We start from the raw sequence: 54,222 nt of genomic DNA on the forward strand, positions 1-54,222 counted from the left end.
GGTGGCCGACAAGTTGGCCCCCATAAAGTTCGCACCGGATATCGCCCGGCAGATGCGGCGCTGTGCGGCGGAACAAGGGCATGGCGATGCCGCTACAGACTTGGGTGTTGATCTCAAGTATCACAAGCATTTTCAAGAAGCACTTGAGGCGTTTCAGCTAGGAGTTGCTGCAGGGGATGAAACGTCGGCAGGTTATCTGGATGACGGCTTTCGCGGCCTCCCCCCGACAGACAACGTGAATTATCTGGGCCAGGAGAAAGACCTTGAACGTGCCGAACGCTACAAAGCAATCTGGAGCATTCTCGCGGATTACTCCTACGCCAAGCCCTCAGTACCCGAAATCAACGACATCCTGCCCTTGCCACCCGCCCAGCTGCCGCCCTGGGATGGCAAGCTCCAGTGGCTGGAGGAACGCAAGGCCAATATCCCGCCGCCCAAGCCCAGCGAAGCCCTGATTAGCCAACTGGCGCAGGCCCGGCAGCTCGACCCGGCCACCGGCCGTCCGCTGCCCAGTTCACCGAGCTTCATCGCGGTATGGTGTGGCCCATTGTGGGGGCGATTTCAATCGCCAACCGGACCGTAGGGCCGGCCTTCGTACTGGCAGAGGATGCTGCGCAGCCCTTGGCGAATGAATTCGCCTCCACAGAAAGAGAAAAGCCCGGCCCCTTTACGAAGGCCGGGCTTTTTCACGAGAGGTGCGGGCATCCTTGCCCGCCGGGGAAAGGGGCCGACGGCTGACCCCGCTTCAATCAGCTGGCCTGGGGCATCTCGCCACGGGCCAGGCGTTTGTTGATGTCGTCGATCACAGCCGGCAGGTCGGCGATGGTGTCGATCAGGTAGTGCGGACGGGAGCCTTCGAACATCTGGCCGATGCGGGCGCGTTCCTGGTCCAGCTTGTCCGCTGGCAGGGCCTTGAACTGTTCGTAGGTCAGGCCGAGGGCGTTGCCCGAGCAGGTCAGGGCCACGGTCCACATGCCGGCGCTGCGGCCTTCGAGGATGCCCGGCCAGGTGTCGTCCACCTTCACGCAGGCGGCGACGTCGTCGATGCCCAGGGCGATCACGTTGGCCAGGGCCTGGGCCGGGTGCGGGCGGCCGTTGGGCACTTCGTCGGTGGCGACCACATGGTCGGCGACGTAGCCGTTCTGGCGAGCCAGCTCCACCACCTTGATCATGACCACGGCCGGGTAGCCGGAGCAGGAGCCGATTTTCAGGCCCTTCTCGCGCAGGGTGGCGATGGCGTCGAGGGCACTGGGGATCAGTGCCGAGTGCAGGGCGATCTTCTCGATCTGCAGCGGCATGAAGCGTTCGTAGATGGCGGTGACGTCGTCGTCCGTGGGCAGGCGGCCGAAGGCGGCGCGGTAGCGCTCGCCGATCGCTGGAATGTCGCAGAGGGTGCGGATGTGGTCCCACTTGCCCATGCCCATCGGGCCGCGGGCTTCTTCCAGGGAGACGGCGACGCCGAACTCGGCGAAGGCCTCGACGAAGATCTGGGTCGGCGCGAAGGAACCGAAGTCGACGACGGTACCGGCCCAGTCGAGGATGACGGCTTTGAGTTGGGTGGGTTGCTTGTAATGCATGGTGATGACTCCAGCGGATTGCAGGTTGGCTAAGGGAATTCAGGTCTTGGCACCGGCCAGGGCCGGTTGACCGGTGGCCGGGAAGCTTTCCGGCGCTTTCAGGGTTTGCGGGCGGCTGTTCCAGAAAGGCACCAGCATCAGGCTGGCCAGCAGTGCCGCGGCGGTGAACACGACGAACACGGTGGTGGTGTCGAAGTAGCCCGGCAGCAGGCCGCCGAGAATCGCGCCGATCGAACCGCAGCCGTTGACGAAGCCCGCAGCGGTGCCGGCGGCTTCCTGGGTGCCGAAGTCGATGGCGGCGGAGCTGCTGATCATTGAGTCCGGTCCGTAGAGGGTCATGCCCATCATGAACAGCAGGCCCACCACCAGGTACAGGCTGCCGCTCTGCATGGCTGGGACGAAGAGCGCCAGGCAGACGGTGAGGGCGATCAGGCTGAACACGCAGGCTGGCATGCGGCGGGCGCCGAAGAGTTTGTCCGAGGCAATGCCGATCAGGATCGGGCCCACCAGGCCGGCCAGTTCGAAGGCCGTAGGGACGATCGCCGAGGCCACCTTGCCAATCGACGGCATGCGTTCGTAGACGATCACCGGGCCCCATAGGAGGATGGCGTAGCGCGCGGGCTTGAGCAGGAAGTAGGCGAGGCCCAGGACCAGCACGGTGCGGTTCTTCATCACCTTGCGCAGGGCATACCAGTGGCTTTTGCGAGGGCCGTTGCTGGTGGGCTCGACTTCAACCGGGGCGTGACCGACGTCTTCCGGCCGGTTGCGCTGCAGGAGGAAGAACAGCACGGCGACAACGCCGACCACCAGCGCGCTGGAGAGGAAAGCCATGCGCCAGTCGTGGAACACGTCGTAGGCCCACCAGCCGGCGAAGGGCGTGGCCACCAGGCCGCCGAAGGCGTAGCAGGTGCTCCAGTAACCCAGCACGCGGCCACGCTCCTGGGTGGCGTAGAAACTGCCGATGTTCTTGCACAGCCCCGACCAGCCGGTGGATTGGGCCAGGCCCTGGACCAGCATGCAGGTCGCGAAGATCGGCAGGGTCGCGAAGGTGCCCATCACTACAGCGGCCAGGGCCGAGACGACCAGGCCGCCGAGTACCACCACGCGGGGTCCGAAGCGGTCGGCGAAGATGCCCCAGGTGAATTGGCCCACGGCGTAGGCGGCCAGGTAGAGGGCGTCGAGGTTGGCCATGGCGGCCTTGTCGAGTTCGAAGCTTGGGTCTTCGCCAATGCCGAGCTTGGCGACGGAGAAGGCTTTGCGGGTGAAGTAGAAGGCGGCGTAAGCCAGCCAGGTGATGAGGAAGATCTGGACACGCCAGCGCTGGAGGGACTTCCAGCCGCTTTCGAAGGCACCTGCGTTGTTGTTCATGGTTCTGACCCCGTGTGGGTATGCCGGACAGTGCAAATAGGGAGGTTGTTGTTGTTTTCAGTACTGCTGGGCTGTCTTAACGCACGGCCTTGGTCAGATGGCAGCGGTCGTGGCGTCAGGCGGGTTGATGACATTCGGCGCTAACTTTGGCTCCTGCCCGGCGCTGCCGAGCGGCTGGTTTACTACAGCGATGTTTCAGAAAAAGGTCACCGCACCACAGCCCCGCTACCCGCAGCGGGAACCGTCTCAGGACGGTGGGTGACCTTGAATGGGTCTACCTGTCGACTCAGGCGACCGTTTGCTTCATGTCCACGCCCATGGCCTCAAGGGAGTCGGCGATGGCGCGCAGGAGCTGGCGCACGATGTGTTCGTCGATTTGCCCGATGCAGCCAATGCGGAAGCTCTCGGCCACGGTCAGCTTGCCCGGGTAGATGACGAAGCTGCGGGCCTTCAGTTCTTCGTAGAAGCGCTTGAACTCGAAGTTCGGGTGCTCCGGGCTGAAGAAGGTGGTGATGATCGGCGACAGCCACTGGTCTTCCAGCAGCGTCTTGAAGCCGATATCACGCATGCCGGCCACCAGTACGTCGCGGTTGCGGCTGTAGCGCGCCAGGCGCCCTGGCACGCCGCCTTCCGCGGCGTGCTGTTCCAGTGCGGCGCGGAAGGCCACCACGCTGTGGGTCGGCGGGGTGAAGCGCCACTGGCCGGTGCGCTCCATGTAGAGCCACTGCTCGTAGATATCCAGGGCGAGGGAATGGGCGCGGCCCTTGGCGGCTTCCAGCACCGAGCGACGGATGATCACGAAGCCGAAGCCGGGGATGCCCTCGATGCATTTGTTGGCGGAAGACACCAGCACGTCGAAGGCGACTTCATTCACGGTCAACGGTACCGCACCGAAGGAGCTCATGGCGTCGACGATCAGGCTCTTGCCGTGGGCCTTCACCACATCGGCGACCGCACGCAGCGGGTTGAGGATGCCGGAGCTGGTTTCACAGTGGACCAAGAAGACGTTGGTGACGTCCGGGTTGGCCTTCAGCAGGGCGTCCACTTCATCCGGTTGCGGTGGCAGGTAGTCACCCTTGTCCAGGGTGATGTAGGCGCGGCCCAGATAGTCCAGGGTCTTGGCCGCGCGCTGGCCATAGGCGCCGTTCATCAGGATCAGGCACTTGCCGTCGCGGGGGATGGCGGTGGCCAGGGCGGCTTCCACCGAGAAACTGCCGCTGCCTTGCAGGGGCACGCAGGCAAAACTGTCGTCTTGCACGCCGGCCATGGAGAGCAGTTCCTGGCGGACTTCGGCGGTCACCAGGTTGAAGGCGCCATCCCACGAGCCCCAGTCGCGCAGCATGGCTTCCTTGGTGGCTTTGGACGTGGTCAGCGGGCCGGGGGTCAGCAGGTAGGGCTCGCCGAGGGCGGGGGCTGCCAGCGGTTGGGCGTTGGTGGGGAATTCGGCTTTGGTCATGGTCGTCTCCAGCGTTGTTCTGGTGAGGGCGCGTTGCGATGGAGAGATAAAACCAATTCCTAAAAAATAAATAAAATCGATTTATAGTATTTCAAATATAAGTTGAGCTTATTTATTGAGGGCAAGCAGATGGCGGTTTCCCAGGCACAGCTCAAGGCCTTCCATGCTGTGGCCGTACACGGCAACTTCACCCGCGCGGCCGAGGCGCTCTTCCTCAGCCAGCCAGCGGTTTCCGACCAGGTGCGCAAATTGGAGGAGCGTTTCGGCATCCTGCTGTTTCACCGCAACAAGCGTTCCGTGCAGCTGACCGACTTGGGCGAGCGCCTGCTGACCATCACTCAGCGCCTGTTCGCCGCCGAGGCAGAAGCCCAGGAGCTGCTGTCCACGTCGCGGGCGTTGGAGACCGGCAGCCTGACCTTGGCGGTGGATTCGCCAGTGCACCTGCTGGGGCACATCGCGCGCTTCTGTGAGCGCTATCCGGGGATTCGCGTCAGCCTGGTCACCGGCAACAGCGACGAGTGCCTGCGTCGGCTGCAGGAGTACAAGGCGGACTTCGCCCTGCTGGGGCGGGTGGTTGAGGACGAGGGCCTGATCACCCAGGTGCTGAGCAGCGAGCCGCTGGTGGCCTTCGTCGCCCATTCCCATCCCTGGGCATCGCGCGACTCCATCCTGCTCGCCGACCTGCAGGACATGCCCATGGTGCTGCGTGAGCGCGGCTCCATGACCCGGCAAATTCTCGAGAATGAGATGCAGCGTGCCGGTATCGCCATCCGCCCGGCCATCGAGGTGGAGGGCCGCGAGGCGACGTTCGAAATGGTCGCCGCCGGCCTGGGCGTCGGTTTCGTCTCGTCGGCCGAAGTGGGGGCCAGCGCCAACGTCCATGTACTGCCGATCCGCGATTGCCTGCAGCGCATGACCGAGACGCTGGTGTGCCTACGTGAGCAGGGGTCGCGCAGGATCATCGAGACCTTTTTCGAGATGGTGAGGTCGAATCGCGGCTAATCGGTTCGCTTCTTCCTTTTAGGAGCGAACTCATTCGCCAACGACCTCGTAGCGGTCCTTGGGACATACATGACAGGCCTTTCGCCTGCTTGGCGAGTGAGTTCGCCCCGAGGCCAGCCTCCTAGGCTCCAGGGAGGGCCGCTGTGCTAACCTGCGACAAGTTTTTTCTTGGGCCGGGCGGCCCGTTTCAGAGGTCATCCATGCATATCCACATCCTCGGCATCTGCGGCACCTTCATGGGTTCGCTGGCGGTGCTGGCCAAGGAACTTGGCCACCGTGTCACTGGCTCCGACGCCAACGTCTACCCGCCCATGAGCACCCAGCTGGAGGCCCAGGGGATCGAGCTGATGCAGGGGTATGAACCCGCCCATCTGGAACCCGCTCCGGATCTGGTGGTGGTCGGCAACGCGCTGTCCCGCGGCAACCCCGCCGTGGAGTACGTGCTGAACAAGGGGCTACCCTACGTTTCCGGCCCGCAGTGGCTGGCCGACCATGTGCTGCAAGGGCGCTGGGTACTGGCTGCGGCGGGCACCCATGGCAAGACCACCACCAGCAGCATGCTGGCCTGGGTGCTGGAGCATGCCGGTATGAGTCCGGGCTTCCTGATCGGTGGTGTCCCACAGAACTTCGGCATTTCCGCGCGCCTGGGCGGCACGCCGTTCTTCGTGGTCGAAGCTGACGAATACGACAGCGCCTTCTTCGACAAACGCTCCAAATTCGTCCACTACCGCCCGCGTACCGCAATCCTGAACAACCTGGAATTCGATCACGCGGACATCTTCCCCGACCTCGCTGCCATCGAGCGGCAGTTCCATCACCTGGTGCGGACCATCCCTGGCGAGGGCCTGATCATCCATCCCACTTGCGAAACCGCGCTCAAACGCGTGCTGGACATGGGCTGCTGGACCCCGGTGCAGACCACCGGCGACGGCGGCCAGTGGCAGGCCCGTCTGCTGGCCGAGGACGGCTCGCGCTTCGAGGTACTGTTCGAAGGCCAGGTGGCCGGCACGGTGGACTGGGAGTTGACTGGCCAGCACAACGTCGCCAATGCCCTGGCTACCCTGGCCGCTGCTCGCCACGTTGGCGTGGTGCCAGAGCTGGGCGTGGCCGCGTTGAGTGCTTTCAAGAGCGTCAAGCGGCGCATGGAGAAGGTCGCCGAGGTTAAAGGCGTGACCCTCTATGACGACTTCGCTCACCACCCCACCGCCATCGCAACCACCCTCGATGGCCTGCGCAAGCGCGTCGGCGACGCTCCGGTGATTGCGGTGATCGAACCGCGCTCCAACTCCATGAAGCTCGGCGCGCACCGTGACGGCCTGCCGGAGTCGGTAAAGCTGGCTGACCAGGTGTTCTGGTACGCGCCGCCGAACCTCGGCTGGGACCTGGCCGCTACCGCCATGGCCTGCCCGGTGCCGGCGCAGGTCTGCACCTCGCTGGAGAGCATCATCGCCGAGATCAAGGCGCTGGCGCGCCCAGGCACCCAAGTGGTGATCATGAGCAACGGCGGATTCGGCGGCCTGCATGGCAAGCTGGCCAAGGCCCTGGAAGATTAAGGAACTGGCGATGACCGGACCCTCCCGCATCACCCTGGCGATGACCGGCGCTTCCGGCGCCCAGTACGGCCTGCGCCTGCTGGACTGCCTGATCCAGGAAGACCGCGAGGTGCACTTCCTGATTTCCAAGGCGGCGCAGCTGGTGATGGCCACCGAGACTGACGTCACCCTGCCGGCCAAGCCCCAGGCCATGCAGGCCTTCCTCAGCGAATACACCGGCGCGGGGCCGGGGCAGATCCGTTGTTACGGCAAGGAAGACTGGATGTCCCCGGTGGCCTCCGGCTCCGGTGCGCCCGCCGCCATGGTGGTGGTGCCGTGCTCCACCGGTACGCTGTCGGCCATCGCCACCGGTGCCTGCAACAACCTCATCGAGCGCGCGGCCGACGTGACCCTGAAGGAGCGTCGCCAACTTATCCTGGTACCACGCGAGGCGCCGTACTCCAGCATCCATCTGGAGAACATGCTCAAGCTGTCCAATCTCGGCGCGGTGATCGTGCCGGCCTCGCCGGGCTTCTATCACCAGCCGCAGACCATCGATGATCTGGTGGACTTCGTGGTGGCGCGCATTCTCAATCTGCTGGATATCCCGCAGGACATGCTGCCGCGCTGGGGTGAGCACCATCAGGGCGTCGATGACTAAGCGCCTCGCTTCGACCTTGCTGGCATTGGTGCTGTTGCAGGGCTGTGCCAGCGTCGGCACTCTCAACGCCGCCAAACCGGGGGCGCCGATCATTTATTCGGGCACCCGCCTGGACTGGTATTCGCTCCATGGCGGTTGCTGCCCCATGGATCGATTCGGCGCCTTGCCGCCGAAGTATCCCGCCCTCGACCTCCCCGCCAGCGCTTTGCTGGACACGCTGCTGCTGCCCTTCGCGGTAGCGGCGGAACTGGGCGTGACGCTTGGCGTTACTGGTGGGTATTGAACCTGTAGGGGCGAGTTCATTCGCCAACCGGGGCGTAGGCTCGGCCCTTGGGTTTGCAGGGGGATGCTGCGCATCCCTTGGCCAATGAATTCGCCCCCACAAGAGCGGCGGTGGCTCGTGATTCAGCTCGGCTCCTGGCAGACATCCACCCATTGGGCTTCCACCAGTTCGGCCATGTAAGCCGGGGCGATACGTACCGCGCTGTGCAAGGCGCCAGCGGCTGGCACCACTTCATCGAAAGCCTGCAGGGAGCGGTCGCAATAGACTGCCAACGGGGTGGCGAGGCCGAACGGGCAGACGCCGCCAACCGGGTGGCTGGTACGCGCTTCTACCGTTTCAGCGTCGAGCATCTTGGCCTTGGCGCCGAAGGTTTCCTTGAACTTGCGGTTATCGATGCGCGCGTCGCCGCGGGCCACCACCAGTACGGTGTCTTCTCCGACTTGGAAAACCAGGGTCTTGGCGATGCGGCCGGGCTCTACACCATGGGCTTCGGCCGCCAGGGCTACGGTGGCAGTGCTGGTCTGCAGTTCGATGATGTCGATTTCCGGCGCCTTTGCGGCGAAGAAGGCGCGGACCGATTCAAGACTCATGGACGATCCCTCTGAATAAAGACCGAATCCTTGTCGACCGCCGGCCCGGCGTAAACCGGGCCTGCAGGTCGCTTCAGGCGGCGAGGCCGCGAACCTTGGCGAGGCTGTCGGCCAGGCTGTAGCGGCCTTTGGCATCACGCACCACGCGGCCCATGGCGATGGCCGGGTCGTGGGTGAAGACCAGACGGCCGTTGCGCATGAGCAGGTCGGCCAGCAGGGCTTCCTTCTCTTCGATCAGGCCTTCGGGGAAGCGGTCATAGCCCATGGTGATGGGCAGGTGTACCCAGGGCGCGCCAGGAATCAGGTCGCCGCTGAACAGCACCGGGCCGTCGGGCATATCGACTTCCGGCAGAAGCTGGCCGGGGGTGTGGCCGTCGCTCCAGTGGAAGCGCCAGCCGGAACCGAGGGTGTCGCTGCTGCCGCTTTCCTCGATCAGCTCCAGGCGACCGCTGCTTTCCAGCAGCTCGAGCAATTCCGGGATGTAGGAGGCGCGGTCACGGGCGTGGGGCTTGCAGGCCCGTTCCCACTGACGGCGACCAGTAACGAAGCGCGCCTTGCGGAATAGCAGGCGCGCGGGCTGGCCCTCTTCCCAGGGGGCGAGCAGGCCGCCGGCGTGGTCGAAGTGCAGGTGGGTGAGCAGGACGACGTCGATGTCAGCGTCGGTGAGACCTACCTCGGCCAGGCTGTCGAGCAGCACATGGCGCGCTTCCTGGACGCCGAAGCGCTGCTTCAGCTCAGGGGAGAAGAAGGCGCCGATGCCGGTTTCGACCAGGATGTTGCGGCCGTTGTCCTGGACCAGCAGGGCGCGACAGCCGAGGTCGATGCGGTGCTCGGCGTCCGGGGTCATCCAGCGCTCCCAGAGCGCGCGAGGGGCATTGCCGAACATGGCGCCGCCGTCGAGTTTCTGGCTGTTGCCGAGCAGGGTGGTGAGGGTACGCATGAGTGAGGTTCGCAATCGCTAGCAAGGGGGCAAGGCTAACCTGAACGTTGGGGCGGTGGTCAATCCGCCCATCCGCGATGGACGAAGGTCATGGCGCGTGGACCGGGCAGGTAGCTGCTGTGCAGTTCGCCGATTTTGAAACCACCGGCTTCGATCAGGCGAGGAATGTCGCGGTCAAGGTGACAGCCGCCAGCCAACGGCTTCCACAGCGGGGTGAGCCGGTGCTGCCAGCGAACCACGGAAAGATCCGGCGCCAGCCCATGTTCGGCGAAATGCAGGCGCCCACCGGGTTTGAGCACGCGGCGCATTTCGCCCAGCGCGGCCAGGGCATCGGGAATCGTGCAGAGGGTAAAGGTGCAGACGATGCTGTCGAAGCTGGCGTCGGCGGCCTGGATCTCTCCGAGTTCCAGGGCGATGGTGTCCACCGGGATGGCGATGGCCTCAGCACGCCGACGTGCCAGGGCCTGCATCTGTGCGGCAGGGTCGACGCCGGTCACCCGGCTGACGCGGGCCGGGTCGTAGAAGGCGAGGTTCAGGCCGGTACCGATGCCGATTTCCAGTACCTGCCCTTCGGCACAAGGCACCACCAGGGAACGGGTCTTCATGACGTGTCCCATTCCGCAGGCGAAGTCGATCAGGCGTGGCAAGACGTAGCGATCATAGAGGCCCATGCTGGTTCTCGACGGTGAGTGATCTCGCTCACCTTAGCAGCGGACTTCACACGGGGCGCGGGGATTTCGGCCAATGACTGGTCGCCGTCAACGACCGAGGCGGCGCAACTCATCCGACTCGATGATGCGTACGCCGTCTTCTTCTTCGAGCGCCAGACGCCAGAGCGCACGGGCCAGCGTGCAGACGCCGATACCCCGGTATTTTCCCGGCAGCCATCGCATGAAGGCCGAGGCCAGGCGTTCGCCGAGGCGGAACTCGCTGCGCGGCCCCATCAGCAGTGAGGGGCGGGCGATGGTCAGCTGCGGCCAGTCCATGGCTTTGAGGGCTTCTTCCATCTCACCCTTGACCTTGTTGTAGAAGATTGAGGATGTGCGATTGGCGCCTACCGCGCTGATTACGATGAAGTGCCGTGCGCCCAGCTCACGGGCGCGCCGGGCGACGGCCAGGACCAGCTCCAGGTCCACCGCGCGAAACGCTTCCTGGGAGCCGGCCTGGCGAATGGTACTGCCCAGGCAGCAGAAGGCGACGTCAACCCGGTCGTGCAGCTGCGGCAGCAGTTCGGCAAGCGGACCGACAGGGTTTTTCAGGTGCGGGTGCTCGGCCAGTGGGCGACGGGTCGGCGCCAGGACTCGGGCGACCGTGGGTTCGTTGAGTAGCCGGTCAAGCAGGTGCTCGCCGGTCAGACCAGTGGCGCCGGCGAGCAGTATGTGCTGGGGCGTCAGATACATGTTGTTTCTCCGCTGATACACGCTGAGCTTAGTGGCTACGCGCAGTTTTGTCGGGGTTCGCGGCGCTCTGGGCTGTCAGGGCCTGCTCTGCCTGATGCTCGCGCAATGCGCGCCAGCGGGCAGTGACGGCCTTGGGAGCCCAAATCTGAGGTTCGGAGGCTTCGAAGTCGTCGGCCTTCTCGCGCGCGGCGACTTTCTCCTTGGCGATTCCGAATGCACGCTCCAGATCGTCCGTCTCGCTGAAGGCGTCGGCGAACAGGGCGCGCCCGAAGTAGGTGAAGTCGCTCTCTTCGGAGCAGCCAAAGGACACGCGGTCAGAGCGGGCCGCCGTCATGATCAGCGTCTTCTCGTCCTTCAATGGTGGAATGAAGCCGCCGGAGTAGCAGGCGGAGATCACCAGCACCTTGTACCTGCCCTTGAGAGGAGCAAGCAGGTCGGCAAGTTCCTGCGCCGGTAGGTGACCGAGCTGGAGGCCGGGTTGCTCCAACACCAGTTCGTGGGTCGGTGAACCGTGGCTGGTCAGGTAGATGAAGACGAGGTCTTCCGGGCCACTTCGCTTGGCGACGGCCTGGATCGAGCGGGACAAGCTTTCGCGGGTGGCCAGCGGTCGGTCGGCCATGTGTTCGCGGTGGTTGACCAGGTTGATCTGGCCGTGGGCGCCGAAGCGTTCGGCCAGGAGTTTGGAGACGTAGTCCACTTCACGCAGGAACACGCTCTGACGGCCATCGCCGGCGAGCGTGATGGTATAGAGCTCCACCTCAGGCGTGGAGGCCGGCACCGCGTCGATCGCCTGATCGAGCAAGCGGCCCTGGGCCAGCAAGCCGATTTCCAGGGGATCGGGCAGAGCCTTGCCCTGTTCGTCGCGGATGCGAGTGCCATCCTGCCAGATGCCGGTTTCAAGCTTGCCATCCGATTGAGTCAGGCTGCCGGTGCCGCTGTAGAGCCCGTCGTTGAAATGGCCGTGGTAGCGGCTGCCGTCGGCCAGCGAAAGCGTGCCCTCGCCCTGGTAGCGCCAGTGCCGGAAGTGGCCCTGGTAATGGCTGCCATCGGCACCGGTGAACTCGCCCTGGTCAATCAGGTTGCCTTCCTTGAAGGTACCGCTCCAGACATCGCCATCAGCGCTGGTGAAACGTCCCTTGCCGTCGAACAGGCTGTTCTTGAATTCGCCGATGTAGTGGGAGCCGTCTTCGCCCTGGTAGGCGCCCTGTCCTTGCAGTTGGCCCTTCTTGAAGCGTCCGCTGAAGCGGTTGCCAGCCTCGTCGGTACGAACGCCTTCGCCGTCCGGCTGGCCGGCGCGGAACAGGCCCTGGTAGTTGCTGCCGTCTGGCCACTCAAGGCTGCCGAAGCCTTGGTACTTGTCGTTGCGGAACTGGCCGCGATAGATCACGTCACCCTGACGCAGGGTGCCTTCGCCATCGAACTGGTTGCGAGCGAAACCGCCTTCGTAGGTGCTGCCATTGCCGTAGCCGAGGCGCCCCTGGCCGTGAAACAGGCCGGCTTTGAATTCGCCGGTATAGACCAGGCCGTTGGGACCGTGCCACTCGCCCCGGCCTTCCGGCTGACCGTCCTTGAACTGACCTTCGAACCAGGTGCCGTTGCTGTAGTCCAGGCGCCCAGGCCCCTGCAACAGACCGTTGACCAGTTCGCCGCGATAACGGGAACCGTCCGGCAGGCGGGCGTCCGGCGGGGTCAGGGGTTCTCCCTCTCCGCAGGCCGCGAGCAGCAGGGCGAGGGTAAGGGGCAGAAGCGGTTTCATTGGGTGTCCTTGTCCAAACATCTGCCTTTCAGTGTGGCGCAAAAAAGCCCGCGATCGCGGGCTTTTTTACCGTTGGTCGTCTGGCTCAGACGAAGCAGAGGCTCAGGGATTCGGCGATGTAGGCAGGCTTCTGCTGGCCTTCGATTTCGAGGGTGCAGAGGGCCTTGATCAGCCACTGGCCGGGGTTCTTTTCGGTGACGTCGATGACCTTCACGGCCAGTCGCACGCGGGAGTCCACCTTCACCGGCTGGATAAAGCGCACAGTGTCCAGGCCGTAGTTGACCACCATCTTCACGCCTTCGGGCAGGACCAGCAGGCCGTCGATCAACTTGGGAATCAGCGACAGGCTGAGGAAGCCGTGGGCGATGGTGGAGCCGAAGGGCGTCTGCTTGGCGCGCTCCGGGTCGACGTGGATGAACTGGTGGTCTTCGGTGCACTCGGCGAACTGGTTGATGCGGTTCTGGTCGATGGTCACCCAGTCCGAGTGGCCCAGTTCCTTGCCAACGTAGTTCTTCAGTTCTGCTACTGGTACGAACGCCATGCGTCATCCTCCGTGGATGCAGTGTTGTAATTCTTCTAATCCGGGGGCTTTGCCCCTCCCTTGCGTGCAGGGCGTAGATCAGCATGTCGGGCGGGCCCGGTCAAGACGGCATGCCCCCTGCGAATGGCGGGTTATAGCGTGAGGGCAGGCAAGCCTATAATGCCCCGTCCCGGCCGAAGCCCGCCCGGCCGGACCTGACCCATGGAGATTTTCATGCTGTTGCGCGGACTGACCTTGCTGGTGCTGTTCCAGCTGATCGGTAGCGGGCTCAATGCCCTGTTCCTGTCCATGCTGCCCGGACCCATCATCGGCCTGGTGCTGCTCTTTCTCTATTTGCTGGTGCGTGGCGAGGTGAGCGAGCCTCTGAGCCTGGCCGCCAGCAGTCTGTTGCGTTACCTGCCGCTGCTGCTGGTGCCGCCGGCGGTGGGCGTGATGGTTTATGCCCAGGCCATCTGGGCGGACTTCTGGGCCATAGCCGGCGCTCTGGTGCTGTCGCTGCTGGCGGCGTTCCTCTTCTGCGGCTGGTTGATGCAGAAGCTGATCGATCGCCAGGTACGCCGCCGGGAGGACGCATGAACCTCGACTGGCAAGCCGCGGTGCAGGCGGTGGTGCACCATCCGTTGTTCGGTTTCGGCATGACCCTGGCGGCGTACCAACTGGCCCTGGCCGCCTACGAGAAGACCCGCTGGGTGTTCCTGCAGCCGGTGCTGCTGTCCATGTTGCTGCTGATCGGCGTGCTGCTGGCCTTCGGTATCAGCTATCAGGAGTACCGTGAGAGCACCCAGTTGCTGACGGTCTTCCTCGGCCCGGCCACCGTGGCGTTGGCGGTGCCGCTATTTCTCAACCTGCGACGGATCCGCCAGCTGTTCTGGCCAACCCTGCTGACGCTGGTGTTCGGCGGGCTCTTCGCTACGCTGTCGGTAGCTGCGCTGGGCTGGTGGTTTGGCACCGAGCGCATGGTGCTGATGACGCTGTTGCCGAAGTCGGTGACTTCGCCCATCGCGATGCTGGTGGCTGAGCAGCTCGGCGGGGTAGCGGCCCTGGCGGCGGTGTTCGTGCTGATCACCGGCGTGCTGGGCGCGATCCTTGGCCCGGAGCTGCTGCGCCGCTGTGGCGTGCGTCATCCCGCCGCCCAGGGCATGGCGCTGGGGCTCACGGCCCATGCCGTGGGTACTGCGCGGGCATTGCAGGAAGGCGAGGAGTGCGGTGCTTTCGCCGCCCTGGCAATGAGCCTGATGGGCGTTGCCACCGCAGTACTGCTGCCGCTCGCCGTTGCCATGATTGCTTGAGGTCGATGCATGAAGTTGCCGTTGTTTCCGCTCAACACTGTGCTGTTTCCGGGCTGTGCGCTTGACCTGCAGATATTCGAAGCGCGCTACCTGGACATGATCGGGCGCTGCATGAAGCAGGGCGAGGGCTTCGGCGTGGTCTGCATTCTCGAAGGCCAGGAAGTCGGCGAGGCGGCCAGCCGCTTCGCCGCCATCGGTTGCGAAGCGTTGATCCGCGACTGGCAGCAGCGCCCCAACGGTTTGCTGGGTATCCGCGTAGAGGGCGGACGGCGTTTCCACGTTGGCAAGGCGGAGGTGCTACGCGACCAGTTGACCCTCGCCGAGGTGGAGTGGCTGGATGATGAGCCCGAGCGGCCGCTGCGTCCGGAGCATGCTGACCTGGCGGCGTTGCTCAATGCCCTGGCCGAGCATCCCATGGTCCAGGGGCTGGGCATGGGAGGCGTGGTGGAGGGGCAGCAGGCGTTGGCTAACCAGCTGTCGTACCTGTTGCCGTTCCACATCAAGGAGAAACTGCACCTGCTGACCCTGGCTGATCCCGTTGAGCGCCTTGACTTCCTCCAGGGCTTGCTGGATCAGTTGCAGGGGGAGTCCATCGCTTAAGCGCTTGCCTGTCCCTCAATAGCTGTAGCGCGCCAGCGCATCCGGCAGGGCCCAGGTCGCGATGCCGCCCAGCAGGGCCAGGCAGGCCGGAAGGATGAGCACCCATACCCGTGGGGTCATGGCCGTCAGGGGCGCCGCGCGTTGCATCAGCGCCAGCCCGGCGGCCGCGATCCCGCCTGCCAGCAGGCCGCCGGCGAGGATGTCCGTAGGCCAGTGCACGCCGAGATAGACCCGAGACAGGGCGATGGCCAAGGCCGGCAGGCTGGCCAGCAGCAGCCAGGTCAGGCGTAGTCTCCCGGGCTGGCCGCGGCCAGCGAGAATGCCCAGCACCAGGAAGAAGGCGAAGGCCGCTGAGCTGTGCCCGCTGGGGAAGCTGAAAGTGTTCAGCGGCTCGGCGAGAACCTCGGGCCGTGCCCGCGCGAAGAGATGTTTGAGCCCGGTGTTGGCCAGTGCCGTGGTCACCAGGGTGCCGATGGCGAAGCAGGCCGGGCGCCATTGACGCAGTACCAGCAGCAAAATCGCGAGCAAGGCGCCGGCAAGGAGCTGGGTCTTGAAGTCGCCCAGGCGGGTGACCAGCACCATCAGTTGGTCCAGGCTGGTGTGACGCTGTTCCTGGACCAGAGACATCAGCCCCTGATCCAGCGCTTGCAGATGCGGCCAGCCGATCAGCAGGGCGCCCAGGGCCAGCAGGCAGAGCCCTGCCGCCAGTGGGTTGGCCGAGCGTTTCTCGAGCAGGGTGCTATGAGCGATCAGCCCGAGAATGGCCAATACCACGACAATCACCACCCCTGCTTCGCCCCAGAAACCCTCCGGCAGCGGCAGGCGCAGGGCCGCACCCGTGGCCCAGCCGGGCACGAGGTAGGCCACCGCCCAGCCGGCGGCGGCCAGCATGCTGACGACAATGAAGCGCGGGAAGGGCATGTCGAGCATGCCGGCCACCATAGGCAACATGGGCCGCAACGGGCCAATGTAACGGCCCACCAGCAGGCTGGCGACGCCATATCGCTGAAAGTAGTTCTCCGCGCCGCTGATCCACTCCGGGTGGTTGCGCAGCAGCGGTAGCCCGCGGATGTTCTGGTGGAAACGCCGGCCCAGGCCGTAGGAAATCAGGTCGCCCAGCAGGCCGCCGGTGTAGGCCAGGAGCAGCGTTTCCCAGAGTTCCAGGGCGCCGCTGCCGGCCATCACGCCGACGGCGAACAGCAGGGCGACGCCGGGCACCACAATGCCGGCAATGGCCAGGCACTCGATGCAGGCGATCAGGAAGATCGCCAGGCCCAGCCATTCCGGGTTGGCGCCTAGCCAGGTGGTGACTTGGTCTAACCATTGACTCATGGGTGATTGTCCTCGATCAGCAGGTAGTCGCATCCTTCGACCTGTCCGCGGCGCAGTGGGTTGCGCGAGCAATGGCGGGCGTAGGTCGCATCGACGAAGCGGTAGGGCAGGTGTTCGTCGCGGCCGTGGGGAATGCCCAGGCGCGCGGTCTGGATGATGCGGGAGGGGCGCTCGCCGACGTCTTCGACGAACAGGCGTTGCCAGTCGAAGCGCTGGCCGTCCCAGTCCGGTACCTTCAGACCGAGGGCCTTGCACAGCAGCGTCTGGCCGGCACAGAGGCGTTCGGTCGCGCGCGCCTGGCCTTGGGCGTCGGGGTTATTGCGTTGCATGGCCGCCAGGGCGTCGGCGGGGGAAATGGCGTCGACCCAGGGGTGGCCGGACTTGATCAGAACCGCGTTACCGGCGCCATGGGCGCTGAAGTTCAGTGAATCGCCGCCACGGGCGTAATACATATAGATGTGCCCGCCGTCGAGGAACAGTGCGCGGCGCTTGTTGGTGTAGCCGAGGGATGCGTGGCTGCCCTTGTCCACCAGATAGTAGGCCTCGGTTTCGATGATGCGTGCCGATAACCAGCGCCCGTCGATCCGGTGACGGATGACTTTGCCCAGCAGTTCCTGCGCGACTTGCTGGGCATCGCGGTCGAAGAAGGCGTCGGGCAGCGGACGGGCGCCGGGCCAGGGCAAACTTAGGATGGGATCGCGGGACATGGGGCTGTCGCAGGGTCACGGGTCGGAATAGGCTCGCGATTATACGGAAGCATGCTGAGCCGAAGCTGAACACCGGCATCGGAATCGTCACGCAAAATAACAAGAGCCCGTTGCCATGTCCCGAGCTGCCCGTCTTGACAGTGCCCACATCACCCCCAGTGCGCACTACACCGGTTACGTGTGGTATCGCCACCGCCTGGCCGAAGAGCCTTTCGTCACTCCATTTGGGCGATTTGCCCATGGCGTGCTGACGCCCATCAGTTGGGGGGCGCGGGTGGCGTTCGGGCTGGATGTCGAGCGTTTCCTCCTGCAGCGTCATCTGCTGATCGATGCCTTGTTGCGCGAGGCCATCGAGCAGCATGGCGTGCGCCAGGTGGTGGAGATTGCCTGCGGCCTGTCTCCCCGGGGGCGGCGTTTTTGCTCCCGCTACCCGGATCTGCGTTACCTGGAGGCCGACCTGCCGCCCATGGCCGCCCGCAAGCGCCTGCTGTTGCACGAGGAAGGCTGGCTGGATTCACGGCATCAGGTGCGCCCTGTGGATATCCTCGCCGAACAGGATGCAAACGACCTGCAGGCACTGTTCTCAGGGCTGAATCGTGACGAGCCGGTGCTGGTCATCACCGAAGGGCTGGTGAACTATTTCGAACTGCCGGTGATAGAGGCCTTCTGGAGCCGGCTGGCAACGCAGTTGCGCCAGTTCCCATCGGCCACTTACCTCACTGACCTCTATCCCGACCTGCGCGAGCATCCGCGTTACCGTCAGTTGCGTTGGGGCATCGATCTCGTCGGCCGGCTGACCCGGGGTCGTTACTACCTGCACTACCGGGGAGACGCCGCCATAGTCGAAGGGTTCGAAGGCTGTGGTTTCGGCAAGGTGTGTGTGCATGACCCGAAGGCGCTGGAGTCTGCCCCGCTGGATGCCTGGCCGGCGCTGGTGCGGGTGGTGGAGGCTCGTACCTGAAGCCTCCTCAGGCATAGGCCACTGCCCGTGGTTCCGTCTGGACCACCTGGGATGCCAGCGCGTCGCTGGCCCCCGCGTCGGTGTGGGGAAAGACCAGGGCCAGACTATCGCCTTCATGGCGTAACGGAAGTGCATCCAGCGCTGGCAGGTCGCCGGCTTGCAAACGCCAGCCCCGATTCGGTAGATCGGTCGGCAGTTCGCCGCGCACCAGCCCGCCAAAGAAGCCCAGTTCGCTGACCTCCACATGGAACTCGCCAGCCTCGGCATGCAGCAGTCGGCCGCGCCGGTTCAGTGGCGCTACGCGCGCCTCCTGGCGTCGTTCCAGATGGTCCAGGCGGTTGCGTGCCAGGCGGGTCGCACCGGGGCTGGCCAGCGGTAAGGCGACGCCCTGGAGAAAGGGGCGATAGAAGCTGGCGCAGGCTTCGCGTTGTTCGAACTGGGCCAGGTGATCGCCGTTGTGGATAAGGGCGCAGTCGGCATCGGCGCAGGCGGCGGCAAATCCAGCATGTTCCCAGGGTTGGGTGAAATGATCGTATTCGCCGGCCAGGACCAGGGTAGGGCAGGTCGGGTGGTGGTCGAAACCGGAAAAGTCCAGTAGACGGCGGCTGTTCTGCCGGTAGCGTTCGAGTTCCTGCGGAGAAAGGCGCTGCATCTGCCGCAAAAGAGCCTTTCGGAACACCAGCGAGATGCCGGTTTCCTCCAGGCGCAACGGGTTGATCAAACCGGTCAGTGCGCCTTGGGCGAAGTGCAGTACCTGGCCCTCGGACAGCAGCTCCAGGCCTTCTTCCAGCATGCGCCGGGCGCCAGGACGACCGAATGCGGTGATTCCGGCCAGCAACAGGCGCGCACAGCGTTGCGGATGGCGCACCGCGAACAATGCCGCCAGGGCCGAGCCGTAGGACAAGCCGATGGGCATCAGCGGCGGCAGTTGGAGCTCTTCGGCAAAGGCGGCGATCAGGTCGGCCAACTGTTCCAGGGAAAGCTCCGGTGCGAGTTGCAGATTGCCGCCCTGGCTCGGAAGGTCGAGGAGGATCACCGGGTGGCGTGGCAGAAGCTCCTGCACCTCGGCACTGAAGGAGCGGAAGCTCTGGAAGGCGCCGCCGAGCATCAATAGGGGCTCGCGCTTGTCCATGGCGTGCTGCGAAAAGGCCTGATAGTGCAGGGTCCAGGGGCCGATCTGGATAGTGCGGGGCGCGTCGGCCAGCTGTTGGGCGGCGAAGTCGGTCTGGTAACGCATGGCGGATTCTCCGGCGCCGGGGCGCTTCTTGTTCTTCTGCGACGACTGCAATTGGAAGGTAAACAGCGGAGACACTTTTGTTTACCCAACCTTCGGGCGGGCGTGTTTTCCGGGTGTCACCGTCCCAGCCGCGGCCCGCCTGGGCCGCGAACTGCACCGTTACCGGTGAGGCCCGTGGAATGACCTGTCTACCATCCGCCCGGCGCCGCTGGGCGCGGGCGAGCGCGACCGCTATAATCAGCCGCTTTCCTTTCGCCAGAACCCGAGACCATGACCGAGTCCGTTCTCGATTACATGACCCGCCTTGGCCGCGCCGCCCGCGCCGCCTCGCGTGTGGCCGCCCGCGCCAGCACCGCGCAGAAGAACCGCGCCCTGCTGGCTGCCGCCGATGCCCTGGATGCAGCTCGTGCCGAGCTGACCGCCGCCAATGAGCAGGACTTGGCCAATGGCCGGGCCAATGGCCTTGAGCCAGCCATGCTCGATCGCCTAGCACTGACCCCGGCACGCATCGACGACATGATCGAGGGCCTGCGTCAGGTCGCCACCCTGCCGGACCCCATTGGCGAGATCCGTGACATGCGCTATCTGCCGTCCGGTATCCAGGTGGGCAAGATGCGCGTGCCGCTGGGTGTGATCGGGATCATCTACGAGTCGCGGCCGAACGTGACGATCGATGCCGCCAGCCTTTGCCTGAAGTCCGGCAACGCCACCATCCTGCGCGGCGGTTCCGAGGCCATTCATTCCAACCAGGCAATCGCCATCTGCATCCAGAAGGGCCTGGCCGAAGCCGGCCTGCCGAGCGAGCTGGTACAAGTGGTGGAAACCACCGACCGTGCCGCCGTTGGCGCGCTGATCAGCATGCCGGAATACGTGGACGTGATCGTTCCGCGCGGTGGCAAAGGTCTGATCGAACGCATCAGCCGCGAGGCCAAGGTGCCGGTGATCAAGCATCTGGACGGCATCTGCCACGTTTACATCGATATCGCCGCCGATCTCGACAAGGCCATTCGCGTGGCCGACAACGCCAAGACCCAGCGTTACGCGCCGTGCAACACCATGGAAACCCTGCTGGTGCATGCCGGCATCGCCGCGCGCGTGCTGCCGCCGCTGGCCGCCATCTACCGCGACAAGGGCGTGGAACTGCGCGGCGACGCCGCCACCTGTGCGCTGCTGGGCAAGGATGTGCTGGAAGCGACCGAGGAAGACTGGCGCACCGAGTACAACGCGCCGATCCTCTCGATCCGCATCGTCGACGGCCTGGACCAGGCCATCGAGCACATCAACACCTACGGCTCGCAACATACCGACGCGATCATCACCGAGAACTTCAGTGATGCCCGGCGCTTCCTCACCGAGGTGGATTCCGCTTCGGTGATGGTCAACGCCTCGACCCGCTTTGCCGATGGTTTCGAGTACGGCCTGGGCGCTGAGATCGGCATTTCCACCGATAAGCTGCACGCCCGTGGCCCGGTCGGTCTGGAAGGTCTGACCAGCGAGAAGTATGTGGTCTTCGGCGACGGTCACGTACGCACCTGATGGGCAAGCGCATCGGCCTCTTCGGCGGCACCTTCGATCCCGTGCATATCGGCCACCTGCGGAGTGCCGTTGAAGTGGCCGAGCAATTCGGTTTCGACGAGTTGCGCCTGATTCCCAGTGCGCGCCCGCCGCACCGGGAAACCCCCCGGGTGTCGGCATCCCAGCGCCTGGAGATGGTGCAGCTTGCAGTGGCAGGTGTTGTGCCGTTGGCGGTGGATGATCGCGAGCTCAAGCGCGAGCGGCCGTCCTGGACCATCGAAACGCTGGAGTCCCTGCGCACCGAGCTGGATGCCGAAGATCAATTGTTCCTGCTGGTCGGCTGGGACGCGTTCTGCGGCCTGCCGAGCTGGCACCGCTGGGACGAGCTGCTGGACCATTGCCACATCCTGGTCCTGCAGCGTCCGGATGCCGACAGTGAGGCGCCGGAAACCCTGCGTGACCTGTTGGCCGCACGCAGCACGGTCGATCCTCATTCCCTGCAGGGGCCTGCCGGGCAGATCGCCTTTGTCTGGCAGACGCCCCTGGCGATTTCCGCCACCCAGATTCGCCAATTGCTGGGGGAGGGGCGGTCGGTGCGCTTTCTCGTGCCCGACGCCGTATTGGCCTATATCCATGCGCACGACTTGTACCGTGCGTCGAACTGATTCACTGAGGTAGTTGAACCCGATGCAAAACGAAGAACTCGTCAAGGTCGCCATTGCGGCCCTGGAAGACCTGAAAGGTCAGGAAATCACCACTATCGACGTGCGTGGCAAGACCAGCATCACCGACTTCATGGTGATCGCCAGCGGTACCTCTGGCCGCCATGTCAAATCCCTGGCCGAAAACGTGCTGGAGAAGGTCAAGGAGCAAGGCGTCCGCGCGCTGGGCAGCGAAGGCCTGGACGGCGGCGAGTGGGCCCTGCTGGACCTGGGCGACGTGGTGGTGCATGTGATGCAGGTTGCCACCCGCCAGTTCTACGATCTGGAGCGCCTGTGGCAGGGGGCCGAGCAGAGCCGCGCCCACCACAGCCACGAGTAAGCGGGGCATCCCTTGCGTCTACGTCTGATTGCTGTTGGTACGCGGATGCCGCGCTGGGTGGAAGAGGGGTGGCAGGAGTACGTCAAGCGCCTGCCGTCCGAGCTCAGCCTGGAACTGGTGGAAATTCCCCTGACCACGCGCGGCAAGAATGCCGACGTGGCGCGGATGATCCGCCAGGAGGGCGAGGCGATGCTGGCCAAAGTGCAGCCAGGGGAACGCATTGTCACCCTGGAAGTCGAAGGTCGACCCTGGAGCACCGAGCAACTGGCGGTTGAACTGGACCGCTGGCGCCTGGACTCGCGCACTGTCAACCTGATGGTCGGCGGCCCTGAAGGGCTGGCGCCGGAGGTCTGCGCCCGTAGCGAGCAGCGCTGGTCGCTGTCGCCGCTGACATTGCCGCATCCGCTGGTCCGTATTCTTGTCGGCGAACAGATCTACCGTGCCTGGACTGTGCTGTCCGGCCACCCCTATCACAAGTAAACCCTGTCCATGCCGCAACCGATCCGCCTGAAAGACCACGAGAAAGATGCCCGCCTGGTGCGTCAGCGCGTGATCGTGGGCGCCGTGGCAGTGCTGTTGCTGACTTGCGTGCTGATTGCCCGGCTTTATTACCTGCAGGTGATCCAGTACGACTACCACTCGACCCTGTCCGAGAACAATCGCGTCCACGTGCAGCCGATACCGCCCACCCGTGGGCTGATTTTCGATCGCAATGGCGTAATCATCGCCGACAACCGGCCCAGTTTCAGTCTCAGCGTTACCCGCGAGCGGGCTGGCGACTGGAAAGCAACGCTCGATGTGATTGTCGAAGTGCTGCAGATGACACCGGATGACCGTGCCCTGTTCGAGAAGCGCATGAGGCAGGGACGGCGGCCATTCGAGCCGGTGCCCATCCTTTTTGAACTGACCGAAGAGCAGATCGCCCGAGTGGCGGTGAACCAATTCCGCCTGCCCGGCGTAGAAGTGGTGGCGCAGTTGGTGCGGCACTATCCGCAGGGCGCGCACTTTGCCCACTCGGTGGGTTATGTCGGCCGCATCAATGAGAAAGAGCTGAAGCAGCTCGATCCGGTCAACTACAGCGGCACCCACCATATCGGCAAGACCGGGATCGAGCGCTTCTACGAAGACCAACTGCATGGCGAGGTGGGTTACGAAGAAGTCGAAACCAACGCTCGCGGTCGCGTACTGCGCGTGCTCAAGCGCACCGACCCGAAACCTGGCAAGGACCTGGTGTTGACCCTCGACGTGCGTCTGCAGGAGGCCGCCGAGCAGGCCCTGGCGGGACGTCGTGGTGCCATCGTCGCCATCGAGCCGTCCAGCGGTGACGTACTGGCGATGGTCAGTCAGCCGAGCTTCGACCCGAACCCGTTCGTCACCGGCATCAGCTTCAAGGCTTATGCCGAGCTGCGCGACTCCATTGACAGACCTTTGTACAACCGCGTGTTGCGGGGGCTGTACCCGCCAGGTTCGACCATCAAGCCGATGGTGGCGGTCTCTGGCCTGGACTCGGGGGTGGTGACGCCGGCTTCGCGCGTCTTCGATCCGGGCTTCTACCAACTGCCGAACTACGACCACAAATACCGCAACTGGAACCGTTCCGGTGACGGTTGGGTGAACATGGAAACCGCGATAATGCGGTCAAATGACACCTACTTCTACGATCTTGCCCATAAGATGGGGATTGATCGTCTGCACGACTACATGAGTCGCTTCGGTTTTGGCCAGCGCGTGGCACTGGACATGTTCGAAGAATCCGCGGGTCTTATGCCCTCCCGCGACTGGAAGCGCGCCCGCTACCGCCAGGCCTGGTATCCGGGGGAAACGCTGATCCTCGGTATCGGTCAGGGGTACATGCAGGCAACTCCGCTGCAACTGGCTCAGGCAGTAGCGCTGATGGCCAACCGCGGCAAATGGATCCGCCCGCACCTGGCCAAGACCATCGAAGGCCAACAGCCGCTGGACCCCAATCCGATGCCGGACATCATCTTGCGTGACCCGAAGTTCTGGGATGCCGGCCGTATCGGTATGGAGCAGGTAGTCCATGGTGCCCGCGGTACTGCACATAAGGTCGGTGCCACATCTGTCTACCGCATCGCCGGCAAATCCGGCACCGCGCAAGTGGTAGCGATAAAGCAGGGTGAGAAGTACGACCGTTCCAAGGTCCAGGAACGGCATCGCGACCATGCCCTGTTCGTCGCCTTCGCCCCGGCCGAAGACCCGAAGATAGCCGTTGCGGTAATGGTGGAGAACGGCGAATCCGGCTCGGGCGTTGCCGCACCTGTGGTCAAGCAGGTCATGGACGCCTGGCTCCTCGGTGAGGACGGCCAGCTGAAACCCGAGTTCCGCCCGCTGCAACCGTTGGCGGACCAGCAGAGCGCCATTCGATGAATAGCAACTTCGACCGCACCATCTCCCAGGAGGACGTGCTCAAGCGCCGAGCCACCCTTCTGCAGCGCCTGCACATCGATGGCTGGCTGCTGCTGATCATCATGATGCTGGCGGCCGGTAGCCTGTTCGTCCTCTATTCGGCGAGCGGCAAGCACTGGGAACTGTTGATGAAACAGGCGAGCTCCTTCGGCCTGGGGATCGGCGCGATGATCGTCATCGCCCAGTTCGAGCCGCGCTTCATGGCGCGCTGGGTGCCGCTGGCATACGTGATCGGGGTGGCCCTGTTGATAGTGGTGGAGGTCATGGGCCACACGGCCATGGGCGCTACCCGCTGGATCAATATTCCCGGGGTGATCCGCTTCCAGCCCTCGGAATTCATGAAGATCATCATGCCGGCGACCATCGCCTGGTACCTGTCTCGACACAACCTGCCACCCAAGCTCAAGCACATCACCGTCAGCCTGGTGCTGATCCTGGTGCCTTTCGTGCTGATCCTGAAGCAACCGGACCTCGGCACCTCTCTGCTGATCCTTGCCTCCGGTGCCTTTGTGCTGTTCATGGCCGGCCTGCAGTGGCGCTGGGTCTTCGGTGCGGTAGCGGCGGTAGTGCCCGTGGCAGTGGCCATGTGGTACTTCGTGTTGCACGACTACCAGAAGCAGCGGGTGCTGACCTTCCTCGATCCAGAGAGCGACCCGCTGGGTACCGGCTGGAACATCATTCAGTCCAAGGCAGCCATCGGCTCGGGGGGGGTATTTGGCAAAGGCTGGCTGCTGGGCACCCAGTCGCACCTGGATTTTTTGCCGGAAAGCCACACGGACTTTATCATTGCGGTCCTCGGCGAAGAGTTCGGCCTGGTGGGCGCCTGCCTGCTGCTATTGGTCTATCTGCTTCTGATCGGCCGCGGCCTGGTGATTACCGCCCAGGCCCAGACCCTGTTCGGCAAGCTGCTGGCGGGCAGTCTGACCATGACCTTCTTCGTATACGTGTTCGTCAACATCGGCATGGTCAGTGGACTGTTGCCGGTTGTGGGGGTACCCCTTCCCTTCATTAGCTACGGCGGAACCCATCTGGTGACGCTGCTGTCAGGGTTTGGGGTGTTGATGGCGATCCATACCCATCGCAAATGGATCGCCCAGGTTTGAATCGAGTGAATGATTTGAAAGCACTGCGCAAGTTGATGCAGTTTGGGGCCACCGGGGTGGCCTTGGTCGGACTGCTGGGGGCAGCCGCACCGGCACTTTCCGGGGACTACGAAGGTTCGCCGCAGGTGGCCGAGTTTGTCGCCGAGATGACTCGCGACTACGGCTTTGCCGGCGAGCAACTGGTGGACCTGTTCCGTGAGGTGAATCGCAAACAGTCCATTCTCGATGCCATCTCCCGGCCCGCCGAACGGGTCAAGCCGTGGAAGGAATACCGGCCGATCTTCATTACGCCGGCGCGTATTCAGAAAGGCGTGTCCTTCTGGAACCAGCACGCCGAGGCGCTGGCTCGCGCCGAGAAGGAATATGGCGTACCGGCCCAGGTGATCGTCGCGATCATCGGCGTCGAGACCTTCTATGGTGGGAATACCGGCAACTTCCGCGTGATTGATGCCCTGTCTACCCTGGGCTTTGACTACCCGCCGCGTGCCGATTTCTTCCGCACGCAGCTGAAGGAGTTCCTCTTGTTGGCGCGTGAGGAGCAGGTCGATCCGCTGATGCTCAAGGGCTCTTACGCCGGGGCCATGGGGCTGCCTCAGTTCATGCCGAGCAGCTTCCGCGCCTATGCTGTGGATTTTGACGGCGACGGCCATATCGACATCTGGAAAAACCCGGTGGACGCCATCGGCAGCGTCGCCAGCTACTTCAAGCGCCATGGCTGGACAGCCGGTGGCCCGGTGGTCAGCCGTGCCCAGGTTCGTGGTGATCGAATCGACGAAGGGTTGACCCAGGGACTGGACCCGGTGAAGAACGTCGGCGATCTTAGGACGCTGGGCTGGGCAAGCGGCAGCGCCCTGCGCGATGATGTGCCGGTGACGGCCTTCAGGCTCGAGGGGGATGAAGGAGCGGAGTACTGGATGGGATTGCCGAACTTCTATGTCATTACCCGCTACAATCGCAGCGTGATGTACGCAATGGCCGTGCATCAGCTTTCCGAATTGCTGGTCAGCGCAAGGGGCGGGCGTTAACCGATGCCACAATCGATAAGAGTCGCCGTCTACGGCGCCGTAGCATTGTTGCTGGCGAGTTGCTCGAGCAGTCGCGCACCCGAGCCGGTCCAGCCTGGCGGCCCGATCTCCGGCCCCGGTGACTATGCGCGCCCGCACCGGGATGGCGCGCCTTGGTGGGACGTCGACGTCTCGCGCATTCCCGATGCCGTCCCCATGCCGCACTATGGCTCGTTCAAGGCCAACCCTTACACAGTACTTGGCAAGACCTACTACCCGATGAGCGACGCGCGTCGCTATCAGGCAGTGGGCACTGCCTCGTGGTACGGCACCAAATTTCACGGCCAGGCCACGGCCAACGGTGAGGCCTATGACCTCTATGGCATGACCGCTGCACACAAGACCCTACCGCTGCCCAGCTACGTGCGGGTTACCAACCTGGATAACGGTCGTACGGTGATCCTGCGGGTCAACGACCGCGGCCCGTTCTACTCCGATCGCATCATCGATCTGTCCTTCGCCGCGGCGAAAAAGCTCGGTTATGCCGAATCGGGTACCGCCCGGGTCAAGGTGGAAGGTATCGACCCTCACGAGTGGTGGGCCGCCCAGGGTCGTCCGGTGCCGATGGTCCTCGCGCAGCCGAAGATGGTCGCCCAGCCACAGCCGCAAGCCAAACCCCAGCCGGCCGTCCAGGTGGCCAGCGCGCCGATCGAGCAGTACACCCCGCCGCCGCAGCAGCACGCCGCCGCGGTTCTGCCCGTGCAGATCGACGCAAAAAAAAACGATTCACCCGCAGCGTCTGGCCTGTATCTCCAGGTGGGCGCCTTCGCCAATCCGGACGCTGCGGAGCTTCTCAAGGCCAAGCTGAGCGGGGCGGTGAGTGCGCCGGTCTTCATCAGCTCGGTCGTGCGCAACCAGCAGATACTGCACCGGGTACGCCTGGGGCCGATCGGAACTCAGGGTGAGGCACAGCAGCTGCAAGACAGTCTGCGCCTGGCCAATCTCGGCCAGCCTACCCTGGTGAAGCCGGACTGACGGCTTCCTCAATTAGCCTGCAAGGGCCTGTTAGATCATTAGCTACTTCTCAGAGAGACGGATGAACATCTTCAGCTTCGCCAAACGCCTATTACTGCCCGCAGCCCTGCTCATCGTCGCGCCGGCCTCCATGGCGACCCAGCAGATCGTCCCGTCGCCGCCCCAGTTGGCTGCCAAGTCCTATGTGCTGATGGACGCCCAGAGCGGCCAGGTGCTGGTCGAAAACAACGGTGACCAGCGTCTGCCGCCGGCTAGCCTGACCAAGCTGATGACTGCTTACATCGCCACGCTGGAAATCCGCAAGGGCCAGATCGGCGAGAACGATCCGGTTACCATCAGTGAGCACGCCTGGCGTACCGGCGGTTCGCGCATGTTCGTCCAGGTCAATACTCAGGTGTCCCTGAGCGACCTGCTGCACGGCATCATCATCCAGTCGGGCAACGATGCCAGCGTGGCCGTGGCCGAGCACATCGCCGGCAGTGAAGACGCCTTCGCCGACATGATGAACACCACTGCCGAAAAGCTCGGCATGTCCAACAGCCACTTCATGAATGCCACCGGCCTGCCCAACCCGGAGCACTACTCCACCTCCCATGACATGGCGACCCTGGCCCGCGCGATCATCTACGAAGACCCGACCCACTACGCCATCTACTCCCAGAAGGAGTTCTTCTGGAACAATATCAAGCAGCCCAACCGCAACTTGCTGCTGTGGCGAGACAAGACCGTCGACGGCCTGAAGACCGGCCACACCGACGAAGCCGGCTACTGCCTGGTGGCTTCCGCTGTGCGTGACAACATGCGCCTGATCGCCGTGGTGTTCGGTACCAACAGCGAGCAGGCCCGTGCCGCCGAGACCCAGAAACTGCTGACTTACGGCTTCCGTTTCTTCGAAACCCAGACCTTCTATCAGAAAGGCGCCGAGCTGGCGAAAGCCCAGGTGTGGAAGGGGGCTACCCGCGAAGCCAAGGCTGGCCTGGCCCAGGATCTGACCCTGACCCTGCCGAGGGGCCAGGCCAAGAAGCTGCAGGCCAGCATGACCTTGAATCCGCAACTGATCGCCCCCATCAAGCAGGGTGACGTGATCGGCAAGGTGGAGGTCAAGCTGGAAGACCAGGTAGTCCACAGCGCCGACCTGATTGCCCTCGAGACCGTTGAGGAAGGTGGTTTCTTCCGCCGCCTGTGGGATAGCATCCGCCTGTTCTTCTTCGGCCTGTTCAATTGACCTACTGAGCCGACGCCTCGTGCCTTGCCAGGCCCGGGGCGTCCGCATCGCGGATCACGAGTCCGCCGCCGCCATGACCGACACTCCTGACGTACAACCTCCAAAAATCGAGTTCCCCTGCGAGCGTTACCCCATCAAGGTAATCGGCGATTCAGGCGAAGGCTTCGCTGACCTGGTGATCGAGGTCATCCAGCGCCACGCTCCAGACCTCGACTCCACGACCCTGGTGGTGCGTGACAGCCGCAATGGTCGTTTCCTCTCGGTACAGGTGCTGATCACCGCTACCGGCGTCGACCAGTTGCAGGCGATCCACATCGACCTGCGTGCCACCGGTCGTGTGCACATGGTGCTCTAGTGGCAACTGCCGAACTTGTCGTGCGCCATCTGGGGTTGGTGGACTATCTGCCGACCTTCGAAGCGATGCGACGCCTGACCGCCGAGCGCGACGAGCGGACACCTGACGAAATCTGGCTGCTGCAGCACCCCCGGGTATTTACTCAGGGTCAGGCTGGCAAGGCCGAACATCTGCTCGCACCGGGAGACATCCCGGTGGTGCAGGTTGATCGCGGCGGCCAAGTCACCTACCACGGCCCCGGGCAACTGGTGGCCTACCTGCTGCTGGATCTGCGCCGTCTCGGACTGGGCGTACGTGAGCTGGTCACGGCCATGGAGCAGAGCCTGGTCGATGTCCTGGCTACCTATGGCGTCGAAGCCGCGCCCAAGGCGGATGCGCCTGGTGTCTATGTCGCCGGCGACAAGATCGCCTCGCTGGGGCTGAGGGTCAGCCGTGGCTGCTCCTTCCACGGCCTGGCGCTCAATGTCGACATGGACATGTCGCCCTTCTGGCGGATCAATCCCTGCGGCTATGCCGGGTTGAAGATGGTGCAGCTCAAGGATCTGCTTGAGACGCCACCACCCTTCGATGAGGTGGCTCAGCACCTGGAGCGTGCTCTACGCCAGCGGTTGGGCTACAGCAGCTAGGCTGGGGCGAGGCGTCTCGAATACGCGGAAATGAAACGGCCCCCTCCCTTTGGGAGGGGGCCGAGTCTTTTATGGGCTTTCGGATGGTGCCTGATTGCTGGGTGAAAACACCCTTTCGAGCGGGCGGTAAATTGCCAGCTCAGCTCAGGTTGAGTGCCGGAATGATGCTGACGTCAAGGGGCTGTCCCGGCACCGGAACCGGCGCCGCCAGGCCCAGGTTGTTCTTCTCGAAGACCCGGTCAGCCCTATAGCTGGAACGCACCAGCGGGCCCGCCGCGACTTCCATGAAGCCCTTCTGTAGGCCGATATCGCGGAAGCGGTTGAACTCCTCCGGGCTGACCCAGCGCTTGACCGGCAAATGGTTGCGGGTGGGCTGCAGGTATTGGCCGAGGGTGAGGATGTCCACGCCAATGGCGCGCAGGTCATCCATGGTCTCGATGACTTCTTCGTCGGTCTCGCCCAGTCCGAGCATCAGGCTGGTCTTGGCCAGCACGTCAGGGTGGTGACGCTTGGCATGCTCCAGCACGCGCAGGGTCTTCTCGTAGCCGGCGCGCGGGTCGCGCACCACATGGGTCAGCCGCTTGACCGTCTCGACGTTCTGCGCGAAGACTTCGAGGCCAGAGTCCACGACCCGTTCGATGGCCTGAAGATCGCCGTTGAAGTCCGGGGTCAGGGCTTCCACGACCACTTGCGGCGTGCGCTCCTTGATCGCGCGCACGCAGGCGGCGTAGTGACTGGCGCCACCATCATGCAGGTCGTCGCGATCCACCGAGGTCAGCACGATATAGCGCAACGCCATCAGCTCGACGGATTTGGCGGTGTTCTGGGGTTCTTCCTGGTCCAGCCAACCGTTGGGGTTGCCGGTGTCCACGGCGCAGAAGCGGCAGGCGCGGGTGCACACCGAACCCATCAGCATGATGGTGGCGGTGCCGTTGGACCAGCATTCGCCCATGTTCGGGCAGTGCGATTCCTGGCACACGGTGCTCAGGCGATGTTCACTGACATTGCGCTTGACCGCCTCGAAGCGGCTGCCGCCCGGTGCCTTAACCCGCAGCCACTTGGGCTTGGGTTCGAATACCTGCGCCTCGGCCGAGGCTCGGCGCTTCTGGCCATCCTTGATCGCGGTGATGCCCTGCGCAGTACGGAACTTTTCGCCGCTGGCGACGGGTTTGGAGGTGTCTGTATCGGACATGAGAAAACTGGCTCCGCTAGAGGCTCCGTGGGCTGCCGCAGGGGCAAAAAGGGTGGCGCAGTGTATCACAAAGGCGTCTGCACGAATTGGCCGCCGTCCGGACGCGAGCGCGCCGGAGGCTGCGAGGAAGGCGGGGGCTTAGCGCCCCTCGCGCAACTGCATGAGCAGTTCCAGATTGGGGTAGCCGTCCGCTGGCCAGCCCAGGCGCTGCTGGTAGCCGCGAATGGCCTTGCGGGTGTTGGCGCCGATGATGCCGTCCGGCGCACCCGGGGAGTAGCCGGCGGCCGTCAGCGATTCCTGCAATTCCACACGCTCGCTGCGGCTCAGCGGGCGTTCGTCGCGAGGCCAACTGGCAGTGAGTTCGCCACGACCATCGAAGCGTTCGCCCAATAGGCTCACGGCAAGGGCGTAAGACGAAGAGTTGTTGTACTTGAGGATGGCGCGGAAGTTGTCCAGCACCAGGAAGGCGGGGCCGCGATAGCCGGCGGGGAGCAACAGCGAGGCAGACTCTCCGGACAAGGATGCTGCTTGTGTGCCGGTCTGTACGCCCAGGGCTTGCCACTGTGCCACGGGCCTGCGTATGTCGGCGTCGGCCTGGGCATAATCGAAACCTTGGGGTAGTTGCACCTGCAGCGCTGCAGGCTGGCCCTTTCGCCACCCGGAGGCTTGCAGGTAGTGCGCGGCAGAGGCCAGGGCATCGGCCGAAGAGCTCCAGATATTGCGGCGGCCGTCGCCGTCGAAGTCCACCGCGTGGCTGTTGTAGGTGGTGGGGATGAATTGGGTCTGGCCCATGGCGCCAGCCCAGGAGCCCAGCATGCGGGCGGGCTGGATATCGCCGTGCTGGAGGATCTGCAGGGCAGCGAGCAGTTGTGCGTGAGCGAAAGCCGGTCGACGACCTTCGTAGGCCAGTGTCGCCAGGGAGCGGATTACCGACTTGTCGCCCATGAACTGGCCGAAGCTGCTTTCCATGCCCCAGATGGCCACCAGGGGCTCGCGGTCCACTCCAAAGCGCTGTTCGATCGCGTCCAGCGTGGCTGCGTGTTCGATCATCAGGGCCTGGCCCTTGCGCACACGGTAGGGTGAGATGGCGCCTTCCAGGTACTCCCAGACCGGCCGAGTGAACTCGGGTTGGCTGCGATCGGCGGAGATCACGCTCGGGTCCGGGGTGATGCCGGCAAAGGCTCGATCAAAAGTGTTGGGGTCTATTCCGCTGGATAGGGCTTCGCGACGAAAAGCGTCACGCCAGGCGCTGAAGCTGACGGCCGGCATCACCATTGGGGCCTGGGCGGATTGCGCCGAGGTTGCAACGGGGGAGCTGGCGGGTTGACTGACCGGCGGCTGTGGTGCGGAAGCGGCCTTCTGTGCCGGGGCGTCGGCGCAGGAGCTGAGCAGAGTGAGGGCGGAGGCCGCGGCCAGGCTGCGGAACATCAGGCTGGGGGCGGGAGCGTCGAACATACGCGAGTCTCGAGGCAGACGAATCAAGCTGCGACCTTAACACGTCCGGGCCGATTTCCGCCTTTTCAGGCGGCCATAAGCGACGAAGCCTCCCAATCTTGGGAGGCTTCGCGGCGGTAACTTCCTTTGCCTTTCTGGGGCTTCTCCCGACGGCAGCGGAAGAGTGGCTGGGCTACCAGGGACTTTGCGCGCTCGGGCGCGCCTTGCTTGCGTTTCTTGGCCATGGCCGATCCTCGATTGCATCCGCACCACTGCGGGCGCGCGCATCATCAGCTTCTGTTCAGAAAATGTCCAGCTACTCGGCGGCCAGGGGCAGGCGTTGTCCGGCCAGCAGCAAGGCGAGACGTGCGAGGCCGTTCCAGGGATCACCTGGTGCCTGGCCCTTGATCTGCGCGTCAATGCGCTGGGCGTCCTGCAGCAACTGATTCCAGCGCGACGCCGGATGGCGCTGCAGGGCGCGGGTAACCAATGGCCGGCGTTTGTCCCACACGGGGGGGCGCGCGGCGGCAAAGGCTTTTTCCAGGGGGACGCCCTGGCTATATTGCTGGGCCAGGCCGGCGAGCAGGCGCAGTTCGCGGGCCAGGGCCCAGAGGATTACCGGTGGCTCGACACCCTCGCCGCGCAAGCCTTCCAGAGTGCGCAGGGTATGAGCGGGCTCGCCGTTGAGGGCGGCGTCTATCAGACCGAAGACATCGAAACGGGCACTGTCGGCCACTGCTGCCTGGACGGTAGCGGCATCGATCTGCCCACCTTCGGCCACCAGCTTGAGCTTTTCGACTTCCTGGGCGGCTGCCAGCAGGTTGCCTTCGACCCGTGCGGCTATCAGGTCTACCGCTTCCTGGTTGGCGGCAAGCCCGGCCTGGGACAGGCGCTGGCGAATCCATTGCGGCAGGTTGTGCGCGTCGATGGGCCAGATCTGGATGAACTGGGTATCCGGCCCGTCGATCAGTGCCTTTGCCCATTTGGTCTTCTGGGTGCTGCTGTCGAGCTTGGGCAGGTTCAGCAGTAGAACGGTATCTTCCGGCGGTCTAGCCAAGTATTCCAGCAGTGCTGCGGCGCCCTTGTCCCCGGGCTTGCCCGAGGGCATGCGCACTTCCAGCAGCCGCTTCTCAGCAAACAGCGAGAGGCTGGCGCCGGCTTCCAGTAGCAGGCCCCAGTCGAAGTTGGCTTCGGCGTTGAACACTTGGCGCTCGCTGAAGTCCCGTGCTCGGGCGCTGGCGCGAATGGCGTCACAGGCTTCCTGGCAGAGCAGTGGCTCGTCGCCGCTGACGACGTAGACCGGTGCCAGCGGGCCCTGCAGGTGTTTGCCCAGTTGTGCGGGATTGAGCTTCATAGGTGCAAATGACCGGGGCCGCTCGTGCGGCCCCGTATACTCACTGGATGGGCAGTTGCAGCGGCGATTGCTGCGGTTGCTGGGCCTTCTCGGCCTGGCGCGCGGCTTCCAGCGCTTCGGCTTCGGCTTTGGCCTTGGCTTCTGCTGCCTGTTGCAGCTGGTCGAGTTGGGCCGGGGTGATCAGCTGCAGGCGCATGAGCATCTGCTGGACCATTTCCTGGCGCATTTCCTGGCGCAGCTGGGCAGCTTCCTGGTCGGAACCGATCAGGTTGTTGCTGTCGTGCACGTAGTACTTCTGCACGGTCAGCTTGTCGTCCATCAGCAGCAGGTCGTTGTTGCCGTGGATTTCGTATTGCAGGGTCTGGGTCAGTTCGTACTCTGCGCTGCGGGCACCGGTGGTGTAGGAGGCGGTGCGCTGGGATTCGTCCTCGCGGGCCAATACGAGGGTGTAGGGCGCGCCGGCGTGGACATTCACGCCGTTGTCTTCCAGTGCTGCGCGCACGGCCTTGACGGTCGGGCCGTACAGGTTGCGGGCGGTCACGTCCATTTCGGTCAGGGCGAAGCTGGCGTCGCCAGTGCCGCGCAGCTGAAAACCGCACGCACTCAGCAGTGCGGCAAGGCCCAGGACCAGCAGATTCCGTTTCATCATTTCTTGCTTTCCCCTTGCGAGCAGTCCGGCGCCGTTCCTGGAGGAGGGCGCCGGCTTCGATCAGTTGGCGACGATATTGACCAGTTTGCCTGGTACGACGATGACCTTGCGGATGGTCAGGCCGTCGGTGAAGCGCAGTACGTTTTCGTTGGCGCGCGCAGTGGCTTCCACTGCCTCGCGGCTGGCGTCGGCCGGCACTTCGATATGACCACGCAGCTTGCCGTTGACCTGAACCACCAGTTGCAGGCTGTCCTGCACCAGGGCGGCTTCGTCCACGGTCGGCCAGGTGGCGTCGATGGAAGCACCGGAGTGGCCCAGTTCGCGCCAGACCACGTGGCTGATATGCGGAGTGATGGGGGCCAGCAGCAGCGCCACGGTTTCCAGGCCTTCCTGCAGCAGTGCGCGGTCTTCAGCGCTGGCTTGCGGGGCTTTCTCGAGCACGTTCATCAGGGTCATCACGGCAGCGATGGCAGTGTTGAACTTGTGGTGCTGGCCAATATCCTGGCTGGCCTGCTTGATAGCCAGGTGGATGGCGCGGCGCACGGCCTTCTGTTCGTCGTTCAGGGCGCTGCGGTCCAGGGCGGCCGGCAGACCCGCGGCGACATGTGCCTGGGCCAGGCGCCAGACGCGACGGAGGAAGCGGCTAGCGCCCTCGACACCGGAGTCGGACCACTCGAGGCTCATGTCCGGCGGCGAGGCGAACATCATGAACAGGCGGCAGGTGTCGGCCCCATAGGCGTCGATCATGGCCTGCGGGTCTACGCCGTTGTTCTTCGACTTCGACATTTTTTCGGTGCCGCCGATTTCCACCGGCAGGCCGTCGGTTTTCAGGCGGGCGCCGATGACCTTGGCCTTGGCGTCGCGCTCGACTTCGACGTCGGCCGGGTTGAACCAGTCCTTGCCACCGTTGGCTGCAATGCGGTAGTAGGTCTCGGCCACCACCATGCCCTGGGTGAGCAGGTTCTTGAACGGCTCGTCGGAGCTGACCAGGCCTTCATCACGCATCAGCTTGTGGAAGAAGCGCGCGTAGAGCAGGTGCAGGATCGCGTGTTCGATACCGCCGATGTATTGGTCCACCGGCAGCCAGTGGTTGGCTGCGGCCGGGTCAACCATACCCTTGTCGTAGTTTGGCGAGGCATAGCGGGCGAAGTACCAGGAGCTCTCCACGAAGGTGTCCATGGTGTCGGTTTCGCGCTTTGCCGCTGTGCCGCATTTCGGGCAGGTGCAGTTATAGAATTCGGGCATCTTCGCCAGCGGGCTGCCGGCGCCGTCCGGTACCACATCTTCCGGCAGGACGACCGGCAGTTGGTCTTCCGGTACTGGCACGTCACCACAGCTCGGGCAGTGGATGATCGGGATCGGGCAGCCCCAGTAGCGCTGGCGGCTGATGCCCCAATCGCGCAGGCGGAACTGGGTGCGGGCTTGGCCGAGTCCTTTCGTTTGCAAGGCCACTTCGATGGCGTCAAAGGCGCCCTGGTAGTCCAGACCGTCGAACTCGCCGGAGTTGATCAGTTGCCCGTGCTCGCCATAGGCGTCTTGCCAGGGGGCGGGCGTTTCGTCGCCGGCAGAGGTGCGGATCACCGGTTTTACCGGCAGGTCGTACTTGTGGGCAAAGGCGAAGTCACGCTCATCGTGGGCCGGCACGGCCATCACGGCACCTTCGCCATAATTCATGAGGACGTAGTTGGCGACCCAGACGGGCAGCTTGTCGCCGGTCAGCGGGTGTTCGACGAACAGCGGAGTGGGCAGGCCCTTTTTCTCCTGGGTGGCGATGTCGGCTTCGGCGACGCCGCCGCGTTTGCATTCGTCGATGAAGGCTTGCAGCTCAGCCGCCTTGTCGGCCGGCAGCTTCTGCACGGCCAGGGTGGCCAGCGGGTGCTCGGCGGCGACAGCGACGTACGTGGCGCCCAGCAGGGTGTCCGGACGAGTGGTGAATACTTTCAGTGCCCCGGCCTGGCCAATGCTGGACTGGTCGTAAGGGAAGCTGACTTCCATGCCGCGGGATTTGCCAATCCAGTTGCGCTGCATGGTCTTGACCTGTTCGGGCCAGCCGTCCAGGTCGTCGAGGCTGCTCAAGAGTTCATCCGCATAGGCGGTGATCTTGAAGTAGTACATCGGGATCTCGCGCTTCTCGACCAGCGCACCGGAGCGCCAGCCGCGGCCGTCGATGACCTGCTCGTTGGCAAGGACCGTCTGGTCTGCCGGGTCCCAGTTGACGGTGCCGTTCTTGCGGTAGATCACGCCTTTTTCGAACAGTTTGGTGAACAGCCACTGCTCCCAACGGTAGTAGTCGGGCTTGCAGGTGGTGACTTCACGGGACCAGTCGATGGCCAGGCCCAGGCTTTTCAGCTGGGTCTTCATGTAGTCGATGTTTTCGTAGGTCCACTTGGCCGGTGCGACGTTGTTCTTCATGGCGGCGTTTTCTGCCGGCATGCCGAAGGCGTCCCAGCCCATGGGTTGCAGCACGTTCTTGCCCAGCATGCGCTGATAGCGGGCAATCACGTCGCCGATGGTGTAGTTGCGCACGTGCCCCATGTGTAGCTTGCCGCTCGGGTAGGGAAACATCGACAGGCAATAGAAGGTGTCCTTGCCGGGCTGCTCACTCACTTCAAAGGATTTATGCGCGTCCCAGTGGGCTTGCGCGGCGGCTTCGATTTCGCGGGGCTGATACTGTTCGTGCATGGCTACTGGCGCTGGAGGATGGGGTTCCTCGGTCCGGTTGCGCTGGCCTTGGCCACGCTGCCGGACCCTGGAGGAAACAGAAATTCAAGCGACGTAGCATACATGACCCCTGTCGGCCTAGGGAAACCCTGAATGCACGGCTCGGCGTCCGTCGGCAATCCCGGCGCCGTTTGTCGCGGGCACCTTGCAGCGGGGAACCGGACGCTAAGCTTTTCATAAGCAACGCAAGCGTTTACGCAGTTCGAGGTGTTGGATGGGTGAGTTGCGGCGGACGGACTCAGGGAGCGGGCTCTACGAACGGTTGTTACACCGGCTGGCCCTGGCGCTGGATGAAGCGGATACGGCGGTTCGCTTGCGCGACGAGGAACCGCTCGAACTGGAACTCAAGGGACTGACTCCTGCTGAGATGGAGTTGATCCGCGCCTATCTGGATCGCGACATGCGCTGGTTGCGTGGCTGGCATGCCGCTGCCGAGGAGCTGGCGGCCATCGAGGAGTTGCCCCGTCGATCTCCGCGTGCCGGCAATGGCCCGTCCAAGAGCTTCGCCCTCAAGCCCAACCCCTTGTTCAAGCGCCGCCAGCAACTGTGCTGCGCCATGTGCGGTACGCCGGCCATCTGGCAGCGCGGCCAGGGTGTGCCGGCGTGCATGTCCTGCGGGTCGCAGCTTTTCCGTACGTCCAATCCCCGTTAGGCTCCGGGCACCCTGGAGGTGCCCATGCCCATTCGCTACATCATCAAGCAATTCCTGCTACCGCCCGGTGGCCTGCTGCTCCTGCTGCTGCTGGCCTGGTGGCTGCGTCGGCGCATGCCGCGCCTGTCTCTTGCCTGTTTCATTGCTGGTCTTGGGGGGCTCTGGCTAATGAGCCTGCCGATCATGGTCGAATGGTCGGCCAAGGCGCTGGAGCGCGACCCGCCCCTGGCCATGGCAGAGTGGGGTCAGTTGGCTGGACGGGTGGACGCCATTGTCGTGCTGGGTGGCGGCCGTGAGCAGGCCGACCCGGCCTGGGGTGCGGATCAACCTTCGCCCATGGCCATGGAACGCCTGCGCTATGCCGCGCGTCTGGCCCGAGCCAGTGGCCTGCCGCTATTGACCAGTGGCGGCCTGCACTTTGGCGAACCGCCCTCCGAGGCGCGGATCATGGCCGATACACTCTTGCGCGATTTCGGCCTGGAGGTGCGTTGGCAGGAAGGCAGAAGCCGCACCACCTGGGAGAACGCCACCTACAGTGCAGTGCTGCTCCAACCTGCCGGGGTGCGCCGGGTACTGCTGGTGACCCAGGCTTCGCATATGCCCCGGGCCCGCTGGAGTTTCGAGCGGGCGGGGTTCGAGGTGGTGGTGGCGCCCGTGGGTTACCTCGGCGTACCCAATGGTCGCCCGCTGGGCGGCTGGTTGCCGGAGTCCAAGGCGGTCTGGCAGAGCGGAATGTTGCTGAACGAGGTCATCGGGCTGCTGGCCTATCCACTGGCCTATGACTGAGCGAGCTGCGTCCTTGTCGGGTGTGAGTGCGTTCACCCCCAACAAGGAGCGGTCAGCGCCACTAAACCGTCTTGGCGATGCGGCTGGCCAGCAAGGCCCAGGCGAAGAGCAGACTGCAGAGGATCACCAATGGCCAGGCTCGCCACTGCAGGTAGGGCGTCAGGCCCTGCATGGGCAGGACTTCGCCGTAGAGCACGCCTTGCTGGAACTGCGGGATGCCTTCGGTGACCTGGCCGAACGGGTCGATCAGTACCGTTACGCCGTTGTTGGTGGCGCGGATCATCCAGCGGCCAGCCTCCAGGGCGCGCATCTGGGCCATCTGCAGATGCTGCAGCGGGCCGATGGAGGTGCCGAACCAGGTGTCGTTGCTCACCGTCAGGAGGATGTCGCTCTGGGCGGCCAGTCCGGCAGCGAATTCCGGATAGACCACTTCGTAGCAGATGTACGGGGCGATGCGGTATCCCTTGGCCATTAGTGGCCCCTGGCTGGAGTCGCCACGGGCGAAGTCGGACATGGGCAGGTCGAAGAAGGCGATCAGCCCGCGTAGCACTTCCTGCAGCGGCACGTATTCGCCGAACGGCACCAGCTTCTGCTTGAGGTAAGTCCCTTCGCCCTGGCCGACCACGGTGATGCCGTTGTAGTAGCGCTTCTCGCCCCGTTCATTGTTCTGGCGGATTGGTACACCCGTGATAAGGGCGGATTGTCGATCAGTGGCGAAGCGGCTCATCACACCAAGGTAGCCCTCGACGAATTCCTTGAGCACTGGCACGGCGGTTTCCGGCCAGATGATCAGGTCGGCCTTCTGCGCGCTGAAGGTCATGTCGCGGTAGAGCGCGAGCTGGGCGTTGAGTTGCTCCGGATCCCATTTCAGGTTCTGTTCGATGTTGCCCTGCATGGCGGCGACCTTCAGCGGCGCGCCGGCAGGCTGGGTCCAGGCGTGGCCCTTGAGTGCCAGGCCGCCGACCCAGGGCGCGATCAACAGCACGATGCCGGCACCAAGGAACGCGGGACGGCTGCGCAGGCGTGGAAGGTTCACCAGCAAGGCGGCGGACAGTGCCAGCGCGAAGGACACCAGCCAGACGCCGCCCACCGGCGCAAGGCCGGCGAGCGGGCCATCGAGCTGGCTGTAGCCGGCGTAAAGCCAGGGGAAGCCCGTGAGGAACCAGCCGCGAAAGGCTTCCTGGGCCAGCCAGAGGGCAGCGAACGCCAGGGTGTCGGCCAGGGCTGCTTCGCTGCGACGTATCCAGCGAGCCCAGACCAGTGCGGGCAGGGCGAAAAACAGGGCGACGCCGGCGCTGAATCCGATGGTAAGGAAGCTCGCCAGCGGCACCGAGGCGGCGCCGTAGTCGTGGATGCTGACGTAGATCCAACTGGTGCCGGTGCTGAACAGGCCAAAACCGTAGTACCAGCCGCGCCAGAAGGCGGCCTTGGGCGCCAGGTCACGCAGGCCGAGGTAGAACAGGGCCAGGGACAGCAGTTCCAGGGGCCAGAAGTCGAAGGGGGCGAAAGCCAGGGGGGTGAGGGCACCGGCGGCCAGGGCCAACAGGTTGCCCGGCCAGCCGGGGCGGGTGATCCAGTTCATGCTCGGTCCTTGGGCGGATGGGGAGCTGGAATAGCATGCGAGCGGAGCCTTTTTCCGGCTCCGGGCGCGATTATCCACGGGCGCCCCTCCGCTGTGGAGGGGGCGCGTATCAACGGGAAAGCGGGGAAAGGCGCAGCAGATGAATGCGGCGGCTGTCCGCGTTGAGCACGCGGAAGCGGAACTCGCCGATCTCGGTGGTTTCGTTGCGTTTGGGTAGATGGCCAAACGCACCCATGACCAGGCCGCCTACGGTGTCGAACTCGTCCTCGGAGAAGTCCGTCTCGAAGAACTCGTTGAAGGCATCCACCGGAGTCAGCGCCTTGACGATGAAGTCGCCACTGGGCAGCGGCTTGATGTAGCTGTCTTCCTCGACATCGTGCTCGTCCTCGATGTCGCCGACGATCTGCTCCAGCACGTCCTCGATGGTCACCAGGCCGGCAACGCCACCGTATTCGTCGATGACGACGGCCATGTGGTTATGGTTGGCGCGGAATTCCCGCAGCAGCACGTTGAGGCGCTTGGATTCGGGCACGAATGTGGCCGGGCGCAACAGGTCCTTGATGTTGAACGACTGGCCGTTGTCCTGAAGGATCAGTGGCAACAGGTCCTTGGCCAGGAGGATGCCCATGACGTCATCCAGGCTTTCGCCGACGACTGGGTAGCGGGAGTGAGCGGCGTCGATGATCGCCGGGAGGAACTCCTTGGGCGTCTGGTTGGCCCTGATGCTGATCATCTGCGAGCGCGGCACCATGATGTCGCGTACTTGCAGATCAGCGACCTGTATGGCGCCTTCGACAATCGACAGCGCTTCGCTGTCGAGCAGTTTGTTCTGGTGGGCTTCGCGCAGCAGCTCAAGGAGCTCCTGGCGGCTTTTCGGCTCATGGGCAAAGGCCTGGGTCAGCTTTTCCAGCCAGGACCTGTGCCCGTTGCTCGATCGATCTTCGCTCATATGTCCTTTGCTCGGTGCTTCTTATTGGTCTTCGTCGTCGCGGTAAGGGTCGGGGTGGCCAAGTTCAGCCAGCAATTCCCGTTCCAGTGTTTCCATTTCCTCGGCTTCCGCATCTTCGATGTGGTCGTATCCGAGCAGGTGCAGGCAGCCGTGGATCACCAGGTGCGCCCAATGTGCCTCCAGGGCCTTGCCCTGTTCGGCTGCTTCCCGTGCCACCACCGGCGCGCAAACCACCAAGTCGCCGAGCAGCGGGATATCCAGCAACTCGTCCGGTACGTCGGCAGGGAAGGAGAGCACGTTGGTAGCGTAGTCCTTGTGTCGCCAGGTGCGGTTCAGTTCGCGGCCTTCGGGCTCATCCACCAGTCGGATGGTCAGCTCGGAGTCGGCGCTGCGCTGGCGCAGGGCCAGTTCGCACCAGCGGCGGAAGTCCGCCTCGCTCGGCAGGCCCGGAGCCGTGCTTGCGAGTTGCAGGTCAAGTTCAAGCATTGTCGTTTATCGCGCCCGGGTCGTTGTCGGCCGGCTTGGCCTTGGCTGGCTGCTGGCGGCTGTCGAAGCGGTCGTAGGCTTCCACGATGCGTTGCACCAGCGGGTGGCGCACCACGTCCTGGGATTTGAAGTGGGTGAAGCTGATGCCAGGAACGTCGCGCAGCACGTCGATCACATGAGTCAGGCCGGATTTCGTGCCGCGCGGCAGGTCGATCTGAGTGATGTCGCCGGTGATCACGGCGGTGGAGCCGAAGCCGATACGGGTCAGGAACATCTTCATCTGCTCGAGGGTCGTGTTCTGACTCTCGTCGAGAATGATGAAGCTGTTGTTAAGGGTGCGGCCGCGCATGTAGGCCAGCGGGGCAACTTCGATGACCTGCTTTTCGATCAGCTTGGCTACCTGCTCGAAGCCGAGCATCTCGTAGAGTGCGTCGTACAACGGGCGCAGGTAGGGGTCGATCTTCTGCGAGAGGTCGCCAGGGAGGAAGCCGAGCTTCTCGCCCGCCTCGACCGCCGGTCGAACCAACAGGATGCGGCGCACTTGTTCGCGTTCCAGGGCGTCCACGGCGCAGGCGACTGCCAGGTAGGTCTTGCCGGTGCCGGCCGGACCGATGCCGAAATTGATGTCGTGATCGAGGATCGATTTCACGTAGCTCTGCTGGTTGGCACCGCGGGGGCGGATGTTGCCTTTGCGGGTGCGCAGTGTCACGGCTTCGGTCCTGGGGCTGGCTTCTTCCATTCCCGTTTCGCGGAGGAAGAGGTGTACCAGGTCGGGCGACAATTCGATGGCTTCGGTTTCGCGGTAGAGGCGACGCAGGAGGTTTTCTGTGGCGCGGGTGCGTTGAGGGTCACCAACCAGTTCGAACTGGTTGCCTCGGTTACGGATCTCGATTTCCATGCGTTGTTCGATCAAGCGCAGATGCTCGTCGAACTGGCCGCAGAGATTGGCGAAGCGGCGGGCTTCAAAGGGTTCCAGGGTGAAGCGGTGCAAATCCAGGGAGGCGTTCAATGTCGTGTGTTCGCCCTTGGGCGGTAGGAATGGAATGACTTGAAGAATAACCCCGGGGGGCCGCCTGGAAAAGCACGGACCCCGAGGGTCGATCAGTGCAGGGCTTCCTCGAGCAGGCTGCCGCGCAGGGAGTGGGGCAGGGCATCGTCGATGTGCACATCGACGAACTGGCCGATCAGGCGCGGGTTGGCGCTGCGGAAGTTGACGATGCGGTTGTTCTCGGTGCGGCCCTGGAGCATGCCCGGGTCTTTCTTGGAAAAGTCACTGACCAGGATGCGCTGGATACTGCCAACCATTCGTCGGCTGATCTCGAAACCCTGCTGGTGGATACGGCCCTGGAGTATCTGCAGGCGCTGCTTCTTCACCTCTTCCGGGGTGTCGTCCACGAGATCGGCTGCCGGGGTACCCGGACGAGAGCTGTAGATGAAGGAGAAGGAGAAGTCGAAGCCGACGTCTTCCACCAGTTTCATGGTGGCCTCGAAGTCCTTGTCGGTCTCACCAGGGAAGCCGACGATGAAGTCCGAACTGATGCAGATATCTGGCACCGCGGCTTTCAGCTTGCGGATGCGCGACTTGTATTCGAGTGCGGTGTGGTTGCGCTTCATGGCCGCCAGGATGCGGTCGGAGCCCGCCTGCACCGGCAGGTGGACGAATTTCACCAGCTCCGGTACTTCGGCGTGGGCCAGGATCAGCGCGTCGGAGAACTCCAGCGGGTGCGAAGTGGTGTAGCGGATGCGGTCGATACCCTCGACGGCGGCGACCACGCGGATCAGTTCGGCGAAGTCGGCGATGCGTCCATCATGGGTCAGACCGCGATAGCCATTGACGTTCTGGCCCAGAAGGGTCACTTCGCGGACGCCGTTGTCGGCCAGGTGGATGACCTCGGCCAGTACGTCGTCGAACGGACGACTGACTTCTTCGCCGCGGGTGTAGGGCACGACGCAGAAGGTGCAGTACTTGCTGCAGCCTTCCATCACCGAGACGAAAGCGCTGGGGCCATCGACACGGGGCTCGGGCAGGCGGTCGAACTTCTCGATCTCGGGGAAACTGATGTCAACCTGGGGTTTGCGGGTGAGGCGCGCAGCGTCGATCATTTCCGGCAGGCGGTGCAGGGTCTGCGGTCCGAACACCACGTCCACGTAGGGCGCGCGCTCACGGATGGCGGCGCCTTCCTGGCTGGCCACGCAGCCACCGACGCCAATCACCAGTTCCGGGTTCTGTTGTTTCAGTTCGCGCCAACGGCCAAGTTGCGAAAACACCTTCTCCTGCGCCTTCTCGCGGATCGAGCAGGTGTTGAGCAGTATCACGTCGGCTTCTTCCGCGCGTTCGGTGACCTCCAGTGCCTGATGTTCGCCGAGCAGGTCGACCATGCGCGACGAGTCGTACTCATTCATCTGGCAGCCGTGGGTTTCGATATAGAGCTTCTTGGCCATGCACTTCAGATCAGGTGGTTCGAAGAACCGCGCATTATAGTCGGCATCCCCCTGCGTTCCTAGCGCCGGCTGCCTGATGGCTATGCTATGATCTGCGCCCCCGAAAACGCCCCGCGACGACCCGCCGAACCGCCATGAGCAAGTCCACCCCAATCTACAAGGTGATCTTCCTGAACCAGGGCCAGGTGTACGAGATGTACGCCAAGCAGATCTACCAGAGCGATCTGTGGGGCTTTCTGGAGGTGGAGGAATTTGTCTTCGGCGAGCGCACTCAGGTAGTCGTCGACCCCAGCGAAGAGAAGCTCAAGGCCCAATTCGAAGGCGTGGTGCGCAGCTTCCTGCCGATGCATTCGATCATCCGCATCGACGAAGTGGAGCGCCTGGGCACGCCGAAAATCAGCGAAGCGAAGGGCAGCGGCAACGTTATGCCCTTCCCCATGCCGATGCCGGAGAAGTAAGCGGGTATCGGCAGGTGTGCCGCTGCCGTCAGGGCAGGGGCGAGAAAGGCGAGCCGCCGTCGGCGGCCTGCAGCTCAAGCAGGTAGTTGCGGAAGATCTGTCCCAGTACCTGGGTTGCGATTTCCAGCTCATCAGTACGCATTTGCGCGGCCACCAGGTCGGCGCTGTCCATCGCCTCGTCCGAACCGTTCACTGCGGCCATCTTCAGCACGATGTACGCCTGTACGTTGTTGGCCGGTACGCCTTCGCCCCGGAAGAACATGTTGCCCAGACGCAATTGAGCCATGGCGTGACCATTGAGGGACGCTTGCTCGAACCATTGCAGGGCCTGGGCCAGGTCGCGTGGGGTGCGTTTGCCGTCGTAGTAGAACTCGCCGAGCTCATACTGGGCCTCGGCATCGCCACCCTTGGCGGCCTGTTGGCAGGCGGAAATGGCTTCCGAGAGGTTTTCCGGCAGGCTGTTCAGGTTGCAGCGGCCGGTTGCAGGGATCAGCAGGGAGTTACCGCCGGCATTGGCCAGCAGCGGCAGGAAAAGCAACAGGCAGCCCAGAATAAGGGTGCGGCCGGTGCGGTTCATGGGGATCACAGCGCCTCGGAAGCAGTGCAGGCATCATGCCCGGCCGGCGAGAAACGCGCCGACCGTCACATTATGAAATAAGCCGGGGCGATCTTACAAAGCCTTTACTTTGTTTGCGTTTGTCTCGGTGCTGCGAAGGTGCAGCAGCAGCCAGGCTAGAAGCGGATAGGCGGGGGTGAGCAAGGCGTGGAACAGGTCGACTCGGTGTAACGGACCGATAAAGCCGTCAGTCCCCACGACCAGTCCGGCCAAGAGAAACAGGCCGATGGTCGCTAGCGCTGCCAGTAGCGGCAGGGGCTGCTCCGGTAGCCGGCCCAGGCCGGCCAGCAGAATCAGGGCAAAGGCGGCGAGACTCAACAGTAGGCGGTATTCGCTTAGCAACTCGAAGCGCCGGGCCAGTTCGAAGAAGACGCACAAGCCGATCACCAGGCGACCCCAGCCCGCGCGACTCCAGATAGCGCCCCTTGCGAAGGCGAAGATCGCCAGGGCGACCAACGGTAGCGCGAGGAAGGTCCCGGCCTGGCTGAACAGGCTGTGGATTTCGTGCCAAGAAGGATCGAGCGAGAAGCGCACGACCCCGCACAGGGCCGCGGCGGCCGGAATCAGCAGTCCGAGCAAGGCGCAGAACCAGGCCGGCCGCTCCGCGTCGGCGAGCGTCTTGCCCGCCCGGGCCAGTGCGAAGGCGCTGACCAGGCAGGCAAGGGCGAGGATGCCGTCGGAGAGGGCCGTGCTGTACTGCATCAGGCCTGCTTGAGTTTGGCGAAGGCGCGCTCGGCGGCGTCCAGGGTGATCGCCAGTTCCTTGTCGCCATGGGCGATGGAAGTGAAGCCCGCCTCATAGGCGCTTGGTGCCAGGTACACGCCGCCGTCGAGCATCAGGTGGAAGAAGCGCTTGAAGCGTTCGGCATCGCTGGCCATCACGTCCTGGAAGGTGATGATGTCGTCGGCGCCGCTGAAGTAGAGGCCGAACATGCCGCCCACCTGGGTGGTCACGAAGGGGATGCCGGCGGCATCCGCGCGCTGCTGCAGGCCGTCGAGCATGCGGGTGGTGTAGTCGGTCAGCTCTGCGTGGAAGCCAGGGCGGCTGATCAGCTTCAGGGTGGTCAGACCGGCGGCCATGGCCAGCGGGTTACCGGACAGGGTGCCGGCCTGGTAAACCGGGCCCAGCGGGGCGATGCACGACATGATTTCGCGCTTGCCGCCGAAGCAGCCCACCGGCATGCCGCCGCCGATGATCTTGCCGAAGGTGGAGAGGTCCGGGGTGATGCCGTAGTGGGCCTGGGCACCGCCGAGGGCGACGCGGAAGCCGGTCATCACTTCGTCGAAGATCAGCACCACGCCGTGCTTGTCGCACAGGCTGCGCAGGCCTTCGAGGAAGCCCGGGGCCGGTGGCACGCAGTTCATGTTGCCGGCCACTGGCTCGACGATGATGCAGGCCACCTCGTTGCCCACTTCGGCCAGGGTCTTTTCAACCGCGTCGATGTCGTTGAACGGCAGGGTCAGGGTGTGCTGAGCGAAGGCCGCCGGCACGCCCGGGGAGCTGGGCACGCCCAGCGTCAAGGCGCCGGAACCGGCTTTCACCAGCAGGGAATCTGAGTGGCCGTGGTAGCAACCTTCGAACTTGATGATGCTGTCGCGGCCGGTGTAACCGCGCGCCAGACGAATGGCGCTCATGGTGGCTTCGGTGCCGGAGCTGACCATGCGCACCATCTCCATGGATGGCACCAGGGAGCAGACCAGATCGGCCATCTCCACTTCCAGCGCGGTGGGCGCGCCATAGGACAGGCCGTGTTCCAGTTGCTTGCGCACCGCGTCCAGCACGTCCGGATGGCTGTGGCCGAGGATCATCGGGCCCCAGGAGCCGACGTAGTCCACGTAGCGCTTGTCATCCTCGTCCGTTACGTAGGCCCCGATCGCATGCTTGAAGAACAGCGGGGTGCCGCCGACGCTCTTGAAGGCGCGGACCGGCGAGTTGACACCGCCGGGGATGTGTTTCTGGGCGTTGGCGAACAGGGTTTCGGAACGGGACATGGGCAGGACTCTCTTTACAAGCGAATTCGGGTTCAGGCGGCGTCGAACAGGGCGCTGAAGGCGTGGGCGCGGCGTTCTACTTCAGCTGCAGAATCTGCGCCGAACAACGCGTGGACCACCGCCACCATGCTGGCGCCGCGGGCGATCAATTCGGGAGCGTTTTCCAGGGTCACGCCGCCGATGGCGACAATCGGCGACTGGAAGCGCTGCTTTGCCTGGTCCAGCAGGTCCAGGGTGGCAGCCGGCGCGCCCGGTTTGGTCTGGGAATTGTAGAAGCGGCCGAAAGCGATATAGCTGGCGCCTTCCTTGATCGCTGCGGCGGCCAGGTCGAGGCTGGCGTGGCAGGTGCCGCCGATGATGGCCTGGCGGCCGAGTAGGGCTCGGGCTGCGGCCAGGGAACCGTCACCCTGGCCCAGGTGCAGGCCGACGCCCAGGCGTGCGGCCAGTTCAGCGTCATCATTGATGATCAACTGGGCACCGTAGCGGGTGCACAGCTCGCCCAGTGCCTCGGCCTCGCGCAGGCGGCGGGCGTCGTCACTGGATTTGTCGCGATACTGCAGTAATTTGGTGCCGCCCTTCAGTGCGGCCTCGACATAGGGCAACAGCTTGCCGCCGGCCAGCAGCTGGCTGTCGGTAATGGCGTAGAGACCGCGCAGTTTCATTGGCAGAAGTCCAGCGGCAAGCGGCGCGGCACGTACTGGCCATGGCCGGGTTGTTCGGCGTCACGCAGGGTGCGCCAGGTGTAGTCGAGCGCGGTGCGCACGGCGCTGGACAGTTCCTCGCCCAGGGCCAGGCGGCCGGACAGGGCGCTGGCCAAGGTGCAACCCGAGCCGTGGTAGCTGCCGGGCAGGCGCTGGCAGGTGAAGGTGTGGCGCTGACCGTCCTGGGTGTAGAGGCGGTTGTGCACTTCAGTCTCGTCGCCGTGGCCGCCGGTGATCAGCAGGTTGCGGCAGAAGGGCAACAGCTTCTCCGCGCATTCGTCCGGTGTGCCTTCCGGCAGTTCGGCAAGGATGCGCGCTTCCGGCAGGTTCGGGGTGGCGATGGCAGCCACCGGCAGCAGGCGTTCGCGGATCGCGTAGCCCACCTCGTCCTTGCCCAGTGCACCGCCGCCTCCAGCACGCAGCACCGGGTCGCAGACCAGCGGAATGCCCGGCAGCGACTGCATGATTTCCAGTACGGTTTCGACCATCTGCACCGAGCCGAGCATCCCCAGCTTGACGGCGGCCACCGGCAGGTCGGCGATCACGGCATGGGCCTGGGCCAGCACCCATTCGCGATCCAGAACGCGGAAGTCGGAAACGTTGACGGTGTCCTGCACGGTCAGGGCGGTCACTGCCGGAGCAGCGTGGCAGCCTTGTGCGATCAGGGCTTCGATGTCCGCCTGGAGGCCGGCGCCACCACTGGGGTCGTGGCCGGAAAGGCAGAGGACTACGGGGCGAGAGTTGGTCGTTTTCATGGTCGGCGAGCTTACCATTAAACACCTCGCCGAGCCGCACCGGCGGCGCTTTGCCTCAGGGGTGTTCGGGGTGGCTTTGCCCTTCAGCCTGTAAGGCCCGGAATAGAGCTGTTTCGGCGTGATGGCAATGTGCAGCTTTCAGCCGCTCTGCGCTGTGCTAGAGTGCTGCTTTTGAATAACCTGGCCCCGGGTGGCGCGCCGAATAAGGAGGTGGGGCTCCCGGACGCGGTCAAGAGGCCATTGCGGGGCTGCATGCGTATCCTCCTTTTCCTATCTCTTTGCCTGCTCGCGGGGCTGGCCAATGCCGTGGAGTTCGACGAGCAGCTGCGCAGTCTTCCCCTGGGCAAGCACATGGATGTGTTCGAAGACGTTCGTGGCGATGCCGAGATCGACGACATCACGTCCCCAGCCCTGGCCAGTAGCTTCCGTCGCAATGACAAGTCTGTGCTCAATGCCGGCTACTCGCGCTCAGTCTTCTGGCTGCGGGTCGATCTGAACTACCGCCCGCTCGACCGGGGCGGCCAGCAGGACTGGCTGCTGGAACTGGCTTACCCGCCGCTGGACCACCTCGACCTCTACCTGCCTGACGGTCAGGGTGGTTATCGCCTCGCCCAGCGCACTGGCGATGCGTTGCCGTTCGACAGCCGTCAAATCAAGCAGAACAACTACGTCTTCAGCATCAGCCTGCAACCCAATCAGACCCGGCGCATCTATCTGCGACTGCAGAGCGAGGGCTCCATCCAGGCGCCGCTGACGCTCTGGTCGCAGAAAGCCTTCCTCGAGGAACAGCCGGAACGCATTTATGTGCTCGGCATCATTTACGGCGTGCTGCTGGTGATGCTGTTCTACAACCTGTTCATCTACCTCAGTGTTCGCGACACCAGTTACCTCTACTACATCCTTTATATCGGTTCCTTCGGGCTCTACCAGATTTCGGTCAATGGCGCGGGCATCCAGTACTTCTGGCCGGACAACCCCTGGTGGGCGAATGCGGCGACGCCTTTCCTGATCGGTTCGGCGGCACTGTTCGGCTGCCAGTTCTCCCGTAGTTTCCTGCACACCGCCGACCACAGCCCTTGGATGGACCGCGCTCTGCTGGGCCTGATGGCCCTGGGCGGACTGGCAATGGTCTTGGCGCTGACCGCCAGCTACGGCCTGGCCCTGCGCCTGGCCACCTCCCTGGCGCTGATCTTCACGGTGGTGATTTTCTCCGCCGGTGTGCTGGCCTGGTTGCGGGGAATGCGCGTAGCGCGCTATTTCATCATTGCCTGGAGCGCCTTCCTCCTGGGGGGGGCCATCAACACCCTGATGGTGCTGGGCTACCTGCCGAACGTCTTCTTGACCATGTACGCCAGCCAGATCGGCTCGGCACTGGAGGTGGGGCTGCTTTCCCTGGCCCTGGCCGATCGTATCAACGCCATGAAGGAAGAGCGTGCCCGCATCCTCCTGGACGCCGGCCGTAAGTTGGAAACGCTCAATCAGGAACTGGCCAACAGCAACCGCCTGAAAGACGAGTTCCTCGCCACCGTCACCCACGAGCTGCGCACGCCGATGAACGGTGTCATCGGTTCTCTCGAGCTGATGCAAACCCTGCCACTGGACGACGAACTGGAGCAGTACCAGCGCACCGCCTCCGGTTCGGCGCGGGACATGATGCGTCTGGTCAATGACATTCTCGCCATGACCGAGCTGCAGGCCGGCAAGCTTTACCCGCGGCGCGAGCCCTTCAGCCTGCGTGGCCTGGTGGACAGTCTGCGGGTGCAGTACGGCCCCCGCGCCGAGGAAAAGGGGTTGGTGTTCGACCTTAAGCTCGACCAGAAGCTGCCGGACACTCTCGAAGGTGACGCCGGCAAACTGGCCCAGGCGCTGGGCTACCTGCTGGATAACGCCATCAAGTTCACCAATCACGGCCGCGTCGGCCTCAAGGTCAGCGGCGAGGAGCCGGCTAACGGCAGTCTGGCGTTGCGCATCGAGGTCACCGACACCGGCATTGGCTTTGCGACTCCACCGGATGGTCTGATCTATCGGCGCTTCTACCAGCTCGACGGTTCCATGACCCGCGAGTACGGCGGCCTCGGCATCGGCCTTGCGCTCAGTCAGCAACTGGTGGCGTTGCTCGGCGGCAAACTTTCCCATCAATCCCAACCCGGTCGCGGCAGCACCTTCAGCCTGGACCTGAGCCTGGCCTTGCCGGCCCAGGCCCTGGTCGTGCCGGCGCGTCGTCCCAGCGGTCAGCCACAACGGCGACCGGAGCAATGCACCGTGCTGGTGGTGGAGGACAACGCCATCAACCAGTTGGTGACCCGCGGCATGCTGCTCAAGCTCGGCTACCGCGTGCGCACAGCGGACAACGGCGCCGAGGCCCTCGAACAGATCCGTCGCGAGCCCATCGACGCCGTATTGATGGACTGCCAGATGCCGGTGATGGATGGGTTCGCTACCTGTCGCGCCCTGCGCGCCATGCCTGGCTGCGCCGATCTGCCAGTGCTGGCCATAACCGCCCACAGTCACAGCGGTGACCGCGAACGGTGCCTGGCGGCGGGCATGAGCGACTACATGGCCAAACCTGTGAAGTTCGAGGAGCTGCGCACGCTGCTCAACGACTGGCTGCTGTGCAAACCGATCGAGGCTGCCAGGTCGCTGAGCTGATCGCTTCGGCAGGCGTATGGCGCTGGGTGGCGGCATATATGTCACCAAGCGCGGCATTTCTCCCGCTTTCTGCAAGGTCTGAATCCTGATTCACTGGGAAAAGTGAATCAGGATTCAGATCATGGCTTATCGCACTACTGCTTCCCGAATCGACCGTGATCAGGCGCTGCGCTGCCGCATTCTCGCGTGTGCCCACGCACGTGTGGTGGAAGGCGGCTTCGCCGCGCTGACCATGCAAGCCCTGGCTGAGGACGCCGGCATCGCCACCGGGAGTCTTTATCGCCATTTCGGCAACAAGGGCGAGCTGGCGGCGGAGGTGTTCGCCAGGGCCAGCCAACTGGAAGTCGACAGCCTGGCCGAGGTGCTGCGTGGCGAGGGACCGGCTGCCGAGCGCCTGGCGCGCGGTCTGCGCCAGTTTGCTGCGCGCGCCTGGCACAGCCAGCGGCTGGCCTTTGCTCTGATCGCCGAACCGGTCGACCCCGAAGTGGACGAACAGCGTCTGCTCTACCGCGAGGCCTACGCCGAACTGTTCTGCCAACTGTTGGCGGAAGGCCAGGTGCGCGGCGAGTTCCAGGTGTCATCCATATCCCTGACCGCAGCCTGCCTGGTCGGCGCTATCGCCGAGTCCCTGGTCGGCCCGCTGTCGCCTCCGGCCCGCGCCCTGCGCGAGTCCGGTCATGCGTCTGACGACCTCGAGGCCGTCTGCATCACTCTCGTCACTTTCTGCCTGCGCGCCTTGGGCGCCAGTCAATCTGCCCCTGGAGACTTGCGATGAGCCTGCACGAGTTCGCTGAAACCCATGAAGTTTTCAACCAGGTGCCGCCACTGGATGGCGCCAACCTTTATCGCGTCGACCTGCCGCTGCAGGAGTGGGTGCGTCGCTACCAGGGGGGGTGGGCCGAAGAGCGCCTGGATACCTATGGCGCCTTGGCCGGCGGCTCACTGATGGCGGCGGGTTTTCTCGCCAATGAGAACAAACCGGTGTTCAAGAGCCACGACCGCTTTGGCCACCGCGTCGACCTGGTGGAGTTCCACCCGGCTTACCATGAGCTGATGCGCGCTGCCATCGAGCACGGTATTCCTTCCATGCCCTGGACCGATCCGCGTGCCGGAGCCCAGGTCGCCCGCGCCGGGATGAGCTACCTGCACAGCCAGGCCGAAGCCGGCACCGGCTGCCCGCTGACCATGACCTTCGCCAGCGTGCCCGCCCTGCGTCTGCAGGCGAACATCGCCGAGAAGTGGTTGCCGAAGATACTGTCCACCGAATACGACCCGCGCAACCTGCCCATTGAGCAGAAGACCGGCGCCACCATCGGCATGGCGATGACCGAGAAGCAAGGCGGTACCGATGTCCGTGCCAATACCACCCGCGCCCACCCGATTGGCATTCCGGGGCCGGGCCAGGCCTACGAACTGGTGGGGCACAAGTGGTTCTGCTCGGCGCCCATGTGCGACGCCTTCCTTACCCTGGCTTACACCGACAAGGGGCTGTCCTGCTTCCTGCTGCCGCGTCACCGTCCAGACGGCAGCCGCAACGAGTTCTACATCCAGCGTCTGAAGAACAAGCTGGGTAACTGGTCCAACGCCTCCAGCGAGGTCGAGTACCGTGGCGCCCTGGCCTGGATGGTGGGTGAAGAGGGGCGTGGCGTCCCGACCATCATCGAGATGGTGGCCCTGACGCGCTTCGACTGCATGATCGGTTCCAGTGCCCTGATGCGTCAGGCGTTGACCCAAGCCGCCCACCACTGCGCCTACCGCAAGGTCGGTGGGCGCGTGTTGGCTGAGCAGCCACTGATGCAGAACGTGCTGGCCGATCTCGCGCTGGAAAGCGAAGCCGCATTGGCCCTGACCATGCGCATGGGCCGCGCCCTGGACAACGCCCACGACGAACAGGAAGACAAGTTCGCCCGCCTGGTGACCGCCGTGGGTAAGTACTGGATCTGCAAACGTGCCCCCGCGATGATCAACGAAGCCGCCGAGTGCCTGGGGGGCGCGGGCTACGTGGAAGACACCATTCTGCCGCGCCTCTACCGCGAAGCTCCGGTCAACTCCACCTGGGAAGGCTCCGGCAACGTGCAGTGCCTGGACGTACTGCGTGCCCTGTCCAAGGAGCCCGGTGTGCTCGACGTGCTGTTCGCCGAGTTGGGCGACGGCCACGGCGATGCGCGACTCGCGTCCTTCATCGGCAACCTCAAGAAGGGCTTCGCTGATACCGGCGATATTCAGTACCGCGCCCGCCAGCTCACCGAAGACGTGGCCGTAGCACTGCAGGCCAAGCTGCTGCTGGAAGCCGGCAACGCCACTGTCGCCGACGCCTTCATCGGCAGCCGCCTGAACGGTTACGGCCGTGTCTACGGCACCCTGCCGCGCGGCGCCGACGTGGAGGCCCTGGTGGCTCGGGCTACCCCACATCTGGCTTGATCCCAAGGTTCCTTCACCCGCCTCGTGGCGGGTGGAGCGAGCGGCAAGGCAACCTGCCGAATCGTTCTATGCCTTTATCTGTCCAAGCAGGCAAGATAGGTCCAGAGCGAATAGAAAGGATGCCTACCGTGAGCCTCGAACCGAACGATTTTGTGATTGCCGAAACCGCCGAGGAAGCTGTCGATCGCCTCGCCGAGCTGCACAGGCAGGCTACCGGAGCCCTCAGTCAGGCGCTGAAGCGCTATATCAAGGAACGCATCGAGCCGGATGCCGAGCAGCGCGCGCTGTTCCGCTACCCGCTGCTGCGCATCACCTACCGCTGCCAGGGCGAAGTGCCCTCCACCACCCGCGCGTACGCCAAGATCCAGGTTCCGGGCAACTACTGCGTTACCGTCACCCACCCGGACGCCTTCCGTAAGTATTTGTTGGAGCAATTGCGGCCGCTGATGCATGACTTCACCGTGCAGGTGGAAGTGGGTATCAGCCAGCAGAACATCCCGTATCCCTACGTGGTGGAGCAGGGCGACGAGCTGGCCGGTTCCGGGGTGACTGCCGCCGAACTGGCGCGCGTGTTCCCCAGTACTGATCTTTCCGCCGCCACCGATGGCGTGGCTGATGGCCTTTACGATTGGGAAAACGCCGACCCACTGCCCCTGGCGCTGTTCGACGCCGCGCGCGTGGATTTCTCGCTGCGCCGCCTGGTGCATTACACCGGTAGCGACTGGCGCCATGTGCAGCCGTGGATTCTGCTGACCAACTACCACCGCTACGTCGACCAGTTCATCCGTCATGGCATCGATCAACTGCACGAAGACCCTCGC

General features: G+C 64.2%; 55 protein-coding genes (1 of these 55 only partly in view). 27 read left to right on the forward strand and 28 right to left on the reverse strand.

Going from position 1 to position 54,222, the window contains the following annotated elements; translation table 11 throughout:
• Positions 1–583: DUF6396 domain-containing protein (locus E8F20_RS16505; protein ID WP_280284682.1), on the forward strand; the 583-nt coding region annotated here is incomplete at its 5' end.
• Positions 584–749: 166 nt separating this feature from the next.
• Here E8F20_RS16505 and phnX read toward each other — a convergent pair.
• The 3 genes from phnX to E8F20_RS16520 form a co-directional block, all read right to left on the reverse strand.
• On the reverse strand, positions 750–1,577 hold the full coding sequence (gene phnX / locus E8F20_RS16510; RefSeq protein WP_280284684.1) for a phosphonoacetaldehyde hydrolase: 828 nt from the start codon (positions 1,575–1,577) through the stop codon (positions 750–752).
• A gap of 39 nt (positions 1,578–1,616) precedes the next feature.
• The gene (locus E8F20_RS16515) at positions 1,617–2,945 is read right to left on the reverse strand and encodes an MFS transporter (protein WP_280284685.1); all 1,329 of its coding nucleotides are present in this window, start codon (positions 2,943–2,945) and stop codon (positions 1,617–1,619) included.
• Positions 2,946–3,231: 286 nt separating this feature from the next.
• Positions 3,232–4,401: a 2-aminoethylphosphonate--pyruvate transaminase gene (locus tag E8F20_RS16520; protein ID WP_280284686.1), complete on the reverse strand. Its 1,170-nt coding sequence runs from the start codon at positions 4,399–4,401 to the stop codon at positions 3,232–3,234.
• A gap of 129 nt (positions 4,402–4,530) precedes the next feature.
• Between E8F20_RS16520 and E8F20_RS16525 the strand changes: the two genes are divergently transcribed.
• The 4 genes from E8F20_RS16525 (at position 4,531) to E8F20_RS16540 (ending at position 7,879) form a co-directional block, all read left to right on the forward strand.
• Positions 4,531–5,403: a LysR substrate-binding domain-containing protein gene (locus tag E8F20_RS16525; protein WP_280284687.1), complete on the forward strand. Its 873-nt coding sequence runs from the start codon at positions 4,531–4,533 to the stop codon at positions 5,401–5,403.
• A gap of 200 nt (positions 5,404–5,603) precedes the next feature.
• Positions 5,604–6,956: a UDP-N-acetylmuramate:L-alanyl-gamma-D-glutamyl-meso-diaminopimelate ligase gene (mpl, locus tag E8F20_RS16530; RefSeq protein WP_280284688.1), complete on the forward strand. Its 1,353-nt coding sequence runs from the start codon at positions 5,604–5,606 to the stop codon at positions 6,954–6,956.
• A 10-nt stretch (positions 6,957–6,966) separates the two neighbouring features.
• Positions 6,967–7,596, forward strand: a complete 630-nt coding sequence (gene ubiX / locus E8F20_RS16535; protein ID WP_028631387.1) for a flavin prenyltransferase UbiX — start codon at positions 6,967–6,969, stop codon at positions 7,594–7,596.
• The gene (locus tag E8F20_RS16540; protein ID WP_280284689.1) at positions 7,589–7,879 is read left to right on the forward strand and encodes a YceK/YidQ family lipoprotein; all 291 of its coding nucleotides are present in this window, start codon (positions 7,589–7,591) and stop codon (positions 7,877–7,879) included. Before ubiX ends, E8F20_RS16540 begins: the two co-directional genes overlap by 8 nt.
• A gap of 122 nt (positions 7,880–8,001) precedes the next feature.
• Here the strand turns inward: E8F20_RS16540 and E8F20_RS16545 are convergent, their stop codons facing one another.
• From E8F20_RS16545 to E8F20_RS16570, 6 genes are all read right to left on the reverse strand, one after another.
• Entirely contained in the window at positions 8,002–8,469 is a 468-nt protein-coding gene (locus E8F20_RS16545) for a YbaK/EbsC family protein (protein ID WP_280284690.1), read from the reverse strand.
• Positions 8,470–8,542: 73 nt separating this feature from the next.
• Complete coding sequence (locus E8F20_RS16550) at positions 8,543–9,409, reverse strand: MBL fold metallo-hydrolase (protein ID WP_280284691.1); 867 nt, start codon at positions 9,407–9,409, stop codon at positions 8,543–8,545.
• Positions 9,410–9,468: 59 nt separating this feature from the next.
• Positions 9,469–10,080, reverse strand: a complete 612-nt coding sequence (locus E8F20_RS16555) for a class I SAM-dependent methyltransferase (protein ID WP_280284692.1) — start codon at positions 10,078–10,080, stop codon at positions 9,469–9,471.
• Positions 10,081–10,167: 87 nt separating this feature from the next.
• Positions 10,168–10,809, reverse strand: a complete 642-nt coding sequence (locus E8F20_RS16560) for an oxidoreductase (RefSeq protein ID WP_280284693.1) — start codon at positions 10,807–10,809, stop codon at positions 10,168–10,170.
• A 28-nt stretch (positions 10,810–10,837) separates the two neighbouring features.
• Positions 10,838–12,565, reverse strand: a complete 1,728-nt coding sequence (locus E8F20_RS16565) for a C13 family peptidase (protein ID WP_280284694.1) — start codon at positions 12,563–12,565, stop codon at positions 10,838–10,840.
• 85 nt (positions 12,566–12,650) lie between these two features.
• The gene (locus E8F20_RS16570; RefSeq protein ID WP_280284695.1) at positions 12,651–13,106 is read right to left on the reverse strand and encodes a MaoC family dehydratase; all 456 of its coding nucleotides are present in this window, start codon (positions 13,104–13,106) and stop codon (positions 12,651–12,653) included.
• 213 nt (positions 13,107–13,319) lie between these two features.
• Here E8F20_RS16570 and E8F20_RS16575 point away from each other — a divergent pair, with 213 nt between their 5' ends.
• From E8F20_RS16575 to E8F20_RS16585, 3 genes are read left to right on the forward strand one after another with little or no spacing between them, the layout of a single operon-like run.
• A complete protein-coding gene (locus E8F20_RS16575; protein WP_028631395.1) occupies positions 13,320–13,682 on the forward strand; it encodes a CidA/LrgA family protein in 363 nt (120 codons plus the stop codon).
• Positions 13,679–14,395, forward strand: a complete 717-nt coding sequence (locus tag E8F20_RS16580) for an LrgB family protein (RefSeq protein WP_280284697.1) — start codon at positions 13,679–13,681, stop codon at positions 14,393–14,395. The genes E8F20_RS16575 and E8F20_RS16580 overlap by 4 nt, the downstream gene beginning before the upstream one ends.
• 9 nt (positions 14,396–14,404) lie before the next feature.
• Positions 14,405–14,995: an LON peptidase substrate-binding domain-containing protein gene (locus E8F20_RS16585; RefSeq protein WP_028631397.1), complete on the forward strand. Its 591-nt coding sequence runs from the start codon at positions 14,405–14,407 to the stop codon at positions 14,993–14,995.
• A gap of 15 nt (positions 14,996–15,010) precedes the next feature.
• Here the strand turns inward: E8F20_RS16585 and E8F20_RS16590 are convergent, their stop codons facing one another.
• Positions 15,011–16,327 (reverse strand): bifunctional DedA family/phosphatase PAP2 family protein, encoded by a 1,317-nt coding sequence (locus E8F20_RS16590; protein ID WP_280284698.1) that lies wholly within the window; start codon positions 16,325–16,327, stop codon positions 15,011–15,013.
• Positions 16,324–17,034 carry a DNA-3-methyladenine glycosylase gene (locus E8F20_RS16595; protein ID WP_280284699.1) on the reverse strand — a complete coding sequence of 237 codons (711 nt, stop codon included), beginning with the start codon at positions 17,032–17,034 and terminating at the stop codon, positions 16,324–16,326. The genes E8F20_RS16590 and E8F20_RS16595 overlap by 4 nt, the downstream gene beginning before the upstream one ends.
• A gap of 115 nt (positions 17,035–17,149) precedes the next feature.
• Here E8F20_RS16595 and E8F20_RS16600 point away from each other — a divergent pair, with 115 nt between their 5' ends.
• Positions 17,150–17,995, forward strand: a complete 846-nt coding sequence (locus tag E8F20_RS16600; RefSeq protein ID WP_280284700.1) for a class I SAM-dependent methyltransferase — start codon at positions 17,150–17,152, stop codon at positions 17,993–17,995.
• A 7-nt stretch (positions 17,996–18,002) separates the two neighbouring features.
• Here the strand turns inward: E8F20_RS16600 and E8F20_RS16605 are convergent, their stop codons facing one another.
• Positions 18,003–19,232 carry an alpha/beta hydrolase gene (locus tag E8F20_RS16605; RefSeq protein ID WP_280284701.1) on the reverse strand — a complete coding sequence of 410 codons (1,230 nt, stop codon included), beginning with the start codon at positions 19,230–19,232 and terminating at the stop codon, positions 18,003–18,005.
• 270 nt (positions 19,233–19,502) lie between these two features.
• Here E8F20_RS16605 and E8F20_RS16610 point away from each other — a divergent pair, with 270 nt between their 5' ends.
• The 11 genes from E8F20_RS16610 to lipB all read left to right on the forward strand — a co-directional run bounded on the left by E8F20_RS16610 (position 19,503) and on the right by lipB (position 29,563).
• A complete protein-coding gene (locus E8F20_RS16610; RefSeq protein WP_280284702.1) occupies positions 19,503–20,768 on the forward strand; it encodes a glutamate-5-semialdehyde dehydrogenase in 1,266 nt (421 codons plus the stop codon).
• Positions 20,768–21,412 carry a nicotinate-nucleotide adenylyltransferase gene (gene nadD, locus E8F20_RS16615; RefSeq protein WP_280284703.1) on the forward strand — a complete coding sequence of 215 codons (645 nt, stop codon included), beginning with the start codon at positions 20,768–20,770 and terminating at the stop codon, positions 21,410–21,412. The genes E8F20_RS16610 and nadD overlap by 1 nt, the downstream gene beginning before the upstream one ends.
• A 22-nt stretch (positions 21,413–21,434) precedes the next feature.
• Positions 21,435–21,788, forward strand: a complete 354-nt coding sequence (gene rsfS / locus E8F20_RS16620) for a ribosome silencing factor (RefSeq protein WP_028631404.1) — start codon at positions 21,435–21,437, stop codon at positions 21,786–21,788.
• 12 nt (positions 21,789–21,800) lie between these two features.
• A complete protein-coding gene (gene rlmH / locus E8F20_RS16625; RefSeq protein ID WP_274801847.1) occupies positions 21,801–22,268 on the forward strand; it encodes a 23S rRNA (pseudouridine(1915)-N(3))-methyltransferase RlmH in 468 nt (155 codons plus the stop codon).
• A gap of 9 nt (positions 22,269–22,277) precedes the next feature.
• Entirely contained in the window at positions 22,278–24,176 is a 1,899-nt protein-coding gene (gene mrdA, locus E8F20_RS16630; protein WP_280284704.1) for a penicillin-binding protein 2, read from the forward strand.
• Complete coding sequence (rodA, locus tag E8F20_RS16635) at positions 24,173–25,318, forward strand: rod shape-determining protein RodA (RefSeq protein WP_280284705.1); 1,146 nt, start codon at positions 24,173–24,175, stop codon at positions 25,316–25,318. Before mrdA ends, rodA begins: the two co-directional genes overlap by 4 nt.
• Positions 25,319–25,353: 35 nt before the next feature.
• Positions 25,354–26,343, forward strand: coding sequence for a lytic murein transglycosylase B (gene mltB / locus E8F20_RS16640; RefSeq protein ID WP_280284859.1), 990 nt, complete (start codon positions 25,354–25,356; stop codon positions 26,341–26,343).
• A 3-nt stretch (positions 26,344–26,346) separates the two neighbouring features.
• Positions 26,347–27,357, forward strand: coding sequence for a septal ring lytic transglycosylase RlpA family protein (locus E8F20_RS16645; protein ID WP_280284706.1), 1,011 nt, complete (start codon positions 26,347–26,349; stop codon positions 27,355–27,357).
• 61 nt (positions 27,358–27,418) lie between these two features.
• Positions 27,419–28,582: a D-alanyl-D-alanine carboxypeptidase family protein gene (locus E8F20_RS16650; RefSeq protein WP_280284707.1), complete on the forward strand. Its 1,164-nt coding sequence runs from the start codon at positions 27,419–27,421 to the stop codon at positions 28,580–28,582.
• 73 nt (positions 28,583–28,655) lie between these two features.
• Positions 28,656–28,937, forward strand: a complete 282-nt coding sequence (locus E8F20_RS16655; RefSeq protein WP_028631411.1) for a DUF493 domain-containing protein — start codon at positions 28,656–28,658, stop codon at positions 28,935–28,937.
• Complete coding sequence (gene lipB, locus E8F20_RS16660) at positions 28,937–29,563, forward strand: lipoyl(octanoyl) transferase LipB (protein WP_280284708.1); 627 nt, start codon at positions 28,937–28,939, stop codon at positions 29,561–29,563. The genes E8F20_RS16655 and lipB overlap by 1 nt, the downstream gene beginning before the upstream one ends.
• A 139-nt stretch (positions 29,564–29,702) precedes the next feature.
• Here lipB and lipA read toward each other — a convergent pair whose 3' ends face one another.
• The 6 genes from lipA to leuS all read right to left on the reverse strand — a co-directional run bounded on the left by lipA (position 29,703) and on the right by leuS (position 36,874).
• Positions 29,703–30,755, reverse strand: a complete 1,053-nt coding sequence (lipA, locus tag E8F20_RS16665; protein WP_280284709.1) for a lipoyl synthase — start codon at positions 30,753–30,755, stop codon at positions 29,703–29,705.
• Between the two features lie 138 nt (positions 30,756–30,893).
• A complete protein-coding gene (locus E8F20_RS16670; protein WP_280284710.1) occupies positions 30,894–32,210 on the reverse strand; it encodes a lytic murein transglycosylase in 1,317 nt (438 codons plus the stop codon).
• 65 nt (positions 32,211–32,275) lie between these two features.
• Complete coding sequence (gene arfA / locus E8F20_RS16675) at positions 32,276–32,434, reverse strand: alternative ribosome rescue factor ArfA (protein ID WP_036997976.1); 159 nt, start codon at positions 32,432–32,434, stop codon at positions 32,276–32,278.
• A gap of 71 nt (positions 32,435–32,505) precedes the next feature.
• Positions 32,506–33,543 (reverse strand): DNA polymerase III subunit delta, encoded by a 1,038-nt coding sequence (holA, locus tag E8F20_RS16680; RefSeq protein ID WP_280284711.1) that lies wholly within the window; start codon positions 33,541–33,543, stop codon positions 32,506–32,508.
• Positions 33,544–33,583: 40 nt separating this feature from the next.
• Entirely contained in the window at positions 33,584–34,192 is a 609-nt protein-coding gene (gene lptE, locus E8F20_RS16685) for an LPS assembly lipoprotein LptE (RefSeq protein WP_280284712.1), read from the reverse strand.
• 60 nt (positions 34,193–34,252) lie between these two features.
• On the reverse strand, positions 34,253–36,874 hold the full coding sequence (gene leuS, locus E8F20_RS16690; protein ID WP_280284714.1) for a leucine--tRNA ligase: 2,622 nt from the start codon (positions 36,872–36,874) through the stop codon (positions 34,253–34,255).
• 253 nt (positions 36,875–37,127) lie between these two features.
• Between leuS and E8F20_RS16695 the strand changes: the two genes are divergently transcribed.
• Entirely contained in the window at positions 37,128–37,565 is a 438-nt protein-coding gene (locus E8F20_RS16695) for a hypothetical protein (RefSeq protein ID WP_280284715.1), read from the forward strand.
• 24 nt (positions 37,566–37,589) lie between these two features.
• Complete coding sequence (locus tag E8F20_RS16700; RefSeq protein ID WP_280284716.1) at positions 37,590–38,351, forward strand: YdcF family protein; 762 nt, start codon at positions 37,590–37,592, stop codon at positions 38,349–38,351.
• 61 nt (positions 38,352–38,412) lie between these two features.
• Here the strand turns inward: E8F20_RS16700 and lnt are convergent, their stop codons facing one another.
• From lnt to miaB, 5 genes are all read right to left on the reverse strand, one after another.
• On the reverse strand, positions 38,413–39,933 hold the full coding sequence (gene lnt / locus E8F20_RS16705) for an apolipoprotein N-acyltransferase (protein ID WP_280284717.1): 1,521 nt from the start codon (positions 39,931–39,933) through the stop codon (positions 38,413–38,415).
• Between the two features lie 109 nt (positions 39,934–40,042).
• Positions 40,043–40,882 carry an HlyC/CorC family transporter gene (locus tag E8F20_RS16710; RefSeq protein ID WP_280284718.1) on the reverse strand — a complete coding sequence of 280 codons (840 nt, stop codon included), beginning with the start codon at positions 40,880–40,882 and terminating at the stop codon, positions 40,043–40,045.
• 21 nt (positions 40,883–40,903) lie between these two features.
• Positions 40,904–41,368: an rRNA maturation RNase YbeY gene (gene ybeY / locus E8F20_RS16715; RefSeq protein ID WP_280284720.1), complete on the reverse strand. Its 465-nt coding sequence runs from the start codon at positions 41,366–41,368 to the stop codon at positions 40,904–40,906.
• The gene (locus tag E8F20_RS16720; RefSeq protein WP_028631423.1) at positions 41,361–42,377 is read right to left on the reverse strand and encodes a PhoH family protein; all 1,017 of its coding nucleotides are present in this window, start codon (positions 42,375–42,377) and stop codon (positions 41,361–41,363) included. The genes ybeY and E8F20_RS16720 overlap by 8 nt, the downstream gene beginning before the upstream one ends.
• A gap of 92 nt (positions 42,378–42,469) precedes the next feature.
• Positions 42,470–43,810, reverse strand: a complete 1,341-nt coding sequence (miaB, locus tag E8F20_RS16725) for a tRNA (N6-isopentenyl adenosine(37)-C2)-methylthiotransferase MiaB (RefSeq protein WP_280284721.1) — start codon at positions 43,808–43,810, stop codon at positions 42,470–42,472.
• A gap of 134 nt (positions 43,811–43,944) precedes the next feature.
• Between miaB and E8F20_RS16730 the strand changes: the two genes are divergently transcribed.
• Positions 43,945–44,268, forward strand: a complete 324-nt coding sequence (locus tag E8F20_RS16730; protein ID WP_028631425.1) for a DUF1820 family protein — start codon at positions 43,945–43,947, stop codon at positions 44,266–44,268.
• A gap of 28 nt (positions 44,269–44,296) precedes the next feature.
• Here E8F20_RS16730 and E8F20_RS16735 read toward each other — a convergent pair whose 3' ends face one another.
• From E8F20_RS16735 to E8F20_RS16755, 5 genes are all read right to left on the reverse strand, one after another.
• Entirely contained in the window at positions 44,297–44,845 is a 549-nt protein-coding gene (locus E8F20_RS16735) for a tetratricopeptide repeat protein (RefSeq protein ID WP_280284722.1), read from the reverse strand.
• A gap of 93 nt (positions 44,846–44,938) precedes the next feature.
• On the reverse strand, positions 44,939–45,586 hold the full coding sequence (locus tag E8F20_RS16740) for a hypothetical protein (protein WP_280284723.1): 648 nt from the start codon (positions 45,584–45,586) through the stop codon (positions 44,939–44,941).
• Entirely contained in the window at positions 45,586–46,875 is a 1,290-nt protein-coding gene (hemL, locus tag E8F20_RS16745) for a glutamate-1-semialdehyde 2,1-aminomutase (protein ID WP_280284724.1), read from the reverse strand. The genes E8F20_RS16740 and hemL overlap by 1 nt, the downstream gene beginning before the upstream one ends.
• A 32-nt stretch (positions 46,876–46,907) precedes the next feature.
• Entirely contained in the window at positions 46,908–47,537 is a 630-nt protein-coding gene (thiE, locus tag E8F20_RS16750; RefSeq protein ID WP_280284725.1) for a thiamine phosphate synthase, read from the reverse strand.
• A complete protein-coding gene (locus tag E8F20_RS16755; RefSeq protein WP_280284726.1) occupies positions 47,534–48,331 on the reverse strand; it encodes a hydroxymethylpyrimidine/phosphomethylpyrimidine kinase in 798 nt (265 codons plus the stop codon). The genes thiE and E8F20_RS16755 overlap by 4 nt, the downstream gene beginning before the upstream one ends.
• Before the next feature lie 252 nt (positions 48,332–48,583).
• Between E8F20_RS16755 and E8F20_RS16760 the strand changes: the two genes are divergently transcribed.
• The 4 genes from E8F20_RS16760 to amn all read left to right on the forward strand — a co-directional run.
• Entirely contained in the window at positions 48,584–50,980 is a 2,397-nt protein-coding gene (locus E8F20_RS16760; protein WP_280284727.1) for a hybrid sensor histidine kinase/response regulator, read from the forward strand.
• 121 nt (positions 50,981–51,101) lie between these two features.
• Positions 51,102–51,755, forward strand: coding sequence for a TetR/AcrR family transcriptional regulator (locus E8F20_RS16765; protein WP_280284728.1), 654 nt, complete (start codon positions 51,102–51,104; stop codon positions 51,753–51,755).
• Complete coding sequence (locus E8F20_RS16770) at positions 51,752–53,401, forward strand: acyl-CoA dehydrogenase family protein (protein WP_280284729.1); 1,650 nt, start codon at positions 51,752–51,754, stop codon at positions 53,399–53,401. The genes E8F20_RS16765 and E8F20_RS16770 overlap by 4 nt, the downstream gene beginning before the upstream one ends.
• Before the next feature lie 119 nt (positions 53,402–53,520).
• Positions 53,521–54,222 carry the beginning of an AMP nucleosidase gene (gene amn, locus E8F20_RS16775; protein WP_280284730.1) on the forward strand. It continues 780 nt past the right edge of the window, so the window shows 702 of its 1,482 coding nt (coding positions 1–702); its start codon is at positions 53,521–53,523; its stop codon lies off the right edge, out of view.

It is taken from the genome of Pseudomonas sp. BN415, assembly GCF_029871195.1.
Taxonomy (GTDB): domain Bacteria; phylum Pseudomonadota; class Gammaproteobacteria; order Pseudomonadales; family Pseudomonadaceae; genus Metapseudomonas; species Metapseudomonas resinovorans.

What these genes read in the sequence shown, in the direction of transcription:
- E8F20_RS16650 (WP_280284707.1), top strand. Translation starts at nt 27,419, where the DNA reads ATGAACATCTTCAGCTTCGCCAAACGCCTATTACTGCCCGCAGCCCTG.
- E8F20_RS16575 (WP_028631395.1), top strand. Translation starts at nt 13,320, where the DNA reads ATGCTGTTGCGCGGACTGACCTTGCTGGTGCTGTTCCAGCTGATCGGT.
- E8F20_RS16605 (WP_280284701.1), bottom strand. Translation starts at nt 19,232, where the DNA reads ATGCGTTACCAGACCGACTTCGCCGCCCAACAGCTGGCCGACGCGCCC.
- E8F20_RS16655 (WP_028631411.1), top strand. Translation starts at nt 28,656, where the DNA reads ATGACCGACACTCCTGACGTACAACCTCCAAAAATCGAGTTCCCCTGC.
- leuS (WP_280284714.1), bottom strand. Translation starts at nt 36,874, where the DNA reads ATGCACGAACAGTATCAGCCCCGCGAAATCGAAGCCGCCGCGCAAGCC.
- E8F20_RS16695 (WP_280284715.1), top strand. Translation starts at nt 37,128, where the DNA reads ATGGGTGAGTTGCGGCGGACGGACTCAGGGAGCGGGCTCTACGAACGG.
- E8F20_RS16580 (WP_280284697.1), top strand. Translation starts at nt 13,679, where the DNA reads ATGAACCTCGACTGGCAAGCCGCGGTGCAGGCGGTGGTGCACCATCCG.
- lnt (WP_280284717.1), bottom strand. Translation starts at nt 39,933, where the DNA reads ATGAACTGGATCACCCGCCCCGGCTGGCCGGGCAACCTGTTGGCCCTG.
- E8F20_RS16550 (WP_280284691.1), bottom strand. Translation starts at nt 9,409, where the DNA reads ATGCGTACCCTCACCACCCTGCTCGGCAACAGCCAGAAACTCGACGGC.
- mpl (WP_280284688.1), top strand. Translation starts at nt 5,604, where the DNA reads ATGCATATCCACATCCTCGGCATCTGCGGCACCTTCATGGGTTCGCTG.
- E8F20_RS16590 (WP_280284698.1), bottom strand. Translation starts at nt 16,327, where the DNA reads ATGAGTCAATGGTTAGACCAAGTCACCACCTGGCTAGGCGCCAACCCG.
- holA (WP_280284711.1), bottom strand. Translation starts at nt 33,543, where the DNA reads ATGAAGCTCAATCCCGCACAACTGGGCAAACACCTGCAGGGCCCGCTG.
- E8F20_RS16595 (WP_280284699.1), bottom strand. Translation starts at nt 17,034, where the DNA reads ATGTCCCGCGATCCCATCCTAAGTTTGCCCTGGCCCGGCGCCCGTCCG.
- lipA (WP_280284709.1), bottom strand. Translation starts at nt 30,755, where the DNA reads ATGTCCGATACAGACACCTCCAAACCCGTCGCCAGCGGCGAAAAGTTC.
- ubiX (WP_028631387.1), top strand. Translation starts at nt 6,967, where the DNA reads ATGACCGGACCCTCCCGCATCACCCTGGCGATGACCGGCGCTTCCGGC.
- mrdA (WP_280284704.1), top strand. Translation starts at nt 22,278, where the DNA reads ATGCCGCAACCGATCCGCCTGAAAGACCACGAGAAAGATGCCCGCCTG.
- rsfS (WP_028631404.1), top strand. Translation starts at nt 21,435, where the DNA reads ATGCAAAACGAAGAACTCGTCAAGGTCGCCATTGCGGCCCTGGAAGAC.
- E8F20_RS16645 (WP_280284706.1), top strand. Translation starts at nt 26,347, where the DNA reads ATGCCACAATCGATAAGAGTCGCCGTCTACGGCGCCGTAGCATTGTTG.
- E8F20_RS16555 (WP_280284692.1), bottom strand. Translation starts at nt 10,080, where the DNA reads ATGGGCCTCTATGATCGCTACGTCTTGCCACGCCTGATCGACTTCGCC.
- E8F20_RS16755 (WP_280284726.1), bottom strand. Translation starts at nt 48,331, where the DNA reads ATGAAAACGACCAACTCTCGCCCCGTAGTCCTCTGCCTTTCCGGCCAC.
- E8F20_RS16600 (WP_280284700.1), top strand. Translation starts at nt 17,150, where the DNA reads ATGTCCCGAGCTGCCCGTCTTGACAGTGCCCACATCACCCCCAGTGCG.
- E8F20_RS16770 (WP_280284729.1), top strand. Translation starts at nt 51,752, where the DNA reads ATGAGCCTGCACGAGTTCGCTGAAACCCATGAAGTTTTCAACCAGGTG.
- E8F20_RS16740 (WP_280284723.1), bottom strand. Translation starts at nt 45,586, where the DNA reads ATGCAGTACAGCACGGCCCTCTCCGACGGCATCCTCGCCCTTGCCTGC.
- arfA (WP_036997976.1), bottom strand. Translation starts at nt 32,434, where the DNA reads ATGGCCAAGAAACGCAAGCAAGGCGCGCCCGAGCGCGCAAAGTCCCTG.
- E8F20_RS16565 (WP_280284694.1), bottom strand. Translation starts at nt 12,565, where the DNA reads ATGAAACCGCTTCTGCCCCTTACCCTCGCCCTGCTGCTCGCGGCCTGC.
- E8F20_RS16670 (WP_280284710.1), bottom strand. Translation starts at nt 32,210, where the DNA reads ATGTTCGACGCTCCCGCCCCCAGCCTGATGTTCCGCAGCCTGGCCGCG.
- E8F20_RS16730 (WP_028631425.1), top strand. Translation starts at nt 43,945, where the DNA reads ATGAGCAAGTCCACCCCAATCTACAAGGTGATCTTCCTGAACCAGGGC.
- E8F20_RS16735 (WP_280284722.1), bottom strand. Translation starts at nt 44,845, where the DNA reads ATGAACCGCACCGGCCGCACCCTTATTCTGGGCTGCCTGTTGCTTTTC.
- E8F20_RS16760 (WP_280284727.1), top strand. Translation starts at nt 48,584, where the DNA reads ATGCGTATCCTCCTTTTCCTATCTCTTTGCCTGCTCGCGGGGCTGGCC.
- E8F20_RS16570 (WP_280284695.1), bottom strand. Translation starts at nt 13,106, where the DNA reads ATGGCGTTCGTACCAGTAGCAGAACTGAAGAACTACGTTGGCAAGGAA.
- E8F20_RS16585 (WP_028631397.1), top strand. Translation starts at nt 14,405, where the DNA reads ATGAAGTTGCCGTTGTTTCCGCTCAACACTGTGCTGTTTCCGGGCTGT.
- nadD (WP_280284703.1), top strand. Translation starts at nt 20,768, where the DNA reads ATGGGCAAGCGCATCGGCCTCTTCGGCGGCACCTTCGATCCCGTGCAT.
- E8F20_RS16700 (WP_280284716.1), top strand. Translation starts at nt 37,590, where the DNA reads ATGCCCATTCGCTACATCATCAAGCAATTCCTGCTACCGCCCGGTGGC.
- phnX (WP_280284684.1), bottom strand. Translation starts at nt 1,577, where the DNA reads ATGCATTACAAGCAACCCACCCAACTCAAAGCCGTCATCCTCGACTGG.
- thiE (WP_280284725.1), bottom strand. Translation starts at nt 47,537, where the DNA reads ATGAAACTGCGCGGTCTCTACGCCATTACCGACAGCCAGCTGCTGGCC.
- rodA (WP_280284705.1), top strand. Translation starts at nt 24,173, where the DNA reads ATGAATAGCAACTTCGACCGCACCATCTCCCAGGAGGACGTGCTCAAG.
- E8F20_RS16710 (WP_280284718.1), bottom strand. Translation starts at nt 40,882, where the DNA reads ATGAGCGAAGATCGATCGAGCAACGGGCACAGGTCCTGGCTGGAAAAG.
- E8F20_RS16520 (WP_280284686.1), bottom strand. Translation starts at nt 4,401, where the DNA reads ATGACCAAAGCCGAATTCCCCACCAACGCCCAACCGCTGGCAGCCCCC.
- mltB (WP_280284859.1), top strand. Translation starts at nt 25,354, where the DNA reads ATGCAGTTTGGGGCCACCGGGGTGGCCTTGGTCGGACTGCTGGGGGCA.
- E8F20_RS16545 (WP_280284690.1), bottom strand. Translation starts at nt 8,469, where the DNA reads ATGAGTCTTGAATCGGTCCGCGCCTTCTTCGCCGCAAAGGCGCCGGAA.
- miaB (WP_280284721.1), bottom strand. Translation starts at nt 43,810, where the DNA reads ATGGCCAAGAAGCTCTATATCGAAACCCACGGCTGCCAGATGAATGAG.
- E8F20_RS16540 (WP_280284689.1), top strand. Translation starts at nt 7,589, where the DNA reads ATGACTAAGCGCCTCGCTTCGACCTTGCTGGCATTGGTGCTGTTGCAG.
- lptE (WP_280284712.1), bottom strand. Translation starts at nt 34,192, where the DNA reads ATGATGAAACGGAATCTGCTGGTCCTGGGCCTTGCCGCACTGCTGAGT.
- E8F20_RS16765 (WP_280284728.1), top strand. Translation starts at nt 51,102, where the DNA reads ATGGCTTATCGCACTACTGCTTCCCGAATCGACCGTGATCAGGCGCTG.
- E8F20_RS16610 (WP_280284702.1), top strand. Translation starts at nt 19,503, where the DNA reads ATGACCGAGTCCGTTCTCGATTACATGACCCGCCTTGGCCGCGCCGCC.
- hemL (WP_280284724.1), bottom strand. Translation starts at nt 46,875, where the DNA reads ATGTCCCGTTCCGAAACCCTGTTCGCCAACGCCCAGAAACACATCCCC.
- E8F20_RS16515 (WP_280284685.1), bottom strand. Translation starts at nt 2,945, where the DNA reads ATGAACAACAACGCAGGTGCCTTCGAAAGCGGCTGGAAGTCCCTCCAG.
- E8F20_RS16560 (WP_280284693.1), bottom strand. Translation starts at nt 10,809, where the DNA reads ATGTATCTGACGCCCCAGCACATACTGCTCGCCGGCGCCACTGGTCTG.
- ybeY (WP_280284720.1), bottom strand. Translation starts at nt 41,368, where the DNA reads ATGCTTGAACTTGACCTGCAACTCGCAAGCACGGCTCCGGGCCTGCCG.
- E8F20_RS16525 (WP_280284687.1), top strand. Translation starts at nt 4,531, where the DNA reads ATGGCGGTTTCCCAGGCACAGCTCAAGGCCTTCCATGCTGTGGCCGTA.